This window comes from Pontibacter liquoris, assembly GCF_022758235.1.
Lineage (GTDB): Bacteria > Bacteroidota > Bacteroidia > Cytophagales > Hymenobacteraceae > Pontibacter > Pontibacter liquoris.
In genome coordinates, this window is sequence record NZ_JALEBG010000001.1 from 1,612,740 (window position 1) to 1,670,410 (window position 57,671).

Annotated in this window: 52 protein-coding genes and 1 other RNA gene (2 of these 53 cut by a window edge); 22 read left to right on the plus strand and 31 right to left on the minus strand. The window is 49.6% G+C overall.

Annotated features, from left to right (window positions below; all coding sequences use genetic code 11):
- Positions 1-829, plus strand: partial view of a gliding motility-associated ABC transporter substrate-binding protein GldG gene (gene gldG, locus LWL52_RS06600; protein ID WP_242918114.1) — the final stretch only. Its footprint begins 860 nt before the window's first position; 829 of the gene's 1,689 nt are visible here — the last part of the coding sequence; its start codon lies beyond the left edge, outside the window; the stop codon is at positions 827-829.
- A gap of 105 nt (positions 830-934) precedes the next feature.
- Positions 935-2,059, plus strand: a complete 1,125-nt coding sequence (dnaN, locus tag LWL52_RS06605; protein ID WP_242918116.1) for a DNA polymerase III subunit beta — start codon at positions 935-937, stop codon at positions 2,057-2,059.
- Between the two features lie 113 nt (positions 2,060-2,172).
- On the opposite strand, the gene LWL52_RS06610 is transcribed toward dnaN, so the two are convergent.
- Positions 2,173-3,222: an endonuclease/exonuclease/phosphatase family protein gene (locus LWL52_RS06610; RefSeq protein WP_242918117.1), complete on the minus strand. Its 1,050-nt coding sequence runs from the start codon at positions 3,220-3,222 to the stop codon at positions 2,173-2,175.
- A 76-nt stretch (positions 3,223-3,298) separates the two neighbouring features.
- Between LWL52_RS06610 and gldC the strand changes: the two genes are divergently transcribed.
- Positions 3,299-3,646, plus strand: coding sequence for a gliding motility protein GldC (gldC, locus tag LWL52_RS06615; protein ID WP_242918119.1), 348 nt, complete (start codon positions 3,299-3,301; stop codon positions 3,644-3,646).
- Positions 3,647-3,715: 69 nt separating this feature from the next.
- Here gldC and LWL52_RS06620 read toward each other — a convergent pair whose 3' ends face one another.
- From LWL52_RS06620 to guaA, 5 genes are all read right to left on the minus strand, one after another.
- Entirely contained in the window at positions 3,716-4,213 is a 498-nt protein-coding gene (locus LWL52_RS06620) for a DUF4890 domain-containing protein (RefSeq protein ID WP_242918122.1), read from the minus strand.
- A gap of 173 nt (positions 4,214-4,386) precedes the next feature.
- Positions 4,387-4,923 (minus strand): dCTP deaminase, encoded by a 537-nt coding sequence (gene dcd, locus LWL52_RS06625; protein ID WP_242918124.1) that lies wholly within the window; start codon positions 4,921-4,923, stop codon positions 4,387-4,389.
- 164 nt (positions 4,924-5,087) lie between these two features.
- Complete coding sequence (hemL, locus tag LWL52_RS06630; RefSeq protein ID WP_242918126.1) at positions 5,088-6,386, minus strand: glutamate-1-semialdehyde 2,1-aminomutase; 1,299 nt, start codon at positions 6,384-6,386, stop codon at positions 5,088-5,090.
- Positions 6,387-6,418: 32 nt separating this feature from the next.
- Positions 6,419-8,119, minus strand: coding sequence for an ABC transporter substrate-binding protein (locus LWL52_RS06635; protein ID WP_242918128.1), 1,701 nt, complete (start codon positions 8,117-8,119; stop codon positions 6,419-6,421).
- 95 nt (positions 8,120-8,214) lie between these two features.
- Complete coding sequence (gene guaA, locus LWL52_RS06640) at positions 8,215-9,744, minus strand: glutamine-hydrolyzing GMP synthase (protein WP_242918130.1); 1,530 nt, start codon at positions 9,742-9,744, stop codon at positions 8,215-8,217.
- Between the two features lie 861 nt (positions 9,745-10,605).
- Between guaA and ffs the strand changes: the two genes are divergently transcribed.
- From ffs to LWL52_RS06665, 5 genes are all read left to right on the plus strand, one after another.
- Positions 10,606-10,702: signal recognition particle sRNA small type (gene ffs / locus LWL52_RS06645), an RNA gene on the plus strand.
- 222 nt (positions 10,703-10,924) lie between these two features.
- Positions 10,925-11,581 carry a fructose-6-phosphate aldolase gene (gene fsa / locus LWL52_RS06650; protein WP_242918132.1) on the plus strand — a complete coding sequence of 219 codons (657 nt, stop codon included), beginning with the start codon at positions 10,925-10,927 and terminating at the stop codon, positions 11,579-11,581.
- Positions 11,582-11,677: 96 nt separating this feature from the next.
- Positions 11,678-11,881 carry a fructose-6-phosphate aldolase gene (locus tag LWL52_RS06655; RefSeq protein WP_242918134.1) on the plus strand — a complete coding sequence of 68 codons (204 nt, stop codon included), beginning with the start codon at positions 11,678-11,680 and terminating at the stop codon, positions 11,879-11,881.
- A 6-nt stretch (positions 11,882-11,887) separates the two neighbouring features.
- Positions 11,888-12,598 carry a cell division ATP-binding protein FtsE gene (locus LWL52_RS06660; protein WP_242918136.1) on the plus strand — a complete coding sequence of 237 codons (711 nt, stop codon included), beginning with the start codon at positions 11,888-11,890 and terminating at the stop codon, positions 12,596-12,598.
- A gap of 292 nt (positions 12,599-12,890) precedes the next feature.
- On the plus strand, positions 12,891-13,997 hold the full coding sequence (locus LWL52_RS06665) for a DegT/DnrJ/EryC1/StrS family aminotransferase (protein WP_242918138.1): 1,107 nt from the start codon (positions 12,891-12,893) through the stop codon (positions 13,995-13,997).
- Between the two features lie 21 nt (positions 13,998-14,018).
- Here LWL52_RS06665 and LWL52_RS06670 read toward each other — a convergent pair whose 3' ends face one another.
- The 10 genes from LWL52_RS06670 to pseB all read right to left on the minus strand — a co-directional run bounded on the left by LWL52_RS06670 (position 14,019) and on the right by pseB (position 26,440).
- The gene (locus tag LWL52_RS06670) at positions 14,019-15,506 is read right to left on the minus strand and encodes an oligosaccharide flippase family protein (RefSeq protein ID WP_242918140.1); all 1,488 of its coding nucleotides are present in this window, start codon (positions 15,504-15,506) and stop codon (positions 14,019-14,021) included.
- 117 nt (positions 15,507-15,623) lie between these two features.
- Positions 15,624-17,615, minus strand: coding sequence for a LamG-like jellyroll fold domain-containing protein (locus LWL52_RS06675; RefSeq protein ID WP_242918142.1), 1,992 nt, complete (start codon positions 17,613-17,615; stop codon positions 15,624-15,626).
- A gap of 46 nt (positions 17,616-17,661) precedes the next feature.
- Complete coding sequence (locus LWL52_RS06680) at positions 17,662-18,942, minus strand: glycosyltransferase family protein (protein ID WP_242918144.1); 1,281 nt, start codon at positions 18,940-18,942, stop codon at positions 17,662-17,664.
- 3 nt (positions 18,943-18,945) lie between these two features.
- Entirely contained in the window at positions 18,946-19,989 is a 1,044-nt protein-coding gene (gene pseI, locus LWL52_RS06685) for a pseudaminic acid synthase (RefSeq protein ID WP_242918147.1), read from the minus strand.
- A gap of 2 nt (positions 19,990-19,991) precedes the next feature.
- Positions 19,992-21,479 carry a UDP-2,4-diacetamido-2,4,6-trideoxy-beta-L-altropyranose hydrolase gene (gene pseG, locus LWL52_RS06690; RefSeq protein WP_242918149.1) on the minus strand — a complete coding sequence of 496 codons (1,488 nt, stop codon included), beginning with the start codon at positions 21,477-21,479 and terminating at the stop codon, positions 19,992-19,994.
- Positions 21,480-21,483: 4 nt separating this feature from the next.
- A complete protein-coding gene (locus LWL52_RS06695) occupies positions 21,484-22,296 on the minus strand; it encodes a cytidylyltransferase domain-containing protein (RefSeq protein WP_242918151.1) in 813 nt (270 codons plus the stop codon).
- Positions 22,290-23,078, minus strand: a complete 789-nt coding sequence (locus LWL52_RS06700) for an SDR family NAD(P)-dependent oxidoreductase (protein ID WP_242918153.1) — start codon at positions 23,076-23,078, stop codon at positions 22,290-22,292. Before LWL52_RS06700 ends, LWL52_RS06695 begins: the two co-directional genes overlap by 7 nt.
- On the minus strand, positions 23,075-23,965 hold the full coding sequence (locus LWL52_RS06705) for an aldo/keto reductase (RefSeq protein WP_242918155.1): 891 nt from the start codon (positions 23,963-23,965) through the stop codon (positions 23,075-23,077). The genes LWL52_RS06700 and LWL52_RS06705 overlap by 4 nt, the downstream gene beginning before the upstream one ends.
- Before the next feature lie 138 nt (positions 23,966-24,103).
- Positions 24,104-25,309, minus strand: coding sequence for a UDP-4-amino-4,6-dideoxy-N-acetyl-beta-L-altrosamine transaminase (gene pseC, locus LWL52_RS06710; protein WP_242918157.1), 1,206 nt, complete (start codon positions 25,307-25,309; stop codon positions 24,104-24,106).
- A gap of 111 nt (positions 25,310-25,420) precedes the next feature.
- A complete protein-coding gene (gene pseB, locus LWL52_RS06715) occupies positions 25,421-26,440 on the minus strand; it encodes a UDP-N-acetylglucosamine 4,6-dehydratase (inverting) (protein ID WP_242918159.1) in 1,020 nt (339 codons plus the stop codon).
- A gap of 189 nt (positions 26,441-26,629) precedes the next feature.
- Here pseB and LWL52_RS06720 point away from each other — a divergent pair, with 189 nt between their 5' ends.
- The 4 genes from LWL52_RS06720 to LWL52_RS06735 all read left to right on the plus strand — a co-directional run bounded on the left by LWL52_RS06720 (position 26,630) and on the right by LWL52_RS06735 (position 29,898).
- Complete coding sequence (locus LWL52_RS06720; protein WP_242918161.1) at positions 26,630-27,730, plus strand: glycosyltransferase family 61 protein; 1,101 nt, start codon at positions 26,630-26,632, stop codon at positions 27,728-27,730.
- Between the two features lie 80 nt (positions 27,731-27,810).
- Positions 27,811-28,530, plus strand: coding sequence for an outer membrane beta-barrel protein (locus LWL52_RS06725; RefSeq protein WP_242918163.1), 720 nt, complete (start codon positions 27,811-27,813; stop codon positions 28,528-28,530).
- 46 nt (positions 28,531-28,576) lie between these two features.
- Positions 28,577-29,155 carry a GDP-mannose pyrophosphatase NudK gene (gene nudK, locus LWL52_RS06730; RefSeq protein WP_242918165.1) on the plus strand — a complete coding sequence of 193 codons (579 nt, stop codon included), beginning with the start codon at positions 28,577-28,579 and terminating at the stop codon, positions 29,153-29,155.
- Between the two features lie 170 nt (positions 29,156-29,325).
- Entirely contained in the window at positions 29,326-29,898 is a 573-nt protein-coding gene (locus LWL52_RS06735) for a pentapeptide repeat-containing protein (protein WP_242918167.1), read from the plus strand.
- 6 nt (positions 29,899-29,904) lie between these two features.
- On the opposite strand, the gene LWL52_RS06740 is transcribed toward LWL52_RS06735, so the two are convergent.
- On the minus strand, positions 29,905-31,248 hold the full coding sequence (locus tag LWL52_RS06740; RefSeq protein ID WP_242918169.1) for a glycosyltransferase family 4 protein: 1,344 nt from the start codon (positions 31,246-31,248) through the stop codon (positions 29,905-29,907).
- Between the two features lie 233 nt (positions 31,249-31,481).
- Here LWL52_RS06740 and ffh point away from each other — a divergent pair, with 233 nt between their 5' ends.
- Positions 31,482-32,816 carry a signal recognition particle protein gene (gene ffh, locus LWL52_RS06745; protein ID WP_242918171.1) on the plus strand — a complete coding sequence of 445 codons (1,335 nt, stop codon included), beginning with the start codon at positions 31,482-31,484 and terminating at the stop codon, positions 32,814-32,816.
- Between the two features lie 60 nt (positions 32,817-32,876).
- On the opposite strand, the gene LWL52_RS06750 is transcribed toward ffh, so the two are convergent.
- Positions 32,877-33,353 (minus strand): nucleoside deaminase, encoded by a 477-nt coding sequence (locus tag LWL52_RS06750; RefSeq protein ID WP_242918174.1) that lies wholly within the window; start codon positions 33,351-33,353, stop codon positions 32,877-32,879.
- 632 nt (positions 33,354-33,985) lie between these two features.
- On the opposite strand from LWL52_RS06750, the gene LWL52_RS06755 reads away from it, so the two are divergent.
- Positions 33,986-34,597, plus strand: coding sequence for a hypothetical protein (locus LWL52_RS06755; RefSeq protein WP_242918176.1), 612 nt, complete (start codon positions 33,986-33,988; stop codon positions 34,595-34,597).
- Here LWL52_RS06755 and LWL52_RS06760 read toward each other — a convergent pair.
- Positions 34,594-35,193, minus strand: a complete 600-nt coding sequence (locus LWL52_RS06760; RefSeq protein WP_242918178.1) for a DUF429 domain-containing protein — start codon at positions 35,191-35,193, stop codon at positions 34,594-34,596. The two genes, LWL52_RS06755 and LWL52_RS06760, sit on opposite strands and share 4 nt — an antisense overlap.
- 202 nt (positions 35,194-35,395) lie before the next feature.
- On the opposite strand from LWL52_RS06760, the gene LWL52_RS06765 reads away from it, so the two are divergent.
- Entirely contained in the window at positions 35,396-36,304 is a 909-nt protein-coding gene (locus tag LWL52_RS06765) for a PhzF family phenazine biosynthesis protein (RefSeq protein ID WP_242918180.1), read from the plus strand.
- On the opposite strand, the gene LWL52_RS06770 is transcribed toward LWL52_RS06765, so the two are convergent.
- The 6 genes from LWL52_RS06770 to LWL52_RS06795 all read right to left on the minus strand — a co-directional run bounded on the left by LWL52_RS06770 (position 36,258) and on the right by LWL52_RS06795 (position 42,840).
- Entirely contained in the window at positions 36,258-37,193 is a 936-nt protein-coding gene (locus LWL52_RS06770; protein ID WP_242918182.1) for a polysaccharide deacetylase family protein, read from the minus strand. The two genes, LWL52_RS06765 and LWL52_RS06770, sit on opposite strands and share 47 nt — an antisense overlap.
- A 248-nt stretch (positions 37,194-37,441) precedes the next feature.
- Positions 37,442-38,641, minus strand: coding sequence for a threonine synthase (locus tag LWL52_RS06775; protein ID WP_242918184.1), 1,200 nt, complete (start codon positions 38,639-38,641; stop codon positions 37,442-37,444).
- Positions 38,642-39,009: 368 nt separating this feature from the next.
- Positions 39,010-40,221, minus strand: a complete 1,212-nt coding sequence (locus LWL52_RS06780) for a toll/interleukin-1 receptor domain-containing protein (RefSeq protein ID WP_242918186.1) — start codon at positions 40,219-40,221, stop codon at positions 39,010-39,012.
- A gap of 239 nt (positions 40,222-40,460) precedes the next feature.
- Positions 40,461-41,366 carry a LysR family transcriptional regulator gene (locus LWL52_RS06785; protein ID WP_242918188.1) on the minus strand — a complete coding sequence of 302 codons (906 nt, stop codon included), beginning with the start codon at positions 41,364-41,366 and terminating at the stop codon, positions 40,461-40,463.
- A gap of 119 nt (positions 41,367-41,485) precedes the next feature.
- Entirely contained in the window at positions 41,486-42,184 is a 699-nt protein-coding gene (locus LWL52_RS06790) for a VIT1/CCC1 transporter family protein (RefSeq protein WP_242918190.1), read from the minus strand.
- An 89-nt stretch (positions 42,185-42,273) separates the two neighbouring features.
- Positions 42,274-42,840: a DinB family protein gene (locus tag LWL52_RS06795; protein ID WP_242918192.1), complete on the minus strand. Its 567-nt coding sequence runs from the start codon at positions 42,838-42,840 to the stop codon at positions 42,274-42,276.
- Between the two features lie 194 nt (positions 42,841-43,034).
- Here LWL52_RS06795 and LWL52_RS06800 point away from each other — a divergent pair, with 194 nt between their 5' ends.
- Positions 43,035-43,751 carry a class I SAM-dependent methyltransferase gene (locus LWL52_RS06800; RefSeq protein ID WP_242918194.1) on the plus strand — a complete coding sequence of 239 codons (717 nt, stop codon included), beginning with the start codon at positions 43,035-43,037 and terminating at the stop codon, positions 43,749-43,751.
- Between the two features lie 342 nt (positions 43,752-44,093).
- Positions 44,094-45,050, plus strand: coding sequence for a YihY/virulence factor BrkB family protein (locus tag LWL52_RS06805; protein ID WP_242918196.1), 957 nt, complete (start codon positions 44,094-44,096; stop codon positions 45,048-45,050).
- A gap of 32 nt (positions 45,051-45,082) precedes the next feature.
- On the opposite strand, the gene LWL52_RS06810 is transcribed toward LWL52_RS06805, so the two are convergent.
- Positions 45,083-46,066: a pyruvate dehydrogenase complex E1 component subunit beta gene (locus tag LWL52_RS06810; RefSeq protein ID WP_242918198.1), complete on the minus strand. Its 984-nt coding sequence runs from the start codon at positions 46,064-46,066 to the stop codon at positions 45,083-45,085.
- A gap of 432 nt (positions 46,067-46,498) precedes the next feature.
- Between LWL52_RS06810 and LWL52_RS06815 the strand changes: the two genes are divergently transcribed.
- A complete protein-coding gene (locus tag LWL52_RS06815; RefSeq protein WP_242918200.1) occupies positions 46,499-46,717 on the plus strand; it encodes a PspC domain-containing protein in 219 nt (72 codons plus the stop codon).
- 276 nt (positions 46,718-46,993) lie between these two features.
- Here LWL52_RS06815 and LWL52_RS06820 read toward each other — a convergent pair whose 3' ends face one another.
- The 5 genes from LWL52_RS06820 to hisS all read right to left on the minus strand — a co-directional run bounded on the left by LWL52_RS06820 (position 46,994) and on the right by hisS (position 53,527).
- On the minus strand, positions 46,994-48,022 hold the full coding sequence (locus LWL52_RS06820; protein WP_242918202.1) for a glycosyltransferase family 2 protein: 1,029 nt from the start codon (positions 48,020-48,022) through the stop codon (positions 46,994-46,996).
- On the minus strand, positions 48,012-48,347 hold the full coding sequence (locus tag LWL52_RS06825) for a YbaB/EbfC family nucleoid-associated protein (RefSeq protein WP_242918204.1): 336 nt from the start codon (positions 48,345-48,347) through the stop codon (positions 48,012-48,014). Before LWL52_RS06825 ends, LWL52_RS06820 begins: the two co-directional genes overlap by 11 nt.
- Before the next feature lie 178 nt (positions 48,348-48,525).
- The gene (locus LWL52_RS06830; RefSeq protein WP_242918206.1) at positions 48,526-50,439 is read right to left on the minus strand and encodes a T9SS type B sorting domain-containing protein; all 1,914 of its coding nucleotides are present in this window, start codon (positions 50,437-50,439) and stop codon (positions 48,526-48,528) included.
- Positions 50,440-50,628: 189 nt separating this feature from the next.
- Positions 50,629-52,119 (minus strand): histidine ammonia-lyase, encoded by a 1,491-nt coding sequence (gene hutH / locus LWL52_RS06835; protein WP_242918208.1) that lies wholly within the window; start codon positions 52,117-52,119, stop codon positions 50,629-50,631.
- A gap of 10 nt (positions 52,120-52,129) precedes the next feature.
- Positions 52,130-53,527 carry a histidine--tRNA ligase gene (hisS, locus tag LWL52_RS06840; RefSeq protein WP_242918210.1) on the minus strand — a complete coding sequence of 466 codons (1,398 nt, stop codon included), beginning with the start codon at positions 53,525-53,527 and terminating at the stop codon, positions 52,130-52,132.
- A gap of 244 nt (positions 53,528-53,771) precedes the next feature.
- Between hisS and LWL52_RS06845 the strand changes: the two genes are divergently transcribed.
- The 4 genes from LWL52_RS06845 to LWL52_RS06860 all read left to right on the plus strand — a co-directional run.
- On the plus strand, positions 53,772-54,608 hold the full coding sequence (locus tag LWL52_RS06845) for a glycosyltransferase (protein ID WP_367615670.1): 837 nt from the start codon (positions 53,772-53,774) through the stop codon (positions 54,606-54,608).
- 175 nt (positions 54,609-54,783) lie between these two features.
- On the plus strand, positions 54,784-55,905 hold the full coding sequence (locus tag LWL52_RS06850; protein WP_242918214.1) for a glycosyltransferase: 1,122 nt from the start codon (positions 54,784-54,786) through the stop codon (positions 55,903-55,905).
- A 29-nt stretch (positions 55,906-55,934) separates the two neighbouring features.
- The gene (locus tag LWL52_RS06855) at positions 55,935-56,303 is read left to right on the plus strand and encodes a hypothetical protein (RefSeq protein WP_242918216.1); all 369 of its coding nucleotides are present in this window, start codon (positions 55,935-55,937) and stop codon (positions 56,301-56,303) included.
- Between the two features lie 161 nt (positions 56,304-56,464).
- Positions 56,465-57,671: the beginning of a glycosyltransferase gene (locus tag LWL52_RS06860; protein WP_242918218.1), read on the plus strand. The gene runs 2,624 nt beyond the window's last position; 1,207 of the gene's 3,831 nt are visible here — the first part of the coding sequence; it begins with the start codon at positions 56,465-56,467; the stop codon falls past the right edge of the window.

Consider the following 57,671-nt stretch of genomic DNA (forward strand, 5'->3'; position numbering starts at 1 on the left):
AGGCGGCATGTTTGCCCTGCCGTATAACCTGAACTTGGATGATCTGTTCTTCCGCTACGGCCTGCGGCTGAACCCAACGATGATCATGGACATGAACTCGGGCTTTATTCCAATGGTAACGGGGTATATGGGCGATAAGCCGCAGACCGAAATGATCAACTGGCGCTTTTATCCGCTGATCAACAGTTTTAGTAAGCACCCGATCACGCGTAACCTGGATGCCGTTTACACCAAGTTTGTAGGCACTATCGATACCGTAAAGGCCGAGGGCATCCGGAAAACACCGCTGCTCTTTACCTCCCGGTACTCGCGCGTGTTGCAGGTGCCCGTGCCGGTTACACTGGAGGAGGCGCGCATGGAAGTGAAACCGGAGCTGTTCCAGGCCGGGCCGCAGCCGGTGGGCTATTTGCTGGAAGGGAAATTTACTTCTTTGTTCCGGCACCGCCGCGCGCCCCAGGGAGCAGCCGACCAGCAGGTGCGGGAGCAGGGGGTAGCCTCTAAGATCGCCGTGTTTTCGGATGGCGACCTGGTGCGCAACGAGATCGATCCCCGGACAAACAGGCCCTATGAATTGGGCTTTGACCGCTACAGCAACGTGACCTTTGCCAACAAGGAACTGGCTATGAATACGGTGCATTACCTGCTCGACGCCGAAGGCCTGATCAACGTAAGAAGCAAAGAAATCGAACTGCGCCCGCTCGATAAGGTGCGCGTGAAAGAAGAGAAAACCTACTGGCAACTGCTGAACCTGGTTGCGCCGCTTGTGCTGTTGCTGCTCTTTGGCTTGGCGCGCTTTTACCTGCGCAAGCGTAAGTATGCGCGTTTTTAAAAAAAGTGGCCTTAAAGAGATAAAAACCCAAAAAGGAGCGGCTCAGCAGCTAGTATAAATGCGAAATATTTATAACTTTGTCCAAATAACATTATAGCAAGCATAATGAAATTTATCGTCTCTTCTTCTGCTCTTTTGAAGCAGCTATCCAGCATAAACGGCGTAGTAACCAACAATCCGGTGGTTCCTATTCTCGAAAATTTTCTCTTTGAGATAAACAACAGCACGCTCACCATTACCGCAAGTGACCTGGAAACCTCCATGATCACCGAGCTGGCTGTGGAAGCACGCGAGAACGGGCGCATAGCGGCGCCTGCCAAGATCCTGCTGGAGACACTGAAAAACCTGCCGGACCAGCCGGTAACGTTTACCATAGACGAAGAGACCTATACCATCGAGATCAGTTCATCAAACGGCCGATACAAACTGTCTGGCGAGAACGCGACGGATTTTCCGCGTGTGCCGGTGGTACAGGGCGCAAACGCCATTGAGATCCCTTCGAACGTATTGGCGAGAGCTATTAACAAAACCATCTTTGCCGTGAGCAGCGACGAGCTTCGCCCGGCTATGACTGGTATCTTTGTGCAGCTGCGCAACGACAATGTAACGTTTGTAGCCACTGATGGCCACCGCCTCCTGCGTTATCGCCGTGTAGACATCTCGACCAAACAGGAAGCATCGCTGATCATTCCGCGCAAAGCCTTCACCTTGCTTAAGTCTACACTGCCTACCGAGCCAACAGCCGTGCGGGTAGAGTTTAACCAATCTAACGCTTTCTTCAGTTTCGATAACATCCGCATGATCTGCCGCCTGATCGACGAGCGTTACCCGGATTATGAGAATGTGATTCCGGTACAGAACCCGAACAAGCTCGTGATCGACCGTCTGGATCTGTTAAGCTCTGTACGTCGTATTTCCATTTACTCGAATAAAACCACGCACCAAATCCGCTTGAAATTAACAGGTTCTGAGCTGCAGGTATCCGCTGAGGACCTGGACTTCTCGAACGAGGCAAACGAGCGCCTTTCCTGCCAGTATGAAGGTGAGGACATGGAGATTGGTTTCAATGCCAAGTTCCTTACCGAAATGCTCAACAACCTGGATTCGGATGAGATCACCTTCGAGCTTTCGACGCCAAACCGTGCCGGTTTGCTTATGCCGCTTGCCAACGAAGAAAATGAAAATGTGCTGATGCTGGTAATGCCGGTAATGCTAAACAACTACGTATAAGCATTCACTTTCTATTTATAGAAGCAGGAAAGGCGAACTTGATAGTTCGCCTTTCCTGCTTATAGGCCTGTTCATACTTTGTGCTACAGCCTTGGAAGTATAAAATGGCTCTCTTATTTCGACTCCCGCACCTGAATATAAATCGGGAAGTGGTCGGAGTAGCCGCCAAAGTAGGTCGTGCCGGAGAAAGTGCCCCGCGGCGTGTTTTTATACTTGCCGTAAAGGAATTTTATTTTTTCCGGATTATAAATATGTTCCGACCCGCGAATATACTCCAGCCCACGGCCATCTATAAGTGATTTGGAGATCATGATCTGGTCCAACATCATAAAGTCACCCCTGCTGTAGAAGCTACCCTGGCCATTTACAAAGGCCATGTAAAAGGTATTGAACAGCTCTTTGTTGTAATAAGGGTTTGGCCGGCCAGTGGCTTTCAGCACGTCCTTGATGACGGGTGCCGCCGGTTCTGCATCAAAATCACCCATCACAATGATGCGGGCATCTTTGTTGGCTACCTGCAGGGCCGTGATCTCTTTCCGGAGAGCAAGAGCGGCAGCACGCAGGTTACTGTCTTCCTGGGTGTTTCGGCGCATGCGTGCGGGCCAATGATTGATGAACAGCGTGACAGGCTCGCCCTGCAATTCTCCGTTTACCTGCAAAATGCCGCCGGACGAAGGTTGCGAACGGCCATTGTCTATTTTAATGATCTGCTGCGAAGTTGGTTTAAAAGCCCTCGGCTTATAGAGCAGCGCTATATCCAGCCCCTGTTCACCTGGCAGGTTAACGTGAATGATGCTATACTTGCTTTTGCGTAATTCATTGCTGTTTACAAGGTCCTGCACGACCTGCACATTCTCTACCTCCGCCAGGCCGATCACTTCCGGCCCGTTTCCGCCGCCTATTTCCCGGATTACTCCGGCGATATTGGCAATCTTACGGGCATACTTTTCCTGCGTCCAGTTCAGCTCGCCCTCCGGCAAAAAAGGGTCATCGTCAGTGTTCGGATCGTTTATGGTGTCATATAGCTTCTCGGTATTATAAAAAGCAATAGTCTGTGGTTTACCTTTTTTTGAAAGGTTAAAAGTGCTCAGCGGTACCTTAGCGCAGCCGGCCAGTAAGATGATCGTAAAAAAGAGAAAGAGGGTTTTAATTCCGTAGTGCATCGTGTAACTTTGTACCTATATATTTCCTAAACCATATTACGAGATATCTATACTACAAAGTTTAAATTTTGAGAAAATGAAGAAATCTGAAATATACTTTAGCATCGCATTGGATGATAAAAGCATTCCGGAAGCCATTAGCTGGCGTGCGACCGATGCCGGTGAGAAGATCCATTTTGCCAAAGCCATCAATATTTCCCTCTGGGACCGTGATGAGGCCGGCACTATGAAGATCGATCTCTGGACAAAAGATATGCCGGTAGATGAAATGAAATACTTCTACATTGATACCATCGGAGCCATGGCGCAGAGCATTGCCACCGCTACCAGCGACGATGTGATGGCCCAGAAAATGCGTGCCCTTTGCCAGGAACTGACCAAGCACGTAGAACAGGAGCAGAAAGACAACAAAGGCAATGCCTAAAATAAAAAGGGCCACTCCGGAGAGTGGCCCTTTTTGTTGTATAGGAAGGAAGCATTACGCTTCCAATTTTTACTTTATACTTGCAGTCGCAGTTCCGGCAGTTACTGTAGTGGCGTCGGCAAGCTCTTTAGCGCTTTCCGGGGCCGTTAAGCTGGCCATAAACTCTTTTTCTGTCTGGTCATAAGCCTTACGATCACCAAAGTAATCGTTGTACTGCTCGGTGCTCAGCACGTTTTCCAGCGCCAGGTCACGGGTAGCGCACACCTCTTTGCACTTCTGGTCGATCAGCGCCTGGTTACCGGCAAACTGCTGCTCAATGGCCATTTTCTTGGCTACTACGTCTTTGTTCAGCTCCCTTACTTTGCGGGACTGGTAATTGTTAAGACCTAATTCACGCACCATTTTATCAGAAAGTGTTGCCGCTCTCTTTTCTACAACCACACCTGCTTTGTTTTCAACTGTAGATGCTGTTTTATTTTCTGAGGTTCTTGTTTTTGTATTGCCACTGGCGTGGACAGCACAAGCACCTCCAAACATCATACAAGCGATCATCATTAGCTTTTTCATGGTCTTTTCCTTTCGTATTTAGTTTGTTTTATTTCTCGTTAATAACATACAGCCGTGTAAATTAATTCCGGTAGTATGATTAATAAGTATACGAGTTATAGTGCACATATGATGCCAAAAAACCGCCAAAGCGTGTGCCAGGGCGGTTTTTATACTCTATTTTTCAGGTTATTTTACCATTCATTGCGCCACATCATCGACTCTACAGGCGTAATGGAACGGTGATTATACTTGGCGTTCTGTTTAGTATTGTAGTAGTTTTCGATGCCACCTTTTACTTCAAAGTAAATCAGCTGGCCGATGGGCATACTATAGTAAACACGCACGGGCTGGGACACAGAAATCTCCAGTGTCCAGGTATTGCAGAAGCCTACATCGCCTTTACCGGCTGTAGCATGAATATCAATGCCCAGGCGGCCTACGCTGGATTTCCCTTCCAGAAAAGGCACATGGGCGTGTGTTTCGGTATACTCCAGGGTTACGCCCAGGTACAGGGTGCCGGGTTGTAAAACAAAGCCTTCTTCCGGAATCTCAAAGATGTCGATCTCGTTGTGCTTGCGGGCATCCAGCACCTCGTCTTTGTAAGTGGCCAGGTAGCGGCCCAGGTGCACGTCGTAGGAGTTGGTGCCCAGGCAGGCGCGGTCAAAGGGTTCTACCAGGATGGTGCCTTTTTCAACTTCCTCTAAAATCTGCTTATCGGTTAATATCATGTGTGTGGGATAACTTCTGTAAAAGTAATCAATAAAGGGAATATGCCGCAAAAGTAGCGCGGAGTTTTCCCGTGCCGCTGGCATAAGCACGTTCCTATGCTTTGGAGAAAACAAGAACGGCAGCTCCTTTTCAAGGGCTGCCGTTCTGCTGGACTTTTTAGCTGCTAAAGGTTATGCGCTTCCTGCAGGGCTTCCAGGTTTGCCTGAAGATACTTTTCTACCAGCTCGTCGGAGATAACAGTAGAGACAAAGAGTGTTTCGTACTGCGAAGGAGCCAGGTAGATGCCGCGCTGCAGCATGCCGTTGAAATAACGCCCGAAGAGTGCGGTGTCGGATGTTTTAGCTGTATCAAAATCGCAAACGGGCTGCTCGGTAAAGAAAATACTGAACATGGAGCCTACGCAGTTAATGGTATAGCGAAAGCCCAGCTGCTGCATGTTTTGCTGCATGCCTGCTACCATTTTGAGTGTGGTATTCTCCAGCTGGGTGTATACTTCCGGGTGGTCGTGGAGGTAGGTCAGCATGGCCATTCCCGCCGACATGGCGATCGGGTTGCCCGATAAGGTGCCCGCCTGGTAAACCGGACCGGCCGGTGCCACATAATCCATCAGTTCCTTTTTACCGCCATAAGCGCCCACCGGCATACCGCCGCCGATTATTTTACCCAGTGTGCTCATGTCCGGTGTTACGCCGTACAACTGCTGCGCACCGCCCGGGGCAAGCCGGAAACCGGTCATCACCTCGTCAAAGATCAACACAATACCTTCTTTGTCGCAGAGGTCACGCAGGCCCTGCAAAAAGCCTGCTTCCGGGGTAACGAGGCCCATGTTACCGGCTACAGGCTCCAGTATAATGGCGGCCACCTGTCCTTTATTGGCGGCTACCAGCGTCTCCACCGTCTGCAAGTTGTTGTAAGGGACTGTCAGGGTGTCATTGGCGGTGCCTTTGGTCACGCCCGGGCTGTCGGGTACGCCCAGGGTAATAGCGCCGCTCCCGGCCGAGATCAGGAAAGAATCGCCATGACCATGGTAGCAGCCTTCAAACTTGATGATCTTGTCGCGGCCGGTGTAGCCACGCGCCACCCGTATGGCCGACATGGTCGCTTCGGTACCGGAGTTTACCATGCGCACCTTCTCGATGCTGGGCACCATACTTACAATCAGCTCAGCGATCTCGATTTCCTTGCGGGTAGGAGCGCCAAAAGACAGCGAGTGAGGGATGGCTTCCAACACGGCTTTCTCTACCAGGGCAGGGGCATGGCCCAGGATCATGGGGCCCCATGAATTGATCAGGTCGATGTAGCGGTTGCCATCTTCATCTTCCATGTAAGGGCCTTTGGCCGATACCATGAAACGGGGATTTCCGCCTACGGCCCGGAACGCCCTTACCGGCGAATTTACGCCACCAGGAATACTGTTTTGGGCGCGCAGGAAAAGTTCGTTGCTAATGGGTGCTTGTATCATAAGATTGTCGGTTCTAAGTATACTTTGTCTGATTAAAAAACAGGATTCACTACGGTAAGTTGCAGGTTATCGAGTTTCGTGATGGGTACATACTGGTTATCGGGTTGCAGCTCGCCAGGCTTTTGTGTGGTGCTATACCCATGCCCCGGGTAAAATACGCCCTGCTGAATGCCTTGCGCCGCCAGCTGCTGGTTGAACTGCGGCCCGAACTGCTGGAGCCTGGTACCAAAGTAATACAGCATTTCAAAACCGGCATACGCATACATAGATGGGGGCAGGTTATACTTGCTGATGTATTTGCTGCGAAACCAATCGTTGACTGGGTTATACTTGTTCACATACTTGGGGCTGATGAAGTAAGCTTCCAGGTTGTCCAGTTGCTGTAAAGAGATCTGGTTGATATCAAGCCAGTTCTCGTAGGTGATCAGCGGCAACCGGGGAGCTTTGCCCTGCAACAGGCTAATGGTGTTTACGGCTGCTGTCATTTTCTCTGAAAAAACAGCCAGGTGCCCGGCATCTTCCAGCGCCAGGCCGTTAAAAATGGCTGCCGTGGCCCCGGCCTGGCTGGAGCTGATCTTTTTATACACTTTCACTTTGCCGCCTAGCCGCAGGAACTGCCGCCGGTAATGACCGGCAAAGGTGGTGTCGTCCTTCGTATTTTCGAACAGGATAACCGCTGTTTTCGGATTGAAGTGCTGGTACGCGAATGTGGCAGCCTGCTTTGCCTGTGTGGCAACAGACGCCTCGAAGAGAAACACATGCTCATTGCCTTTTGCAATATCGGTATCCTGCGAGAGCGGGTTGATGACGTTGATGTTGTTTTGGGCTGCAAAGCGCGCCGCAACTTTTGCCGTGGATTTGTATACCGGCCCGATCACCAGGTCCATTTGCTGCAGCTCCGGCAGCCTGAGCAGGTTACTGGTAGCAGTTGTGTCGGCACTCGCATCGTAGGCCAGCAGGTTAATGCGGATACCTTGCGCTGCTAATGAGTCTTGGGCCAGTTTCATACCGGCATACAGATCCGTTACAAACTGGTTTTTGCGGGCTGTCTGCGAAAGCGGCTGGTTCAGCTGAAAGGGTAGGAGCACCGCCACATCAAAGCCTTGCCCGCTCAGGGCATCCTTGCTCAGGTAGCGGTTGCGGTCTAAGTTAAAGCGCTGCACAATGCGTTCCAGGGTTTGCCGATCTTCCGGGCGGTACCAGCCACCTATCAGCTTATCAGCATACACCTGCGCTACGGTTTTATCTGATCCAAAGCGTTTGAGCAATTGCTCGTATGCCGGTCGGCTGTTGAGCCTGGTCAGGTAATAGCGCTTGAGGCCTTCGGCATCCGCTTCCAGGGCAGACCCATCCAGTTCCTGCAGCTTGCTCAGGGCGCGTTCATAATCTCCCTGCTCAAACAAAACATTGGCCAGCAGGTAATCCGCATCCTTCATACCTGCCCAGTCGGGATGTTGGTTCTGCAACTGTAACAGCATCTGATATGCCTCTTTGGTCTTGTTGCCTTTCAGGGCAGCGAGCGCGTAAAAATAGGAAGCTTCCGGTGCATACGGGTTTTCTGAGCTCGTCAGGGGCTTTAACTCGGCCATTGCCTGGTCGTAGCGCTGCTGCTGTAGCAGCACTTTGCCGTTACTGTAAGCCGTGGCAGCATCCTGCACCTGCGCCTGCACGGGCAGCGCCAGCAAACCCGCCAGCAGCAAGCCGGCTATGTTTTTCCAGAAGTTTTTCTTCATATTAAAATGCTTTTAAGGCATAAGACACAAGGCGCAGCATGATCCGGTTTAAGGGAGCACCCTGCGTCTTGTGTCTTTTATCCTGTCTCTCTGTTTTACTCCCACTCAATGGTAGCCGGCGGTTTCGAGCTGATGTCGTACACCACGCGGTTTACCCCTTTTACTTTGTTGATGATCTCGTTGGACACATCGGCCAGGAACTCGTACGGTAATCGGCACCAGTCCGCTGTCATCCCATCCACGCTGCTTACGGCGCGCAGGGCTACCACGTTCTCGTAGGTGCGCTCATCGCCCATCACGCCCACCGATTGCACGGGGGTAAGGATGGCGCCGGCTTGCCACACATCGTTATATAGCCCCGATTTTTTCAGGTTGCTGATAAAGATATGGTCTACCTGCTGCAGCACGTGTACTTTCTCGGGGGTAATGTCGCTCAGGATGCGGATAGCCAGGCCAGGGCCCGGGAACGGATGGCGGCCAAGTATGGCATCGTCGATGTGGAGTGTTTTGCCAACCAACCGTACTTCGTCTTTGAAAAGCGTTTTCAGGGGCTCCACCACCTGAAGTTTCATAAAGTCAGGCAGGCCGCCCACGTTGTGGTGCGATTTGATGGTAGCCGAAGGTCCTTTCACGCTCATCGACTCGATCACATCGGGGTAAATAGTGCCCTGTGCCAGCCACTTCACGTCTTCTATCTGGTGCGCTTCGTCATCAAAAACCTCTATAAACACGCGGCCAATGGCTTTACGCTTCTGCTCCGGATCAGTTAAGCCAGCCAGCGCCGTGTAGAACTTCTGCTTGGCATCCACGCCTTTCACGTTCAAGCCCATGTGCTTGTAGGAATCCAGTACGGTTTCGAACTCATCTTTGCGCAGTAGCCCGTTATCTACAAAAATGCAATACAGGTTTTTACCGATGGCATGGTGAATGAGCATAGCTGCCACACTCGAATCGACGCCGCCGGAGAGACCCAGCACCACTTTGTCGTTGCCCAATTGTTCTTTCAGGCTTGCCACGGTTGCCTCTACAAACTGTTCGGAGGTCCAATCTTGCTGGCAACCGCAGATATGCACCACAAAGTTACGCAGCAGGGTTTTTCCTTCGTCGGAGTGGGTCACTTCGGGGTGAAACTGGATGCCATACGTTTCCTGGCCTTTCAGTTTGTATGCTGCCACGCGCACGCTTTCGGTGCTGGCAATTACTTCTATGTTACTAGGGATTTCCTTGATCGTATCGCCATGCGACATCCAAACCACCGAGCCCAGGGTGAGTTCTTTCAGCAGGCGGTCGGCGCTGTGCAATTCACTCAGGCGGGCACGACCATACTCGCGAATGGTTGAGGGTGTTACCTCCCCGCCAAGTTCTTGGGCGATATACTGCGCACCATAACAAACTCCTAATACCGGAAGCTTGCCCAGAAACTGAGACAGGTCGATGGTGGGATGCTCTTCGTCGCGGACGGAGCAGGGGCTGCCTGAAAGGATAACACCTTTCACATCGTCGGTTAGAGCAGGGATGTTGTTAAAAGGGTATATTTCGCAATATACATTGAGCTCCCGTACCCTTCTTGCGATAAGCTGGGTGTACTGCGAGCCGAAATCGAGGATAAGAATTTTTTCTGGCATGCGCAAAGGTAAGGTGCTTTTACAGTTTTTGCCAATTTAATTCCATGAAAGGCGTTGCGCTTCGTGTAATTAAAGGATGGCAAGTAGCGTGTTTGTGTGGAAATATATCCTTGGGTGTTGCCGTGAGGGGTGGTAGGCTGTGGTATTTTGATTGCTCTTGCGCTGTACTTGGTAGTGGTAGTTTGATGCTACTCCATTCTTTGACTATATCTAGTAGTTGGCTGTATTGCTCAGTTTTATACTTACGGCTATACTCTTTAGCTAACTTTCTTCCGCAGTCTTATACTTGCCTTGTTTTATCTTATACTTTAGAGCGCTCCAAGCCCGCGGGTGCTCGTCCTCGGGCATCGCGCTGCTTTCATTTCCTGCCTTCGTACCTCAGGCTGCCTCACTAGCGTTCGTCACCGGAAATTCTCGAGGCGCTCAACCCAAGGACTGGGATCTGTTCGATAGCAGTTGTTTATACTTTACTGAAGTATAAGTATAAACCTTCTCTCCTTGCCTCTTTCTTTTTGTCATCCTGAAAGGATCCTGGTGGAAGGGAGGTTAAGCTCTTACTACACTGCTTATACCTCACCAGCAGCATTAGCCAGCTCCCCTCCTTAATCAAGGAGGGGCAGGGGTGATTTGACCCGGTATTACACCGCTTATACTTCAAAAAAGAACCAACACCCGAACGCCATCTACCTTGATTATAAATAGGAGCCCTTAAGAAAAAGGTAGAAGCCTAATACAGGACAAAGGAGCTGCAAAATGCTAAACAGTAGCTACATCCCGGCTAAACAGCCAGGCCTCCTCTATATTTTAGCAATTTTATTACCACTCATATTTGCAGGTAAACAAATTCTTACTACCTTTGCAACGGCAAATCGGCACGGCCAGCTCCCGCCGAACTCCCCCAGGCACGGAAGTGAGCAAGGGTAGGCGGTTGAGCGGCGCGATGTTGGTTTGCCACTTTTTTTTTGCTCCTACCTTAAGGATTTCTCCTTTCACTTCCTCCATACTTCCTGATTACGTTGGCATTCCTGCCCTAACCGGGAGCCATACTTTGTTACCGCTTCACGCTTACTTATCCGCTAACTGCAACCCGTTATTCCGGTAGTTTTCTATCTTTTCCCTAATGTCTTTTGTGTTAGTATAGATTGCGTTAGATTTGTGGGTAAATCTACATCTCAGCATTATGAAATTCTTTATAGATACTGCGAACCTACAGGAGATCCGGGAGGCACACGACCTGGGTGTGTTGGACGGCGTTACCACCAATCCGTCGCTGATGGCCAAAGAAGGTATTTTCGGCCACGACAATGTCATTGCCCATTATAAGAAGATCTGCGACATCGTGGACGGTGATATCAGCGCCGAGGTAATTGCCACCGATTTTGAAGGAATGGTGCGCGAAGGCGAATTTCTGGCTGAGTTGCATCCCAATATTGTAGTGAAAGTGCCCATGATCAAGGACGGTATCAAAGCGATCCGCTACTTTAGTGATAAAGGCATTAAAACGAATTGCACGCTGGTGTTCTCTGCCGGACAGGCCTTATTAGCCGCCAAAGCAGGAGCTACCTACGTATCCCCTTTTGTAGGCCGTTTGGATGATGTTTCAACAGATGGCATGCAGCTCATCGAACAGATCGTTCATATCTATGCCAACTATGGTTACCAGACGCAGGTACTGGCCGCTTCGGTGCGCCACGTGATGCACCTGGTGCAGTGTGCCGAGATCGGCGCCGATGTGGTTACCTGCCCGCTTTCTGTTATCACAGGCCTGCTGAACCATCCGCTTACGGATATCGGCCTTCAGAAATTTCTGGCTGACCACGCGAAAGGAAACAAATAAGTTAATTACGAGTTACGAATTACGAATGCTCAAGGAAAAGCTTCTCTGTCGCCCTCCTGATTCGTAATTCGTAATTCTTAATTCATAATTCCTGAAATGTATATCATCAAAGTAAAAGGCAAGGCTAAAATTCCGGATTATATCCAGCTGCGCGACAGTAATTTTGTGCTGATTGCTTATTTTAGAGCCGACCGGCCGCTCAAGAACCTCGACCGTTATGGGTTGGAGGGCAAAGAAGACGCCCTGGCAAGTGTCATAGAATCACTTGAGTTTGGCAAACTACAGAAATTAGAGCTTTAACCTGTTATGAATTTCTCATCTTCTCCCGTTGTTTCGCTGCGCGATGTAGCCATTTACCAGGATGTGAATACTATTCTGAGCAATGTCAGTTTTGATATTGAGAAAGGAGAATTTGTGTACCTGGTGGGCCGCACCGGAAGCGGGAAAAGCTCGCTGCTCAAAACGCTCTATGCCGACCTGCCGCTGCTTGCCGGCCACGCAGCTGTTGCCGACTTTAAGCTTACCAAATTACCCCGCAAGCAGGTACCTTACCTGCGGCGCAAGATCGGCATCATCTTCCAGGACTTTCAGTTACTCTTCGACCGCACGGTGGCCGAAAACCTGAGCTTTGTGTTGCGCGCGACCGGCTGGAAGGACTCCTCTAAAATAAAGCAGCGCATTTCAGAAGTACTGATGCGTGTGGGCCTTGATGCTGCCGCAAGCAAAATGCCCCACCAGCTTTCGGGTGGCGAGCAGCAACGCATTGTTATTGCACGCGCGCTTTTAAATGAGCCGGTAATCCTTTTTGCTGATGAACCGACCGGAAACCTGGATCCCATGGTAGCTGATGGCATCATGCAGCTTTTCCTGGAGATCAACAACAGTGGCACAGCTGTGCTGATGGCTACGCACAATTACGAGATCATCAACCATTACCCCAAGCGGGTGCTCAAGTGCGAAAGCGGCAAAGTGCTGGACTCGCAGGTAGAGCAATTCACGCTAACCAACGGCTACTAAAGGATCCTTCTTTTTCTGAGGCTGATCTGTCCTACTGTAGCTCCTGCATGTGAGCGCCTGCAGAGCTCCGGTGCTTTGATGGATAGTGTCGTGTGCGCCATACTACTTGTTACATTGCACCCACCAGTACCACATCACACCTAGCTTTTCGGGTATAAACCACCTGTCCGCTTACCTTTCAGTTTGGCAATACGACCTGCCGCAATTTCCCTTTTGAGGAGGAGGGAAGCGATGAATCCTGCTACCGGAACCTTATCTTTGCCTACACCCAGGTTATACTTAGCAAACGCGCATGGAAGATATTAAAATGACAGACCAGAAGGCGCTGTATGCCCGGCTCAAACCCGAGCTGGATGCTGCCTTTACGGCGGTAATGGAAAGTATGTCGTTCACGGAAGGGCCGCAGGTGCAGCAGCTTGCCGATCGGATACAAGCCTACTTGCCTGTGGCGGTGGCATTTCCCTGCGCTGCTGACGGATCGACGTTGCGCGTTGCCTTGCAGGCACTGGCGCTTCCTGCCGGCGCAGCCGTAATACTTCCGGCTTTCGGAGATGCTGCCCTGGCCGAAACCGTGCTGCGGTTGGGGCTCACTCCTGTATTTGCTGATGTGCAGGCTGATACTTTTACGCTGGACCCGGAAGCCGTGGCGCAGGCGATCACGCCTACGACCAGAGCGATACTACCAGTGCACCTATTTGGGCAATGTGCCGCCATGGAACCCTTGCTGGCTCTTACCCGCAAGTATGATCTGAAGGTGGTGGAGGATAATTCGCAGGCCTTTGGCGCCGTTTATAGCTGGCCCGGTGGGCAGCGTCAGAAAGCGGGTACCATGGGCCACTGCAGTATCTCCTCTTTTTTTCCGGCAAAGCCGCTGGCCGGGCAGGGCGAAGGGGCGGCCATTTGCACCAATGAAGCGAATGTAGCAGCTAAGGTGCGCCATTTCTTTGAAGCGGGTGAGGGAACTGCGCCGTTAGATGCCCTGCAAGCCGCCATGCTTACAGTAAAGCTAAAGTATACGGACGCCTACCACGCTGGTAAAATTCCGGTTGCACAGTACTATGACACAGCTTTTGCGCAGGTGCCAGGCGTGCAGCCTCCAGTTTGTGCAGCGTATAGTTCACACGTTTACCAGCAGTATGTTATATCGGTTGCACCCAAACTGCGGGACGGGTTACAAGCGCACCTGCGGGATAACTATATTCCAAGTATGGTTTATTATCCGCAGCCTTTGCACCTGCAGGAGGCTTTTGGGCACCTGGGCTACAAGCAGGGCGATTTTCCGGTAGCTGAAAAACTCAGTCAGTCACTCCTGTCGCTGCCCATGCACTCGGAGTTAAAGCAGGACCAGCTGGCCTATATCTGCGGGCAGGTGCAGGATTTTATGCAAAAGCAAGTATAGCTGCCAGGTAAAACAAAGGCTTTACAGCGAAACGCCCGTGATGCTGTATACGATCTTCTTCAGCCACTCGTTCAGAGCAGGGAATACGTTCAGGCCCAGTGTGAGGCTGCTATAAATCAGTGTGATCAGCAAGGAGCGAACGGCAATATCCAGGTACGAATTACCCAGGTATGGCAGCAGGTAAGAAGTCCCCAACGCTACCGCTGCAATAACTGTAATGGTAACCGAGCTCCAGGCAAAAGGCTGTATCCGGTAAACCCACTGCACAAAGAACAGCCGCAGCAGGTTAATGAGCACATAGGAAAGCATGGAGGCGAAGGCGGCTCCGTTAATGCCATAAAGCGGAATAAAGTAGTAATTGGTCCAGACGGTAACGCCTGCCAGCACCACGTTAAAGAGCAGGTCCCAGCGGTACTTGGCCGAAGTAGCCAGGATGATGCCGTTGATGCCGGTAGCCAGGTCGATGAGACGCGCCATCGACAGAAACAGCACCACATACTTGCCCGCCCGATACGTATCGGGCATAAAAGAAAATAGGTTATCGATGTTGGCCCAGATGCCGATAAACAGCAGCAGCCCTATAACCAGGTTAATGAGCGTGATCTGCTTGTAGAGCTGCTCCATTTTTATCATATCCTGGTCTTTCCAGTACTCGGCCACCTGCGGAAAAGCAATCTTAAAGATAGAACGGGCCGGGATCATGATGGCACTCGTCATAAAAAAGGCGGTGGTATACACCCCGTTATCGCTCAGGCTGTAGGCACTGATCATGACCTGGTCTACCGTAGTGATGATGGTGACCGAGATATTGCCAAGGAAAGTAAAAAAGCCATAGAAGAGCATTTCCCGCAACGGAATCAGCTTCATACCTGCCCAAGAAGGCCGCAGGAAAAGCTGCCGCAGCCACAGGGTATAAACGATCAGCACCAAGGCTATGGCCGAGTTGATCCCGATGTAGAGCAGCACAAACTGCTGAAAGTCCATCCATCCAACCGCATAAGCTAAAATCAGCAGCGTGGTGAGCAACCGCAGCAGGAAGTCCTGCACAAAAGATGATACAATGGTTTTAAAGAGCGAGCGCAGGTAGGCGGTAAACAGGTTAAAGAGCAGCGTAAACAGCGCCAGCGGGATGATATAGAAATAATAATCGACAAACAGGGGCGAGTTCGCCTGATAGTAATCGACTATAACGGGCTTAAAGAGCAGAAAAATTCCTGTAATAAGCGCAAACCCCACCATGGGCACCGACAGCAGCAGAAACAAAAAGCCATGGTGGCGCTCCTCCTTGTTGCGGAAATAGGGGAAATAGCGCACACTCATGTTCACAAAACCCAAGGCCCCGAATTGCGCAAACATCATCGAAACAGAAGTCAGCAGCCGGGTGAGGCCTACCTGGTCCGGCTCCAGGTAATTGGGAAAGAGCAGGATGGTATTCACATACCCGATCACAATGCCGGCGTAGGAGATAATGGTATTCCAGATACCTTCGCGCTGAAGTTTTTTACTCATGGGTTATAGCAGAGGGGCAAAGGTAGCTTTAAAAAGCACATACATGCCATCATTCAGGCTATGGAAAGTTTTGCCGGCAGCCAGCTACGTGGCATAAAGCAGCTTGCGTTGCTACAGTTATTTGGCTACCTCCAACCAGCCTTTGTATACTTTGCCGGTGCTGCGGCTGGTGAACTGGTAGTAATACATGCCGGTGGGTACTCCTGCCGCCGACCAGTCGTTGCCATAGCTTTCGCTTTGAAAAACGGATTTGCCCCAGCGGTTAAAGATCTCCAGGCGTGTGGTATGCTGCTCTATCCCTTTCAACACAAAGGCATCATTTTTACCATCACCGTTCGGTGTAATGATGTTGGGAATCTCGGGGCACTCTTCTGCCACAACTGTAATGGTAAAGTTGTAGGTGCAGCCATACACCGTATAAAATACCTGGTAGGCACCGGGCGTGCTCACGTTAATGGTTTGGGTGGTCTGCCCGGTGCTCCAGCGGTACGTTGCGCCGGCTACTTCCGCGCCGATGGTTATCTTCTCTCCATAGCAGGTCGTAACTTCCTCCGGAAAAACATAGGCAGGCACGGAATGCTTTGTTACGACCAACTCGTCGGTGGTTGAGCATCCGGCAGTATTCGTGGCCGTTAACGTATAGGTGCCCGGCTGGGTAATGGCAATGCTTGCCGTAGTAGCACCCGTGCTCCATAGGTAGCTGTAGTATTCAGGATTGCCTTTCGGTGCTGAGAGGACGAATGTTTCGTTGGGACATACAATTCTATCGGGTCCCAGATCCAAAATGGGCGGCGCAACTTCCTTTACAACCAGCGTGCCCCTGCTAATACAGCCGTTTTCTTCTACTATAGCCTCGTACTGCCCTCCCTTGGTGATCTGAATGCTGTTGCCCGTAGCACCTGTGCTCCAGGTTACCTTGCCACTCGCCGTAACGGAGAGAACGGCTGTAGAACCGCTACAAATAGTGGCAGGTCCGTTAATGTTGATAGCGCCGGCAAACGAGTTGTTCACAACATACTCGCCATAGGCAGCTGATTCTGTTTTTAGCAGGACAGAAGAAAGGGTGGTATCTGCAGCCACCGACCAGGTAGCGTCGGTGTTATCCTGCCTGTTGAATAAGGTCGATTTGCAGGAGATCGCACTCTGCTCCAGGCATAGTTTATACTTACCGGTAGCGCCTCCCACTTTATACACACCGTAATATTCCTTTACTTCCGCTGGATTCGAAATACCGCTCACAGAATTCGGGGCAGACGCCACCTGGTAGAGGTGCATGCCTTTAATAGCTTTGTCTGCCTGCACTACTGAAAACGTTGCAAGCCCAGTTGGTAACCGGAGTGGGGTAGCCCAGTTACTAGGGTATAGGTAAACGCTTTTATCCCCGACAGGCGCACCAGAGAGTGTCCAGGCCGTAGCCGGGTTCATGTTGCGGAAGGTGCCGTTGATGTGCAAAGGGCTATGATCCGTTACAGAGTAGCCGGATGTATTGTCGAAGTTGAAATAAGCCACCAGCCCTGGCTCACTTGCAGTAAGTTTATGACACATGCGCTGCCGGATTTCCTCCTGCGTGAGGGCCCGATTCCAGACTCTTACTTCATCCTCCGTGCCACTGAAATTCTCATTATCTGAGATAAAGTCTTTTCCTAAAGCCATTGGGGCTGTATTTGTTAGATCTGTATCTTGGTAGCCTGTAACTTCCTGGCTCTGTAGTATCCCATTGACATAGATCTGCCAGGTTCCTTTCGTACATACCCCCACTAAATGATGCCAGTTGTTATCATTCACATTGTCATTGGAGTACCCAGAGTTCCTGTATAGCCCAGAGCCGTCTCTACCTGCAAAAGCGGCCTTGCCATACTTGATGATAAGGTGGTAGCCTCGGTCGGAGTACCGGTCATACTTCCCTAAAATCCAGTGATACTTGGCAGAGTTCGTTTTTACCCAAGCCTCAACCGTTACCGAGTTTGTTATACCCCGGTTTTGATTACTGCAATCAACATAGTCATCATAGCCGTTGAACTGGAGAGAGTTACCAGGTCCTTGGGCGTAAGTACTTCGGAAGGTAAAGCAAAAGAGAAGACCGAGTAAGATGCGAAGGAATGTTTTCAAAGTGATAGGGGAAAAGGAGATTGAACTATAAATATATAGCTTCGCCTTAATTTACCCCAATAAATTCTTTGATAAATCGGAGAGCCAGTTCACCGCTTCGCCCGTCGTAGGCAGTACCGACGGTGGCATTATAGTACTGCGCCCGCAAATAAACTTCAGGCTTTTGGCTCAGGTGCTGTTCCAGCAGCAGCGCCAGCGAATCCGGGTCCTGCACAGTATCTATCAGGCCGTGCTGCACAAAGCCATAATAGTCGTGCAATTTTTCGTGCGGATTGAAATTATAAAAGATCGACCATACATTCAGCAGCACTGCCTCCAGATGGATGCCGGAGTTGCCGCTGATCTGCACATCTAGCTTCCGCAAATAATCGAACGTATGCTCTTGGGCCGCAGAAGAAAGGCTGATATTCGGAAACAAGGTCAATAGAAAGGTAAAGTCCCGCTTGTCGCGCGGATGGGGCCGCAGAATGAGGCTTACCTGCGGAAAGCCCTCAGCCAGTGTACGGACCAGTTGCTCTGTTTCGGGCATCAGGTCCATTAAATTACCACCAATGCCAATTGTCCGGATAGTGCGATGCTGGTTTCGGTAGGGAACAAAAGCATCTGCCTTCGGCATGCCGATGAATTCAACCAGACCAGCTACCGGGCCACAAGCCTTATACTTGTCGAGCGAATCCTGCCCCTCCAGCAGGCTTAAATCAAACAGCAGCGGTGGGAAAATGGTACTCACGCTGGCATGCTGCACATAAATTGTTTTTATGCCTAACGCCTTTGCGGCCAGCAGCATGGCGCGCGCATCGGGGTTATGGTCGTTGGCAAACACAATAGCCTGCGGTTTATACTTGCGGAGCTTGCGCAGGTATACTTCATAAAAGCCCACGGCATCAAAAAGAATATCAGGGAAGCGTTTGGTAATATGGGGCTTATACTTCAGGAACTGGAAGTATAAAGGGATGAACCGGTAGTAGTATAGCAGCTTCCTGCGAAGTGAAAGGCGCTCCACAACCGGGTTATACTTACCAATCTCTTTGTTTTGGCCGGCCACAAAAACTGCTTCCGGTAAGCCCTGCTGCACAAAAGTTAGGCTGTCATAGTTGTTCTGGCTCACCACATACAGCCATACTTCCCCTTTTAGTTTGTCGGGGTGCTCTACCTGCTGAAACAGATTGCCCAGGAGCCGCACTACGGTGTAGCCCGCCATTTTGAGCACGCGTTTAAAAGGACTGGTAGGCGAAACGGCATTTTTAGCACTTTCCGGAAGCTGGTAAAAGCCCTCGGAGAAGTGCAGGTGCAGGATGTTGCGGTAGCGGTTATACCACGCGTTCATGAGCTACAGCAGATCCCAGGAAAGAGGCGTGCCGGCTTTTATACTTTTGGTGGCAGCTTTGCCGAGCAACTCTTCATAATGTTTCGGCGCCAGTCCGAGTCCCGGGCGAATAATCCGGATGTTTTCTTTTGTAAATGCTTCGCCTGCGGTAATGTCTTTGGCGGCATACACGGAGCGCTTGAAAAGACGGCTTTTCTCCTCGGCACGCTGCACGCCATATTGTACATAGCCCAGCGCCTGCCATGCCCTTTCCGATTCGATCACTAACGAAGACAGTTCCGCCGGTTCCAGTGAGAAAGCGGCATCCACGCCGCCGTCCGCACGACGCAGGGTGAAGTGTTTTTCAATGACAGTAGCTCCAAAAGCAACGGCAGCCACAGCAACGCCCACGCCCATGGTATGATCGGAGAGGCCTACTTGCACGCCAAATAGCTCGCGCATGTGCGGAATAGTAAGCAGGTTAGTGTTTTGGGGCGTAGCCGGGTAAGTGCTGGTGCATTTAAGCAGTATCAGCTGCTGGCAACCGGCCTGCCGTAAAACGTTTACCGCATCATCCAACTCTGAGATCGTCGCTGCCCCCGTGCTCATGATTACGGGTTTGCCGGTAGCGGCTACCTTGCGCAGCAACGGATGATCGGTATTTTCAAAAGAGGCAATTTTATACACCGGCGCTCCAAGTTCTTCCAGGAAATCCACAGCCGTTTCATCAAAAGGAGAGGAGAAAGCAATGAGGCCACGCTCTCTGGCCCGATCAAAAATAGGTTTGTGCCACTCCCAGGGCGTATATGCTTCTTTGTAAAGATCATAAAGCTCCCGGCCTTTCCACAGCGAGTTTTCATCGGCAATGGTGAAAGCGCCCGGCAGCGTCATGGTATCGGCGGTGTATGTTTGCAGTTTGATGGCATCGGCGCCGGCATCGGCAGCAGCATCGACAATAGCCAGGGCCCGCTTCAGCGAATGGTTATGGTTGCCCGACATTTCGGCAATGATGAAAGGCCTGTTTCCTGGTCCTACCTGGCGGCCGGCAATGGCAATTTCGTGTGTCATAGTTATACTTCTTGTGGCGGCACCAGCCCGAGCACAAAACGGTGTGCTTCCGGATGCTGCTCCGAGGCAGGGCCATTGGTAAAGCCTGCTTTCTCAAACGCGCGGACCGAGGCGGTATTATCCAGCTGCACCAAGCCTTCTATCTCTTGAATGTCGGCCCGTTCCTTTCTAAGCTGTTCTACTCCTTTCAGCAGCACCGTATGGCCTAAACCCTGGCCCCGGTATGCTTTGCTGATCAGGTAGCTGATCGTAGCTGTGTCTCCTTTTATATCAAACCGGATCTGGGCGACAGGGTCACCGTTTACCACTGCAAGGTAGATGATACAATTCGGATCGGCAAGTTTGACGTGAAACCACTGGCGATGGTTTTCCAGCGGAATAGGCGCGGGGTTAAAAGAGCGACGGCGCACCTCGGGGTCGTTGTTCCACTCGTAAAGCAGGTGCATGTCTTCTTCCGAAACCTTGCGCAAAGTGGTTAGGGTACGTAGCCGGAAAGAATGGAATACCTGCTGTAGCCTAACATCGCTTTGCCCGTCATAATACTGCCGCTGCACCTGTAACTGCGCTCCAAAGGCCGGTCTCAGGTCTTCTGTTTTTAAACTAGCAAAAGATTCATAGGGATGAGCAATGCCGCTGGCGGTCAGAAAGGTATAAAAAGCCTGCTGGTTTTCGGCTGTCTGCAATATAAAGAGCGCGCCGCCAACGGCAGCATACTCCTGGGCAACCCCACTGGCCGATGTAACTGCTACAGGGCATTGTTGCATGAGCCGGCACATGGCGTCGGCAGCCAGGTTCTGGTGCAGGGCAAAAGCCGGATGCTTTTTAAGCCAGCGCTGCAGCTCCACAACATGCTTGTAGGCGCCGCCAACTACTATTTCTACCTGGGTTATACTTTTTAACCGGACCAGTTCTTTTGCCACCTGCAAGGTATGATTCTCCGGGTCGGCCCCGCCCATATTCAGCAACACGCGCACCTTATCAGCCGGAAAGTTTCTTGCCTGGCTGGCAGCCTGTAAGAACGGCTGGCGCAACAGCGCATACTTCGGGCCGAGCAGTAGCTGGGTATATGGAGCAGTCCTGTAAGCGTCTTTCGTTACGCCTCCCGCCTGGTTCAGCACAGCGTCGGCTACAAAGGGGTACGCGTGGATGTCATCGAGGCAGATCAGGGGGCAGCCTTTGCTTTTTATACTTTGCTGGTAAGCCGTGTCAAAGGAATAGCCATCGAGCACCACCACCACATCAGGGGCAATGTAAGCGGCCAGTTCATGTATAAAGCGGTCTTCGGTAGGTGGGCTTGCGGGCAGCATGATCACCCCATGGCAAGTCTGCTGCAGCAGTTCCCGCAGCTCAGCGGAAGGGGCCTGTATGGCAAACACGCACTCAAATTCGTCACGCAGCATAGCCGCCAGGGCCATCGAGCGTACCACATGGCCCAACCCGATCTTGTTGTTGCCGTCTGCCCTGAAAATGATGCGGGTTTTGTTTGCCATGCGTTTACTTTTCTAGCTTTTGCAAAGTTTTGTCAAATCCTCCCAGCTTTAAGATACGCTTTGCCTCTTCCAGTTCCTCCTGCTCGTTTGCGAATGCCTTGCGCTGCGTGTTTCCCTCGTTTATGGCTGCTAGCCAGGGATACTGCTGCAGCAGCTGAGCTATCTCCGGAAATCCAAATAAATGGCCCGGCTTATACAAGTTGCTATAAAGCAGCGAGGCGAGCGCATAATCTGTCGGGTAATCTACGGTAAGGCGAAGCTTTTTGATATCGGAGGCGATTGGCACCTCCTGCGTTTTGAACATACTTTCGCGCCTGATGTAAGGGGTTACGTGTTCCCGGTCAGAGTGAGCAGTGGCTGCTGTCCGGGCCTTTTGCAACGCGGCAAAAGAGATCACTTCAATATTGGTACCGAGCGGCAAGCCTTCGGTTATGGTGTAATCCACTCCTGCCTGCAGGTGCTGCTGTACGGCCGCATCAATTGTTTCCGGCATAATAAAAGGGTTGTCCCCGGTGAGCCGTACGGCAATATTCAGCTTATAAATTGCTGCGGCAGCTGCAAACCGGTTCAGCACATCCTCGGCATCGCCCCGAAAGCAGGCTATTCCATTGTCAGAACAAAACTGCGCAATAACATCATCTGATGCCTGAGTGGTAGTGGCAATGATAACCTGTTCGATGGCGCTTGCCTGTTGCGCGCGATCTACCACATGGGCCAGCAGTGCGGGGCCGCTGCCAAACGGGAGCAGAAGCAGGGCCTTGCCTGGCAGCCGCTCCGAGCCGGAGCGCACCTGTATAATGGCGCCTGTTCTTACCATGCTGTCCAGCCTCCATCCAGCACTAAGTTCTGGCCCGTCATGTAAGCGGATGCATCAGAGGCCAGGTATACAAAAGCTCCTCTCAGATCATCAGGTGTACCGATCCTACCTAAGGGATTTTTCTTTTTTAGCCGGTCAACAAAGCCTTCATCCTGCTGCACGTTCGGGCTGGGGAAAGGGCCAGGCGTAACGGCATTTACGGTGACGCCATACTTGCCCAGATAACAGGCAAAGTAGCGCGTGAGCTGTAGCACGCCGGCTTTTGCTGCACCGTAATGCGGCGGATTGAGCGATGCCAGGCTTTCCTCATAAATACTAAAATCAGGCGATACTAGGCCATACATGGAGGATACATTGATGATCCGGCCGCCTCGTTCCTTTAAATAAGGAATAACTTCCCGGATACAGCGGTACACACTATTCAGGTTGCCGTCGATACCGTAAGCCCATTCCTCATCGGTCAGCTGTTCGGGGTTTTGCCCTTTGGAGTAAAAAGCATTGTTTACCAGCACATCCAGGCTGCCCTCTTTGGCGGCAACGGTGCGGAAGGCCTGTTGCACACTCTCCATACTGGCAATATCGCATTGCTCAAAATGGATGTTCGGGAGCTTTGCCTCTTCAAAGGCTGCGGTATACTTCTCTTCGCTTCGGCCCAGCACATATACTCGCGCACCGGCTTCGGCCAGGCCCAGGGTAATAGCCGTCCCAAGGTAGCCATAGCCCCCGGTTACCAGCGTTACTTTATTTTGCAGTGAGAAGAGGGAATTGAGAGGTGTACTCATGTTTTAGGCCAGTTGTAAGGCAAAAGGATCGCCTCGTTTTCTTCCTTAAAGCTATTTAATTGTGGCAGTAAGGCATCGTTTAATTGGATGGTGCTGTAGCGGATATTCTGTTGCAGGGTCTCCAGACTTTCTACGCCCATCACTACATGGGTAATATGCGGATTGCCGAGCACAAAACCAAGTAGCATGGCGCCCAGAGGCACCCCGCATTGGTGGGCGAGTTGGTGCAGGCCAGCAATTTTGCCGGCAATGGGAGCGAAGAAGGGCGGCAAACTTTCCTGGGAAAGGAAGTATAAACCCTGCAGGAACACCGATCGGACATGCGTTTGGATACACTGCTGTTGAAAGCGGGGGAGCACAGCCTCAAAGCGGCGGTCAAAAATGCTGTAAGGAAACTGCACAATATCAATCGAAGCCTGCTGCGCTAAAAGTTCTTCAGCCTCCCAGGGATGATAAAGCGAAACGCCGATCTTCTCTACCAGGCCAGCAGCCTTCAGTTCTTGGAGCTCTGCTAAAACGCCCGGGTTTTGCTCATACGTGCTGTAGCTGTGCAGCAGATACCCGTATAATTTTGTAACACCAAGCCGCTCCAGCGATTCGGCTAGGGCTTGCCTGATACTTTTCTCCGGCTGGTTGGGCGGGTACTTGGAAATAATCCGAAAGGAGAGTGGAGTGCCCTGCAAAGCAGACTGGATCGTGCTTTCGCTTTCGCCGTAAGCGGCGGCGGTATCCAGCGTGTTGATGCCGGCTGCCAATGCCTGGGTAAATATAGCCTTTACCTGCGGAGACTGCAGCTGCCCTTGCTTGTTGCTGATCCCGTAATCTAACCCGAACTGGGCGGTGCCTATGATCAGCTTCGAAATAATATCTTCTTTAGAGAGAACCAAGGAGGTATGTCTTAGCCATTAATGAAAAATTATACTGCTGATTTTGTAGCAATCAACCACCTGTAAAAGCATTTTATAGCGTGTTGGTACGCAGGCAAAATCCCTTTAACTACCCCTCTGGAATTATGGCTATGCGCTTCATCCGATAAATTCCTTCACCTTCTGGATCACAAATTCCTGTTCTTCCGGTGTCAGGCTTGGGTACATGGGCAGGCTAAGGCACTGGCTGTAGTAATTTTCAGCCTCCGGAAAATCTCCTTTTTTAAAACCAAGATTCCGGTAATAGGGCATGGTATGCGCCGGAATATAATGCACCTGCGCAAAAATGTTGTGCTGGCGCAGGAAATCGTATAGCCCTTTGCGGTCCTGCACGCGGATGACGTACAGGTGATAGGCATGGCCTGTTTCCCCGTTCCTGCCCAGCGCGGCAGGGTTAGTTTGCAGCACGTCTATGTCGTTTATACCTGCAAAAGCCTCGTCGTATACTTTGGCAATGCCTTTGCGGCGCGCCAGGTTGGCGTCGGCGCGTTGTAATTGCGTGAGGCCGAGGGCACAAAGCATATCCGGAATCCGATAGTTAAAGCCCAGGTCCTGCATTTCCATGTACCAGCCGCCGTGGTTTTCTTCCAGCAGCGCAGGGTCGCGCGTAATGCCGTGGGTGCGCAGCTTGAGCAGTTTCTGGTAGAGTTCCGAGTTATTAGTGGTCACCATGCCGCCCTCGCCGGTGGCAATGTGCTTTACAGGGTGAAACGAGAAGATCGCCAGGTCGGCATACCTGCCGTTGCCGCACAGCTGTTTGTTGCCCTGGCTGTCGTAAAAAAAGCCGCCCGGTGAGTGAGCCGCATCCTCTATGATCCACAGTCCGAACTCATCGGCGAGCTTACGGTATTCTTCCAGGTTCACGGGGTTGCCCGCAAAATCGACGGGAATGATCCCCTCAAAATATCCTTTGGGCTTGCTCTCGAGCAAGGCTCGTACTTTGGCTATATCCAGCAACGCTGTTTGAGCGTTGATATCGGCAAAAGCCACTGTGCCGCCGCAGTAGCGCACGCAGTTAGCTGAGGCGGCAAACGTAATGGGTGTCGTGATCACCCGTGATTCCTCGTTTACGCCCAGCGCCAGGGTGCACAGGTGCAGCGCAGCCGTACCATTGCTGACAGCCACCGCATACTTAGCGCCGATGTAATGGGCAAAAGCTTGCTCAAACGCTTCTACCTTTGGTCCCTGCGTCAGGTAATCCGACTGCAATGTTTCTACCACCGCATCAATATCATCCTGGGTGATATGCTGGCGGCCGTAAGGAATAGGCTGCTTAGGAGTTCCGAATTCTGAGTTCTGAGTCACGCGTTCTATTTAATTAGAAATGAGAAATTAAAAATTAGAAATTGAGTAAGCTTAGTAAGATGTCTGTACTCTTAATGATTTATAATTTCTAATTCATAATTTTTAATTGTTTTACGCAGTAAAACCGGGGTCCACGTGCTGGCGGATCTGGTCGCGGAGCTGCGCTACATTCAGCCAGTCGGTGTTGGTGCCGGAGTTATACTTAAAGCCCATTTCCACCATTCTGCCTTTGTGCGTTTTCAGGAATTCTTCGGTGGTCCAGGTAGGGGTGGAGGGCAGGATGATGTAGTACTTATCGAGCTCCACGGTGTTGAGTGAGTCGGTTTCGGTGATCATTTCCTCGTGCAGCTTTTCGCCCGGCCGGATGCCCACAATCTCCTGCCGGCAATCCGGACCGATCGCCTCGGCCATGTCCGTGATCACGTAAGATGGAATTTTCGGCACAAAGATCTCTCCGCCCCAGTGGTTTTCCAGCGCATGGAACACGAGTTCCACGCCTTCCTCCAGTGAGATATTGAAGCGCGTCATCTCCGGGTGTGTAATGGGCAGCACGCCTTCCGAGCGCTTCTTTAAAAAGAAAGGTACCACCGACCCGCGGGAGCCGATCACGTTGCCGTAGCGCACCACCGAGAAACGGATGTCACGCTTGCCTTTCATGTTGTTGGCGGCCACAAAAAGCTTGTCGGAGCAAAGCTTGGTAGCACCATACAGGTTAATAGGAGCGGCCGCCTTGTCGGTCGAGAGCGCCACCACGTCTTTAACGCCACTGTCCAGGGCAGCATTGATGATGTTCTCGGCTCCCAGTACGTTGGTCTTGATGCATTCCATCGGATTATACTCGGCGGCGGGCACCTGTTTCATCGCGGCCGCATGCACAATAATGTCGATGCCCTCGCAGGCACGCTTAAAGCGCTCGCCATCGCGCACGTCGCCAATAAAATACCGGATGGATTTATACTTGCTGTGCGGAAAAACCTGCGACATCTCGAATTGCTTCAGCTCATCGCGGGAGTAGATCACCAGGCGTTTTACATCCGGGAAGCGGGCGTATACCATCTCCACGAATTTTTTGCCAAACGAGCCTGTGCCGCCTGTTACCAGAATAGACTTATGATTGAGGTCTAATGCCATGTTTTGTTTTGTATCTGATGCGCCAACCTTGAATCCGGCTGGTTTGGCTGCAAGTTAATTATTTAATTGCGGATAGTTGGAGGGTTCAATTGCTAAATTGTTAGGTGGTTTCTTTCCTGCATCACGCATTACTTTCAACTCTTAACTCTTAACTATAAATCGTACCTTTCGGTTTATACTTGCTCCTGTATGTTAAAGAAGGTATTCTTCCGGCTGCTGCACCTGGCCGGTTATTATTTCCGGTATAGTTCGGTGCTGCATCATCCTTCCAAAAAGGAAATGGCCCCGGGGAGTGTGGTAAAATTTGACACCGCGGAAACAGCTTTCCTGGAGAGATCGGCAGCTAGCTTTAACTATAGCATCGATTATAGCCTGGGCTACCGACAGAAAGCGCCCTATCTGGTGCGGCTTTCAAACGTGTATTTTCTGGGCCATACCGGTGCACTGGTGATGGAGGGGAAGCTGGTAGTGGAGTCGGTGTTTGATACGAGCAGGTTAGCCAAGTCACCGGCCTTTAAAACGCCCGCGCTGCTCACTCCTAAGTATAAAAGCGGGCTTTATACTTCGGTGCTGCACCTGCCCTGGGCGGAGAAGAATAACTATCACTGGTTTTTCGATTGCCTGCCACGGCTATACTTTCTGCTACTACAGGTATCCGAACCACTTCACATCATCATGCGCCGTGACTTGCCGGACTACCAGCTGCAAACGCTTCAGTTCATACTTAGAGATCACCCGAATGCGCAGGTGGTGTTTATCGGGAAGCACGAAAAATGGGAGCTTGCCGAGTTTATACTTCCCTCGTTTGTGGCAAATTCGCAAAGCGGGTTTTTGCCTGCGCCTATTGCTGCCTGGTTGCGGGACAAAGTATGGCAGGGGTATCACGTACAGCCCGGAAGCCGGAAAAGACGCCTATACATCAGCCGGGCCGCTGCCAAAACGCGCCGCCTGCTCAACGAGCTGGAGCTGCTGGCACTGCTTGCCCGGTATGGTTTTGATGTGGTGCGGGCCGAAGAGCTAAGCTATCAGCAGCAGGTGCAGCTGTTCTTCGAAGCCGAGGTGGTGATAGGCCCGCATGGCGCCGGCATGACCAATGTACTTTTTGCGGCACAGTGTCAGGTGCTGGAGTTTCATCCGGCCAACCTCATCAAAACGCATTACTTCCTGCTCTGCAAAGGCCTTGACTTTCCCTATTCCGCTATAATAGGTTCTGCCGGCGATGTGCAGGAGAATTATACTGTGGATGTGCGGGAGGTGGAACTATGGCTGGAGAAGCGGTTTGGGGAGTAATAGTATAGATAGGAATTTAGCTGTTGTATATTATATATGCTATATTAACACTTGCTAAGAAAACAAACCAGCTGTTACTGATGAAAAAAACGCTCTTACTGCTTGCCTTAACTTTTTGCAGCATCTCGTGCATGGGACAAATTAAAATTATCCCTAAAATAGGTGTAGTTGTGTCTTCTCAATCTTTAGAATTTGGCAAATTTGAGAGTAGAAACTATAGGCAGTTACAGAACAAAGTAGGTTTAACAGCTGGGGTTGGAATAGCCAGTGAATTATCACAGAGTATCAGTATAATAACTGATATTGAATATGTTGAACTCGGGTTTATAGATAATTTAAAAACGCCCTGGACAATTACGAAAGATATTTATAAGTTAAAGTATCTTATAGCACCTATCGGACTTAAATACTATATTTCAAGTAATCAGACGTTTAATTTCTTCTTATCTCCTGGGGTTTATGGCGGTTTATTTCTGGAAGGAAAACATATTTACAGCGAAGACAGAAAAGAACATTATTATCATTATAACCCTTCTTTCTGGAATGGCGAAAGATATATAAAAGTAAATGACAGAAGGTACAATTATGACCAGTTTGACTGGGGTATTAAATTGGGTGTTGGAACTGATATTAATATAGGAAAAAATCAGTTTGTGATAGATGCCCAATATTCTTTAGGGATGTCAAATGTACATGAAAGAATAGTAGATGATTTGTATGAAAGCGGCGCCGATGGTAAAAATAGGTTCTTCAGCTTAAGTGTTGGCTATCTTCTGCCTGTCTGGCGAAAAGGTTACTAGCATCTTATTCAATTAAATCGGTAATTTTCTTTTAATTTCTTCCCAGATGATCAATGATGTAAAGATATTAGACACGCAGGTGCTGTCCGACAACTGGTATGTGCTCCGGAAGATCACGTACGAATACCGCAAGAAAGACGGCAGTCGGCAACAACAAAGCCGAGAGGCATATGACAGGGGCAATGGCGCCACCATTCTACTTTATAACAAAGCACAAAAAACGGTTATTCTGACACGCCAGTTCCGCCTGCCCTCGTTTATAAACGGAAACGAATCGGGCATGCTGATCGAGGCCTGTGCGGGATTGCTGGACCAGGATAACCCGGAAGATTGCATCAGGCGCGAAACTGAAGAAGAAACCGGGTATAAAGTGACCGACGTGCGCAAGATTTTCGAAGCCTATATGTCGCCGGGTTCTGTGACCGAGATCCTGCACTTCTTTATTGCTGAATATTCTAAGGCTATGAAAGTGCATGAGGGCGGCGGCGTAGCGCATGAAGAAGAGAACATCGAGGTGCTGGAAATGCCGCTGCAGCAGGCGCTGGAATTGATCGGAAACGGTCAGATAAAGGATGGCAAAACCATCATGCTGCTACAGTACATCAAGCTGCATAACATACTTTAAAGCGGCCATACCACAGCTTATACTTGCTGTCTGCCTCAATTTAAGGTTCTTCTGACCACCTACGGCTCATAATAATCTGCTAAATTGCCATCGCATTGGCTTGTAGCGGCAAGTGAAAGGCTGTATACTTTTACCGGCGCTTACCCGTTCATAGCTCAAAAACTAATCTGATGGAGTCCCTGCTGCACGAGAACAAGACCTTTGAAAAAGTAATTTATGCTGGCAAGCAGGTGCTGAACAGGGAGTTTGAGAACTGCACGTTTAAAGCCTGCGACTTTTCCGGGAGTGATTTTTCGCATAGCCGCTTTTCCGACTGCCTGTTTATAGGCTGTAATTTAGCTAATCTGAAGCTCAAGCGAAGTTCGCTCAACGGTGCCACCTTTAGAGAATGTAAGCTGGTTGGCATCAATTTCAGCGAGTGCGAGGAGTTCCTCTTCCAGGTAGCGTTCGAGAACTGCCTGTTGGATTACGCCTCGTTCATGAACAGGAAAATGCCCAAGACTCACTTCCGCCATACCTCCCTGAAAGGCGCTGTGTTCGTGAACGCTACTTTAACGAAAGCAGTGTTTGACCATACCGATCTGGCCGGCGCCGAGTTTAAGAACACGCAGCTCCAGGAAGCTAATTTTACCACAGCTTATAACTTCGACATCGATCCGGAGCACAACAACATCCGGCGGGCCCGCTTTTCGCCTGATGGCTTAACCGGGCTGCTTACGCGACATCAGATCATTTTAGGCTGACAGAACTTAAGGCAGCTCCCAGGGCTGGTCCGCCACTACATCCTTAATAATGGTAGCCAGTTGCTCGGTCAGGGCCTTGCGCGAATACCGCTCATAGTTAATGTAGGGCAGGTCCATGTTAGGGTTTACTTTCCAGGCACGGCTCATTTGCGTCATGTGGTCGAGCATCAGCTCGTACGCGGCATAGTGGAAAAGGCGGCCCGCGCCGCACTCATCTATAATATGGTCGGTATCGGAATGCACAGGACCCAGGCAAATGATCTGCTTGTTGGAGGCCAGGTATTCGAACAGCTTACCGGGCACGTTGGCATACACGCTCGGCACATCAGCAATAGCCAGCAGCAGGGCGGTACTTTCCATCAGGTACTTAATGGCCTTGTCGTGGGGCACGTAAGGTATAAACTCGGTAATGCCCAGCACGCCCGCCTTCTCAATGCGCTGCTTTACACCATCCGAAACCTTGCCCACAAAGCGCAGTTTATAGTTGATCTCGCTGTGTACCGACATTAAATGGGCCATTACTTTAAGAAACACATCTATGTTGTAGTTCTCGGTAATGGTACCGGCGTAGGTGATCAGAAAAGTGTCCTTTGGAGGGGTGGACGGGTATTTAAAATCGTCTTCGTCGTAGCCATTCGGGATAACATGGATTTTTTCGGCCGCGAGTTTGTAGGGCTTGCTTTGAAACAGGCGCTTGGTGTCTTCGCTCGTTACAATTACGGCGTCGGCCTGCTCCAGCACCTGCCGCTCATACTTCTCGTCCAGGCGCCGGGCCAGCGGCGTGTGGTATAGCTCGTCGTAGTAATGGATGTTGGTCCAGGGGTCACGCAGGTCGGCAATCCACTTGATGTTGTGCTTCTGGCGCAGTTGCAGACCGATCAGCTGTGTGGAGTGGGGCGGACTGGTGGTCAGCACGGCCTTATACTTATCTGTTTCCAGCAGTTCTTCCGCTTTTTTGAGGGCATGTTTGTTCCAGCCCACGCGGGCATCCGGAATAAACAGGTTGCCACGTACAAACTTAAATACTTTGTCGAGCAGGGTGTCTTTGGCCTTTTGGTTGGCAAAGCCGCTGTAGGGGATCTCCTTTTTGCCCGAAAGCTTTTTGTAATACTCAAACGGCTCGGAAGTAGGTGTTTTGTAAACGGCCAGGTCTTCAGGAACTTCATGCAGGAAAGTATTGTCCACAAGAGGGTAGGAGGCCTGCTTTTCGTCTACAGTAAGTATGGTTGGCGTAATGCCAAAAGCCGGAAAGTATTTTACAAACTTGAGGCCGCGCTGCACGCCCGGTCCGCCTGAGGGTGGCCAGTAATAGGATATATAAAGGAGATCTAACGCGTCTGTTTTTTCCAAAGCTGCAAGTAGGTTATCTGAACTATCAAATATAAAAATATTCTGCTTGTTAAACTTTACGGGTAGCTAATTTTGCTGTTGTGTGCTTTTTTGAATCTGAGAGCATCCTCTAAAGTATAAACAGGTAGGGCGGCCGCCAGGATGCTGGTATACAGTAGCCTTGTAATTCGCGCAGCATAATTCGTAAATAACTTAGATATTCCTTATTTTTGTAGGTAAACCAGAAGAAAGAGATGTTTGATAATTTAAGTAACAAGTTAGACCGCGCCTTTAAAACGCTGAAAGGCCAGGGCAGCATCACCGAAATAAACGTAGCAGCCACCATAAAAGAGGTGCGCCGCGCGCTGGTAGATGCCGACGTTAACTATAAAGTTGCCAAAACGGTTACCGATAAGATCAAAGACGAGGCCATGGGCCGCGATGTGCTGATCTCCGTATCGCCGGGCCAGCTGATGGTCAAGATCGTGTACGAGGAGCTTACCCAGCTGATGGGCGGTGAAAAGCAGGACATCACCATCAAGGGCGATCCGGCTGTGATCCTGATAGCCGGTCTGCAGGGTTCCGGTAAAACCACGTTTACAGGTAAACTGGCTAACTATCTTAAAAAGCAGAACCGCAATGTGCTGGTGGCTGCCTGCGACGTGTACCGTCCGGCGGCCATTAACCAGCTGCAGGTGCTGGCCGAGCAGGTGGGCGTGGAAGCTTATACTGAACTGGACAACAAGAACCCGGTTCAGATCGCCCTCAATGCCATTGAGCATGCCCGCAAAACAAACAAGAAAGTAGTGATCATCGATACTGCCGGCCGACTGGCTGTGGACGAGGCGATGATGAAAGAAATAGCCGAGATAAAGGCAGCCGTGAAGCCAACCGAAACCCTGTTCGTGGTAGACTCCATGACGGGCCAGGATGCGGTGAACACAGCCAAGACCTTTAACGAACGCATCAACTTCGACGGCGTGGTACTGACCAAGCTGGATGGTGACTCGCGCGGTGGCGCAGCCCTTTCGATCCGGGCGGTTGTAGAAAAGCCGATCAAGTTTATCTCGACAGGCGAGAAAATGGAAGCACTCGACCTGTTCTACCCCGATCGTATGGCCCAACGGATCCTGGGCATGGGTGATGTGATCTCGCTGGTTGAGCGTGCGCAGCAGGCCTTTGATGAGGACGAAGCCAAGCGCATCAACAAAAAGATTCGCAAGAACCAGTTCAACTTCGATGACTTCCTCACGCAGCTGGAGCAGATCAAGAAGATGGGCGATATCAAAGACCTGGTGGGTATGATACCGGGTGTGGGCAAAGCCCTGAAAGATGTGGAGATCGACGAGAACGCCTTTAAGCCGATCGAAGCGATCATTAAATCCATGACGCCGCAGGAACGTGAAAACCCGGACCTGATCAGTGGCAGCCGCCGTGCCCGTATAGCCAAAGGCAGCGGCACCGACATCACGCAGGTAAACAACCTGATGAAGCAGTTCAACGACATGCGTAAAATGATGCGCTCGATGAACAAAATGTCGGGCAAGCGCGGTGGGCTGGGCAACCTGGCCAACATGATGAAGCGCTAAGCAGCCAACAACCTTTGGTACAAAAAAGCCGGCCATACTTCACTAAGTATGGCCGGCTTTTTATTTCTCCTTATTTTCTTCCTGCTGCTCCCATTCAGTAAATGCCTGCAGGGCTTCCTTGTGTAAAAGCTGCTGCATGGGGATGGCCCGGTCGGGCAGCTCCTTTTCTAGTTCCTGGTATATAAAGGCATCATCGAAACCGATACGGGCAGCATCCTGCCGGGTGTTGCCATAGTATACCTTGCGGAAACGCGCCCAGTAAATGGCGCCCAGGCACATGGGGCAGGGCTCGCAGCTGGTATATAGGTCGCAGTCCGAGAGCTCGGGTGTGCCCAGGTGCTGGCTTGCCTTCCGGATCGCTTCTACTTCGGCATGAGCGGTCGGGTCGTTGGAGCGGAGCACATTGTTAAAGCCCTGCGCAATGATTTCGCCGTTGCGTACCACCACCGCTCCAAAAGGGCCGCCAAAGCCTTCTCTCATCTTCTCCAGTGATAAGCGGATGGCTGCCCGCATAAAGTCTTCCTGCTCCTTGTTCATCGAATTCTCGGGTTTGATTGGCGTTTATACGAGTACTGCCCTGCTGTAGCATTGCCAGACTACAAGTATGATTTACGGTACGTCTACAGGTTCTTAACCGATTACGTACGGATCGGGTTACATGCCATACCAGGTAGGTGGGTAATTGGCTATTGAGCTGCGCATAGTACCTGGCCGGTAGCGGAGCCTCCGGAAGTATAAGCACCTTTTCATCAGCAGAAACAGGAAGCCTGATAATCGGCCTGGAAGTATAAAAGGCGGAAAGGGCAAATCAGAAAGTTTCCGGCAAAAAATAGCTTACACCTCACTTGTGCCTTTTCCTGCATACTCGTGGTGTAAGCTATTACGAACGTTGCTTTAACTACCCGCGCACAAACCAGATGGCCCGGCGTAGTTAGCTAAAATGTATTTCGAATGGACTGCAGCAGATGCCTGCCGCTTCTTTAATGTACGCGCCCGCGAAGGTACGGTTCCTGTTTACCCCTGAAATAAAAGCAGAACTTTTGCAGATGGGTAAATATTCTGTTTTCCAGTCATTTAAGTTATCCTATCTAACTATATACCTTAATATATCAAATATGGCTTGGCTTCCGTATCAAAGGCAGGACGTTCATTATAAACTAAAATAAAACATGAAAAAGCAATTAAACCTATGCCTGTGTATGCTGCTAACCTTGGCTATGCTGGCCGGATGTTCCACCACGAAAGAAGCCGAGAACGATGTACAGGATGAACTGGGAGACTTCCGGAACTGGGTCAATACCACTACCGGTTCTGTAGCCGACAAAACCGAGGAAGACTGGCAGCAGGCCAAAGAAGATTTTAAAATGCGTACCCAGGAACTGGACCAGAAGCAGGAACACTTTTCGGGTGAAGTGAAGCAGGATTACCAGCACCTGAAGCAGCAGTTTACCGAAGCCGATGAAATGTACCAGAGCAGCCACATGGAAGCCCAGAAAGTAGAATGGCAGCGCAACCTGCTCGGTACCTATGCCGATCTTTCCACCATCAACGAAACCAATGTGCGCGAAGCCTATATCACCTTTATGGATAACGTGCGCGAGCAGCGCAAAAACTGGACGGACAAAGAATGGGAAATGGCTAAAGTCGTGCTCAACTCGCTCGACGAACGCAGAAAAGCCATCACTGCTGACATTCCGACCGATAGCCAAATAAAGATCAAGGCACTGCAGATGGAATTCCATACCCTGGAAACCGGCGCTGATGCAAGCGATAACGATTAAACGATGATGCGCCCTTCGGTAGCCTCGCCGTACAGGACCGCCTGCCTTTGCAGGTGGCGGTAGCCGCTGTACCAGGCCAGCAGGCTGTCGAACTGGTGCCAGTTGCGAACAGGCTCCTTTAAAGGAAAAGGCAACAGCTGCTGCAGTGCTTCGGAAAAGGCTGGAAGTGCTGCAGCAGTTGTTTTATACCCTTGCAGGTCGGGGAAAAGCAGCCGCACCAACTGGCGCGGGTAGGTTTCGAGCACCGCAATTCCGTGAGGTGCCAGTTCAGCCCGGAGCTTCATGGCACGGGCCGTTAACCCGCCAAGAAACATCGGCGACATGCCCTGCACTTCCTTGTCGGCAGCACGGTAAAAGAAATCAGCTGCCGACGCGCCTGTACCCTGTACATAAACGGCTGGTAAGGTGAGCGGGGCATCTATAAAGAGCACCCTGGCGCTCAGGCGGCGCACCAGTTCCAGTATAAACGCATCGGCATCCTGCCCGCTTTCACTTTGCCACACCTGCACCTGCTGCCCGTTAACGGCAGCCAGGGCTGTCGTGCCGGCCAGCCTGGCACCAAAATCAATCCCAACGTGGAATGGTAGTTCTGTCATAAAACGGTTCAGTCATGGGGTATTCCTGGTGATTTCTATTTACTCGCTGCTGTCGGGTTGCTGCTCCTGGCTTGTTACATATTTGATTTTATTGTGGCAGACAAACGGCTTGCCTCAGGGGCTTAGCTGGTTATACTTTGTTTTTGGGCCCTGGTTCTGCTACTTTTATACTTCCTTTCAAAACAAAAGGAAAGGGTGAATCATGCAACATACTACACCAGAAGCCAGACCGGAATTATACTTGGTCCGGGCGTTTACCCAGACAGCAGCAGGCGGCAATGCCGCCGGGGTCGTGCTCCATGCCGATACTTTGGAGCAGGCACAAAAGCAGCAGATAGCTGCCAACCTGGGCTTGTCCGAAACTGCCTTTGCTTCAAAATCAATGGTAGGCGATGTGAAAGTGGAGTTCTTTACGCCGAACCGCCAGATACCGCATTGTGGCCATGCCACAGTGGCTACCTTTGGCTTGCTGTTGCAAAAAGGGCTGGTGCAGGAACCCGGCGCTATAAAAGAATCGATTGAAGGAATAAGAGAGATAAGTCTGATACATAACAAAGTATACCAGCAGCAGATGGCTCCTAAGTATACGTTCCTGTCAGCGCTGGAGGTTAGCACGCAGGAGGTAGCTGCTTCCCTGAATCTGCCTGCTGGCTATACTTTTTTATCGGAGCCCGTGGTGGCAAATACCGGTGTGAACTTTCTGTTGCTGCAACTTCCGGGCACAGCCGAACTGCAGGCGCTGCAACCCGACCAGGAACGTATAGCAGCTATTTCGCGGGAGCTGGACCTGGTTGGCTATTATGTGTTCACCACCGGGGCGGATGGGGCCGATGCCACTACGCGCATGTTTGCTCCCAGCTACGGCATCCCTGAAGAATCTGCTACCGGCATGGCTGCCGGACCGCTGGCCTGCCATCTGCATGATCATCTGGGGTATAACAAGGAAAGCTTTAACATACTACAGGGCTACCTGATGCAGCCTCCGTCGCCGAGCCAGCTGGAAGTGCAGCTGCAAACCAACGGCGAAGGCCACATAACAGGATTAAAGGCAGGAGGCGCGGCAATTATCGTACAGCAATTGCCGCTGCAGGTGCCGACGTCTCAGGCTTAAAGCTGCCCACCATACTTTTGTGCAGGGTGCCGGCGCTCCAGTAGCCGCTGGCTATAATGCGGCGGATGGTATAGAGGGGTTCCTGTTCATCGCGGTGTGTGGCCAGCTGAAAGGCTGCTGTCATACCACGTTGCTTCAGTTCCGGAATGGCCTGTTCGTTCCATAATCCGAAGGGATACGCAAAGTATTTGATGGGCTTTCCGGTGATCTCCTCCAATTGCCTGGTGGGTTTCTCTATTTGCGTGAGCCAATCCGTGCCTTCATACTTCTTCACGTTGTGGTGATCCCAGGTATGGGAACCGATTTCATGGCCTTTGTCCGAGAGTTCTTTTACCTGCGCCCGCGTCATATAGCGCGGCCTTCCCAGCGAAACCGTCATCACAAAAAAGACCCCTTTGTAGCCATACTTCTCCAGCACTGGCAGGGCCGTGGTATACTGGTCCAGCACAGTATCGTCGAAGGTGAGCATCACGGGCTTGGGAGGCAGCGGCCGGCCATTGTTCAGGTAGTCCAGCAGCTGGTCTGGTAGGATGGTCTGGTAGCCGCTGTCGGCCAGCATTTTGATCTGCTCTTCAAACCGCGCCACCGGCACAATGTAATCTTTGGCTTGCTTGGAGTCTGAGGAGCGCCAGTCCCGGATCTGGTGGTAGCACAAAATGGGCACCTGCTGCCGGGCAAGTATGGTAGCGGCATCGGCCGGCATTCCGGTTTCGGCCGTTAAGGTCGCCTGGGTCGGAGATGCGGTTTCTGTTTGGGCCTGGGGCGCAGTGGCATTGTGGCGAACTACAACATCGGCTGGTAAGGCAATCGTTTTCGTGTTTTCACAGGCAAAAAGCGCAACGGCACATAGGCCGAGCGCAGGAATCGTTAAGCGTAAGCGGGGAAGCATAAGGGTTCGGTTTATTTGCCCTCAAAGTACAAATTATCCGGTTGATTGTATGCCCCAGACAAGGCTTTTGCTTTTTTTATTTTCTGAAGGAAAATGCGCTCTGAATGATTTTGTGACACATTTTGAAAATAAAAAGACACTTATACCTGTGGGAAATCATCAGACCTGCCAGTTCTTCAGATATAGTTATAATTTAAGTTTTATACTACAATATGCTGATAAAAAGAAGTCTGGCAGCACGGCAGGCATCAGGATTGATACCTGCCGGTGATGTTCTCGAGGTACTTCTGGCCCGAGCCTGTGTTGAGCAGCAGAATACGGTCGGAGGAGTGCAGGTAACCAGTATCTTTCAGGTGGCAGGCAGCCATCCAGAGCGCGGCGCCTTCCGGGGCAACAAACAAGCCTTCGTGGCGGCTTAGCTCCCGGAGGCCGGTCAACATTTGCTCGTCGCTTATACTTAACGCCGTTCCACCGGATTCGCGCAACACCTGCAGCATCATTGGCTCACCTATCGGGCGCGGCACCGCCAGGCCGTTGGCAATGGTCGGCTTGCCGACATACTGCTGCGCGTTAGGTTGTAGCCCCAGGAAAGTATCTACTAGGGGCTGGCAGTTGGCCGCCTGCACCGCAATCATGCGGGGCAGTTCTGTGTCGGCCGGGAGCCAGCCAAGCGCCAGCATCTCCTGAAAAGCTTTCCAGATACCGATCAAGCCTGTGCCGCCGCCAGCGGGGTAAAGGATGATCTCGGGCAAGGTCCAGTTGAGCTGTTCGGCAATCTCAAAGCCCATCGTTTTCTTTCCTTCCAGCCGGTAGGGTTCCTTTAAGGTAGATGCATCAAGTAGCTGATTGTCAGCGTTGATTTCCTTTGCTTTGGCAGAGCAATCTGTGATCAGGCCATCTACCAGTACCACGTCAGCGCCGTACCAGTAGCATTCCTCCTGAAAGGCCTTTGGGGTATGGCGCGGCATCACGACCACCGCCCGCATGTCGGCTTTGGCACAGTAAGCGGCCATGGCTACACCGGCATTTCCGGCGGTTGGAATAATGCAGCCTTCTACTCCTAATTCTTTTGCCTTGGAAATAGCCATGCTCAGGCCACGCGCTTTAAACGAGCCGGTGGGATTCTGGCCTTCGTCTTTCAGCTGCAGGTGATCAAAGCCATACTTACTGCCTAGGTTGGCAAGCTTAAGGATGGGTGTAAAGCCTTCACCAAGGCTCACGATGTTTTCATCTGCCAGCACCGGTAGCAGCTCGCGGTAGCGCCACATGGTAGCCTCCCGGGTTTGTAACTTATCGCGGAAAAGCGGGCGTTTCAGGTCATAGCGGCTTACTAGCGGCAGGTGGCAGCAGGTTGATACCGTTTGAAGTATAAAAGGGGTATGTGGGGTGCCGCAGGCAGAACAGATGAGCTTGCTGAGGCGGCTTTTTGTGGTTGTTATTGTTTCCATGGTATTCCTAATTCTACGTGAAATAGGGCATAGGCTATGAGGAAACAAAATGGATATTCGGAATAGGCTATGAGGATATGGAATAATGCATAGTTTATATACTACTTCTGATTTACCGGATTTGGCTTAGTTTCCATACTTTCATTTGTTATAAAAGAGGAGAAGGTCAGAGGCTAAAATGAATTCGCTGAATCTAATCCACCTGTACCAGGAAAATGGTCTAAAGCTTGAGCAGTTATGCGACAACTTAAATGAGTTAGGATATAGATATAAGACGCCTCGCGAAGACTTACCGAACAGGCAGTATAGCGATGTTGCTGAAAGGAGTTGAAAAAAGAAAGGAGACCGTTTAGGTCTCCTTTCTTCATTTAGCGCTTTAACGTTCTACCCGTCACTCTGACTGGTTGCTTCGGCTTTGTTATCAGTTTCTTAAGGGCTTCAATTTCTTCTGTGTATGTAGACGAAGGTTCTAATTCCAAGCTCAGTATTTTCGCTAAGTCCTCTATCAACCTCTGTATTTGTGCCGCATTAGTGGCACTCAGTGCATTAATTCCTGTTAGTGGAGGATTCAATAACGATGTGCCAGCAGGATCACAAATTATTGGTAACATTGGTAGCTTTGAACCCCATCTCGCCCCCAATTCAAAAGTTACATAATTAGAATCTACACTATTGCTGGTTATTACCGCAATAAAAGCTTTTGATTTAAAGATTTCCTCCCGTAGTGATTCGTCAGTATCTACTCCGGCAGATAACCTGTATTCATTAAGGCTTGTACACCTTATACTTTTAGACCTTATATGGAGTGCCTTCCTAATAACATTTACAAGTGCTTTAGTGACTTCTGCGTCTTTGCTACTATGGCTAATGAAAATATCCATTGTAAAATGTTGTTCTGAGTTTGGGGTAGTTGTGGGTATAACCATCATTCGGTCTTTATTTAGATGTCCATAATCTCCTTCTATATAATTTCGGGTAACATCTTCCCCACCTACTTCTAGAACTCTTGGCTCAAGATACATTTTACCATAGAAGTCTACGGTATACTTCATTTTATCATAAGAAAATTCAATAAACTTTTTTGAGGTTTTTAAATCTTTAAACTTAAAAATCTTTATTTTCAAAAGGTTTTTTAACAAAAATCTTTCTCCATTGATAAATAAGTCAGCTTTACCATAGTTATAAGCATCTATAATCAAGTCTAATTCACCTTGATCAATGTGTAAAATGTTATAGCATCTACTGTCATTTTCAATATATAAATTAAATATATTCATCTGATGATCTTTGCTATTTCCTGAATTAAGGATTTGCTGTTCAGCCTGAAACCCTCCACGACCTATAAGTAGCTTAGCTTTGCCTTTACTAGTAAGTATAAGGGTTGTACCTTCTCTAGAAGTGGAGTCTTCTAAATTCATTATTAGTTCTCTATTTTCTAAAGCTTCAGCTATTTCCTCAGCAAGCCCATCATTGCCATCACAGATTGTTATAGCTTCTGCCAATTGGAGTTGGCCATTAGCAGATTTGTAGATGTGAGAGAGTACTCTGTCATAATACTTTACGTCTTCGGCTTTTATCATAACGTTCAAATTGCAAACACAGGAGTTCTTGGGGACCTAGGCATCGAGTACATTATAATTTTATTACAATATACTCATATTATGAATGTCCTCTAATCAAGGGTCGCTATTCTTTTTACCTTTTTTATTTTCAGCATAGTAATTCTTTAGGGGCTTTAACTGATACTGCTTCAGTATCTTATATTTAAGTAGTCCTTTATTTTCTTACAGGAACTTGCTGAATAAATACTCTATAAATTTTAATCTTTTAGGGAATAACGGCGCTTGGTAAACTGTATAAAATCTTTGTAGGGATAATTGTTCTCGGTGCCTTTGCGCTGGATGAAGTTGAAGGTCCGTTTCACAGTCAGGTCCTGAATCTTTACTTCGACCAACTCGCCGGATAAAAGCTCTTTGCTCACCGCCTGCCGGGGCAGAAAAGAAAGGCAGGTATCGACCCGCACAAAATTTTTAAGCGCCTCAGTGCCCCCCAACCGGATTTTAATCGGAAAGTCATGGAGCCGGTGGCCCCGCTTTGCCAAGGCCTCCTCCAGCACTGCCAGGGTGCCAGAGCCGGACTCGCGGAGCGCCAATGGGATTTCGAGAAGGTCTTTCACTTCCAGTTGTTGCTTTTTCAGCGGGTTTTTGGAGGAGCATACCGCAATCACTTCGTCTGTGAGAAAGGGCGTATAGGTCACGTTGCTCACTTTGTTGATGCCTTCCACAATTCCCATGTCAATTTCATGGTCCAGCAGGGCTTTGAGGATGTTCTCGCTGTTGCGGTTCTTGAGTGTGAGCTGTACGTTAGGGTGCAGCTGCAGGTAAGCCGACATGACAGGTGGCAGCACATAAAGCGAGATGGTGGTGCTGGCCCCTAAGACCATACTTACCTTTGGCGTGAATTGCTCGTTTATGTCGCGCAGGTTGTGGTATAGCTCGTTTTGCAGCTGTTTTACTTCCAGAATTTTATCATAGAGCAGTTTGCCGGCGGGCGTCAGCGAAATAGAATTGCCCAGCCGTTCAAACAAGCCCGTCTGGTACTGCTCTTCCAGGGCCTTTACCTGCTTGCTGATGGCTGACTGGCTGATAAAAAGCGTCTGGCTGGCCTTGGTGAAACTCAGAAGCCGGGCTACTTCCAGAAATACTTCGTGCTTGTGCGAGAGCATGGGCTAAGGTTTTAAGCTTTAATGCGCCTGATAAGCGGCAACCGGGAGTGAAGTTACAGCAAAGGGGGCAGTTGCCAAAGGTACATGCTTTCAGAACAGTTATTTTCCTGGGGAGGTTCTTATACCAGGCTGTTAAAGGCCGTTGCCACCAGGAAAGCCGCCGCGGCAGCAGCTACCCCGATCAGGGTTACTTTTAAAGCGCCAGCCACAGGTGGCTGCCCTGTCATTTTGCTCTTGAAATAGCCAAACATCATCAGGCAAAGGATGGTGAGCCCCGCAGAAATAACAAGGCCCTGGCGGGGCGTATCGGAGACGACGTATCCCAGCAGTGGGATCAACCCACCGATGGCGTAAGAGGTGCCGATGGTGGCCGCACTGTTGCGGGCCCGTTTCGGGTGAGGCTCCTCCAGGCCCAGTTCATACTTCATCATAAACTGTACCCAGCGGTCTTTGTCTTTGGCGAGTGCCTCGCTTATAGTATGCTGGGCTTCAGGGCTTAATCCGTATTCAGCAAAAATTAACTTTACTTCTGCTTTCTCTCTTTCCGGTACCTTTTCTACTTCTTCATACTCCCGTTGCAACTCCGCCTGGTAATGCTCCTGTTCTGTTTTTCCGGCCAGGTAACCTCCCAATCCCATCGCAATGCTGCCCGCCACAATCTCGGCTATACCTGCCGTAATAATCACGACATTGCTGTCTACGGAGCCGCTTAAACCTGCTGCCAAAGCAAACGGAACAGTCAGCCCGTCCGACATGCCGATCACTGCATCCGTGATGAAATCAGAACTGCGGAGGTGTTCTTCCTGGTGTAAGTGCATCGTGGGGATGGTTTTATAGGCCCATAGGGTAAACGATAGCGGCGCTCAATATCAAGATACAAACAGGTACAAAACGAACGGAAGCAGGTTTATGCCAGCAGTGCTCGTTTGATGGTGTGTATCTGGCGGAGGTGGTGGTCGAAATGATCCTGCAAAAAGGAGAGGGTTTGCCGGATTGTGAGCGGCCCGACATACGGATGCCGGAAAAGACATTTGTCCATCAGGTTAACGGGTAGCGCGGTGAGCACATCTTCCAGCGAAAAACGCACTTCATCCCAGTCGGCACGTAAATAGGCAAGCGAGCAAGTAGCAGGCACCGTTGCAACAGAGGCCGGTGCTTTAAATTTTTTTCCGGATAACAGCGCCAACTTTAGCAGCAGCGATTGCATTTCCCGGGCAATGCTGTTGGATATTAAATCATCGGGCTGGCTTACCTTGTGCTGCACAGCATACACCGTCTGCTTTTCGGTAAGCAGCAGGTGCGCGATGATCTGGTTCACCGACCATTTGCCCTCTGCAGGAGCACTATTTAGCAAGCCTTCCTCCAGTCCTTCCAGCTCATCCAGCAGGCGGTTGCGGGTTTGCTCTAAGTGCAGGTAGCGGGCTTCCAAAGCAGGGTTCATTGGCGGATTGTGCGTATAAACGGCAAAACTCATGATTGTATGAAGTATAATGGTGTTAAATCTAACAAAAATTTAATTAAATGCAACATGCCGGGGTATGTAAGTATAAGCAAGTAGTTGAGTGTTAGTTTAATCAACAAAAGGTTTTATGCCAACCAATAGGATTAAATAGGAGTCATGGCATGCTATTGTTTTTGTTGCGTACTTTGCCCTGCAAACGCACGGATATGAACGAGAAGAATGACCCGATGGGAGCCGCCTTGCTGGACTTCCTGCGAAGTGGCCGCGAGGCTGAGATTGTAGTTGAGAGCAACCTGGCAGAGGAAGATGTGATTCCGGTGCCTTACCTGTTCCGCGCATGGGATGAAATGCCCGAGATTGAGCAAATGGCCCTGGAAGCCTGCCAGGGAACAGTGCTGGACATAGGAGCAGGCTCCGGCTGCCATGCGCTGGCCTTGCAGGAGCGGGGACTAGACGTAACAGCTTTGGACGTATCGGCAGGTGCCGTGGAAGCCATGCAACAGCAAGGGGTAAAGCAGGTGCTGCGCCAGGATTTCTTTGAACTGAAGGGGCAGACGTATGACACGTTGCTGCTGCTGATGAACGGCGTAGGCATTGCCGGCCACCTGGCGGGGTTGGAGCGGCTGCTCGAACATGCCCGCACGCTGCTGCGCCCGGGCGGGCAGCTGTTGCTCGAGTCCACAGACATTCTCTACATGTATGAAGACGAGGACGGCTCTGTGCTCCTGGACCTGAACGCAGGCTATTACGGCGAGGTGAAGTATAACATGCGCTACAATGACCAGGAAAGCGGCTGGTTTAACTGGCTTTTTGTGGATGCCGCCATCCTGCAGGATTATGCCCAAAAGCACGGCTTTGAAACGGAAGTGCTTTATGAAGGCGAAGCCGGTAATTACCTGGCCAGGCTGACGCTGCAGGGGTAGACGGTAAGTATAAACTATTTACCGCTTCAAAATAAAATCACCTACCTGTAAACAAAGGCGGATTTCAAATCCGCTGATTATTGTGCTTTCGGATTAAATTCCGAAAGAGCTGAAGTACGATATTTTCAGATTACAAAGTCGGAAGAGCATAAACTGAGTTAGAAGGAGCCGAGCTCGGATCTTAAGCGGCCAAGTATAATCAGCAATATTCGTGGTACAACTGGGCAGTAGGAGGATAGTTGCTTTCATACCGGGAGCATCAACCGGCAGCAATTTGCCGTACGTATACTTGTTTTGCCTGGCTACCTGTTGGATAGCCCGCTTAAGTATACGTAGCAGCACATGGACAAACGAGTCGCCTCTACCTGGAACATCACCAAGCAAACCTTTAAGGAGTTTGTAGATGATAACCCCTTGGATTATGCCGCCATCATCGGGTTTTATACGATCTTCTCATTACCGGCGGTGCTCATCATCACCATTCGTATTGCGGGAGCAGCCTTTGGTCAGGAAGCCGTAAAAGGGCAGGTGGTGAGTCAGCTTGGCGGTATTGTAGGCCGCAGCAGCGCCAGCCAGTTTCAGAGCATTATCGAGAATGCAAATGTTTCCGAAGCCAGCACCATCGGCACCATCGTAGGTGTAGCCACCATGATCTTTTCAGCCACTACCGTTTTTGTGGCACTCCAGGATTCGCTTAATGCGATGTGGGAAGTAAAGGCAAAACCGGGAAAGGGCTGGTTGAAGCTGATTATCAACCGCGTATTGTCCTTAGCACTAGTGGTAAGTATGGGCTTCCTGCTGCTGGTGTCGCTTTCTGTGGATGTGGTGATGGGCATTATCTATGATTTCCTGCAGCAGCAGTTCTCAGGGCTGGCCGTATACTTTATTACAGCTGCCAATCTGCTGCTTTCCCTCGTGATCAGTACCATTATTTTTGCAGGCATTTACCGGTTTCTTCCCGATGCTAAGATCCGGTGGAAAAATGTGTGGGTGGGTGCTGCGGTGACGGCTGTTCTTTTTGTACTTGGTAAATTTGTACTCAACATCTACTTTCAGCACGACCCACTGGCCGATACCTATGGTGCTGCCGGCTCGCTCGTTCTCATCCTGGTGTGGGTCTATTATTCGGCGGTAATTCTGCTATTCGGCGCGGAGTTTACGCAGGTATACTCCAAAGCGCACGAGAAATACATTGAGCCCGATGATACGGCAGTGAAAGTAAAAAAGAAGGAAGTTGAAATTGACACCGATACGGGCCAGGTAGAAGTGAAAGAAAAAGAAAAAGGCGACTCGTTATGAGTCGCCTTTTTTATGAAAGAAGTAAGCTTTAATTAAGCTTTCTTATACATTACTTGTTTTACGGCTTCGATGGTGCGTGCTACGTTAGGCAGTGAAGCCTCGATAAGCGTAGGCGCATAAGGAAGCGGCACATCGCGGCAGGTAACGCGTTTTACCGGTGCATCCATATAATCAAAAGCATTGCTCTGGATGTGGTAAGCCAGCTCGGCAGAGATAGAGGCCAGCGGCCATGCTTCTTCTACTACTACCATGCGGTTGGTCTTCTTTACCGATTCTACCAGGGTTTTGTAATCGATCGGGCGCACGGTGCGCAGGTCAATCACTTCCGCTTCGATGCCGTCTTTTGCCAGCTCGTCGGCAGCCGCCAGGGCCACTTTCATCATTTTGCCAAACGACACCAGCGTAACATCAGTACCGGCACGCTTGATATCTGCTACGCCAATCGGGATCAGGTATTCTTCTTCCGGCACCTCACCTTTGTCGCCATACATCTGCTCCGACTCCATAAAGATTACCGGATCATTGTCGCGGATAGCGGACTTCAGCAATCCTTTGGCGTCATATGGATTACAGGGCACGATTACTTTCAGGCCGGGGGTGTTGGCATACCAGTTCTCGAAGTTCTGCGAGTGCTGCGACGACAACATGCCCGCGCTACCAGTAGGACCGCGGAAAACCATTGGCGCACCATACTGGCCACCAGACATAGACATTAATTTTGCTGCAGCGTTGATCACCTGGTCAATGGCTACCAACGAGAAGTTGAAGGTCATGAACTCAATGATCGGGCGCAGGCCGTTCATGGCAGCGCCAACACCGATTCCGGCAAAACCAAGTTCTGCAATCGGGGTGTCAATTACGCGCTCCGGACCAAATTCATCCAGCATGCCCTGGCTCACTTTGTAGGCACCGTTGTATTCCGCCACTTCCTCGCCCATCAGAAACACACGCTCATCGCGGCGCATTTCCTCCGTCATGGCTTCTCGCAGGGCTTCTCTAAACTGTATACTTCGCATATAAATGTTTAATTCTCGGTTCAGTGGGTAAAATTAAGAGAAGTCTGTGAATTTACAATGTGTTGGCCACAATTCTGCCGGATAAGTACGTTTACCAGGTCGGAGCGCCAGGCCATGCATCATCTGTTTTGGCTTGATAAGGATGCTGCTTTTACTTTCCATCTTCTGATTTCAGCACCAAACCCGCAGGGCCGGAAGCTTTTACAGCTGCTAACCCGCTTTGTTACTGCCTTGTTTGCAGAAGCCTATCCTAAGCGAATTTGTAAAATGCGTTGCTTTGGGGCAGCGGTTGTAAATCCTCTTCTTTGCATTCGCCGTAAATAAAAGGCACCAAAAACAAATCATCAACGTTACCGGTTGTACCAGTTCTGAACCAAAAATTTGGACAGAAGTATAAAAGGCAATAATTTTATAGGATAATATTGTAAATAAATGAAAAGGCTGCAGTACTTTATCGAATCGCGGGCATTTGGTGTTTGTACGATGCTGGGTGACAAACTCGGTTTTGCAACGAGCAGCATACGCCTCTCTTTTATCTATCTTTCTTTTCTGACCATGGGCTCTCCGGTGATCATATACCTGGCACTGGCCTTCTGGATGAATGTGCAAAAGCACCTCCGCCGCGAGCGTAGCACTGTCTGGGATTTATAGATTTTAATAAAAGGCATTTAACAAAGGATAAAAGTGCTTACAACGAAGTATAACCTGTCCTTTAACATCGGAAAGTCTGCTAAATTAACTTAGTTACTTTTGGCGTTTTTTATCGCATCAACCATTTCTGGCGCAAGCGGATGCTTGTGCCCAGTCATCTATAAGGCACATGTTGACGCTTGCGCCAGGAGAATACATCAGTAAGCAGCTGTACTTATTTATACTTTACCAATCGTATCTCCTCTGCTAACTTCTTTTATCAAGAGCTCCTTTGTTCTAATTTGATAGTTCCTGCACGGTTTTGTGCTGCCTGAAAAAGTACTCCCACACGATGCTACCTTTATACACGCCTGCCATCTGCGGAAATCGGCCTTTGTGCAATTGGGCACGCCGGCGCTCGCGCCAGTAGCTGCGCTTTCCTAATAAGTCGGCATGTGCCTGCAGTACAGCTTTGGCATCTTTCGTTTGCCCGGCCAGCAGCATTCTTAAGGCGGCCATCCAATCAAGCAACACGCGTAAGCCCATGGTGGGGAGCAATTCCTGCTCCGGCAAGTTTTTATAGAGCAGGGCCAGGCCGTTACGGAAGTTGAGGTAAGTTTTATGCGGATTTGATTTGTGCAAGGTGCCACCACCCACATGGTATACCTGGCTCCGGCCATTATACATGACTTTATACCCGGCATTCTGCGCGCGCCAGCAGAAATCGATCTCTTCCATGTGCGCAAAAAAAGCAGGCTCCAGACCGCCCAGTTCCCGGAAAACGACGCTTCTGACAAACATGCAGGCACCCGTAGCCCAGAAGATCTGCTGCACATCGTTATACTGGCCCTTGTCTTCCTCCAACGTATCGAATAGGCGGCCCCGGCAAAACGGGTAGCCAATAGCATCGAGCATACCACCGCCGGCGCCGGCATACTCCAGAAAAGCAGGATGTTGTTGCGAAAGGATCTTTGGCTGGCAAACGGCAATTTGTTTGTCTGCTTCCATCAGGCTGATGATGGAGGCTACCCAGCCTGGCGGCACGGCCACATCTGAATTAAGCAGCACATAGTAGGTTGCCTCTACCTGTTGCAACGCCTTGTTATACCCTTCGCAAAAGCCATAATTCTGGGGCAGCAGTATGAGCCGCACCTGCGGAAAATTAGCCTGCAGAAAAGCAACAGAGCCATCGGTAGAGGCATTGTCGGCTACGATCACCTCGCAGCCACTGCTGTTTGCCACTACCGATGGCAGAAATTGTTCTAAATACCTAAGGCCATTCCAGTTAAGAATGACGATGGCAGTGTGGGGGTAACTATAGGCCAAAGCTGCCGAGATCTAAGCCGGGAATATTGGGCAGCAATCCTTCGGTATTCTTTTTCATTTCTTCCTGCGCACGCTCACTGGCTGTCAGCATGGCATTGTTCACAGCGGCTACTACCAGGTCGTTTACCATGTCCTGGTCCGTGGCGTTCAGGATAGATTCATCGATCTCAATTTTGAGGAGCTTACGCTGCCCGTTGACAGTAGCCTTTACCAGGCCTGCGCCAGATTCGGCTGTTACGGTAATATGCTGTAAGTTTTCCTGTGCTTCTTTCAATTTGGCCTGGACTTCTTTCATTTTGCCCATCATGCCGAACATATCAAACATAGTTTTTGAGTTAAGGGTACGTGTACAAGGCCGCATGGCTTGTGGCTGATGCAAATATACGTATCAAATTCATACTTTGTAAGGAGTAGGGACCTGCACTAGTATAGCTATAATTTCGCACCGGGGTTTAGGTTAGGCAAGCTGCTTTAAAAAGTATCTATGATAGAGATGGCTCAGGTTAGCGCAACAAGGTAATAGTGCCGGTGCGGCGCTCGGGCGTACCGGTGGCCGTGGTGACGGTGATCTCATACGTATACACGCCTGCGGGGGCGGGCTGCCCTTTAAACGTGCCATCCCAGCCTGTTTGCGCATCCGCCGATTCATAAAGCATATTGCCCAGCCGGTTATAAATTCGCATCCGGAAGTTGCTGAAATAGCGACCCTTTATTTCCAGCACATCATTCAGTCCATCACTATTGGGTGTAAAAGCGCTTGGTACAAACAGCAGCAAGGGTTGTTCCAGTGTCTGGATGTTGGAATAAGAAACAGCAGTTCCGTTTTTAGCCGTTGCCTTGATGCGGTAGAGCAAAAGGGATTCCGAGCCTGGTGCTTTATCAGTATAGGTGGTGCCGCTGGCAGGATAGGTGGCCAGCAGCTGTTTGTCGGAGCTAAGCAGTTCCACCGTATACGTGCCCACGCCACCGGCAAAGCCCTCATATCTGGTCCAGCTTAAGTTAATGCTTCCGTCGGGCTCAGCAACGGCTTTGAGCAGCATCGGGCAGGCATTGTTGCTGTACCCAGCGTTGTTGCCGCAGCTATTGGTATAACTGGCCCGGTAACAAGCTCCTTGACTCAGATCCGGAGTAGAAAGGGTAAAGGAAGGCTGCACGGCTGTGGCCAGAGCTTTGTAAGGGCCGCCGGCTATACTTTGTTCCAGCTGCATTTGCTGCAACGCCTGTCCAGGTGGCACCTCCAGGGTAAGTTGCAGCTGATTATCCAGATCAAAGGTGGCGAGTAATTGGCCTTTCGGGGGCACAGCTGTGGAGACAACAGCAGCCTGTTGCGGCGCTGAAAGCGACTCTACGCCATTCGGGTAGGTGTATGCCAGCTGATAAGTATAGGTGTTGCCACAACGCACATCGGTGTCGGTATAGGTTGTAGCTGTGTAATCGGTTGAAGTATAAATACTGCCGTTTCGGTAAATCTCTGCTCGTTGCACGCTGGCCGGGGCCTTGCTCCAGGTTAGGGTTACTTTTGCCTCCGCAGGGGAAGCCGTTAAGGCTATACTTTGCACGGCATTGGAGACTTCCTGCAGCTGTGAGCGGCAGGCATCAGTTGGCCGGACACGATAGCCGGCACTTTCAGCTGTATTGACATTTGCCAGGGTATAGCTTAGCGCAGCCTGCGTCACCTGCTGTATGGTGTCGATGGTTTGATAGGGACTGCCCGGGTTTTGCTGCCTTTCTATAGTATAGCGAAGGCCCGGCTGCAGGTTTTGCAAGGATACCTGTAACTGGCCTGTTAGGGCCTGCTGCAAAACCTCCAGTTTAACAAGATTAGGAACAGGCACGCTGCCCTGAACAGAAACAGCTTGCGTATAAATGCCCTGGCACGGAGCACCACTGTAAATACCGGTAAGGGTAAGGGTAAAATTGCCGGCTGCAGCATAGGTATGGCTGTATTGATCGCCGGATTTTGCCGCTTGCTGCTGGCCATCACCGAAATCCAGCACATAGCTGTCGTAGTTCCGGTTAGTTACCTGTACACTTACGCGTCGGTTGGCGCACAAGGTATAGGCGAAGGTGGGGGCGAGCGCTTCCTTCACCTCAAACACCAGCGAGACCGTATCGGTGAGCGTAGCGCCGCCGTAATTGGCGATCTGCAGTACGCGGTAGCGGCCAGGAGCGTTATAGGTGTGTTTTTTATCGGGTGTAGCGGGCGTCGGAATCGGGCTATCGCTTTGATAATCGAACACGTAATACTCGTTCTCATCGGGCACTTTGTTGCCACAATCCTGGAAGGTTACTTCCTGCCCAACGCACAGCGTTTCTATTTTCTTTCCTTTCGTATCAAAAGCTTCAAAACAGCCTGGTATACCAGATTGAGCTAGTACGCCACCCGCCTGCGCAAGTATAATCCATATAATAAGCATGTATCTCACGTGCGGTGCTTTTGCTTCTTTACGAATATAAGTAAGTAATGCGTGGCAGGAAACCCTCTGCTATAAAAACTCAAAGAGCTTGCACAGTGGCGCAAGCTCTTTGGGAAAAGGATCAGCCCTATACCAACAGTTAGGTAACAACTGACACTAGTATAACCACAAGTAAAAAGTGCGACCGTTTTACAACCTGCAGGTTCTCAGAAAGGCGATGCTTTGCATGATATCATAGTGCAATACCCGATCGGTAGATACAAACGATATTTTTTCGCGGTAGGAGGCGATAAGCTGCTCCAGCACCGGCGATGTTTGCAAGGGTCTTCGGAACTCGAGTGCCTGCGCTGCATTCAGCAGCTCAATGGCCAGCACACGCTCTGTATTATGCACCACCTGGTAGAGTTTGGTTGCTGCATTGGCGCCCATACTGACATGATCTTCCTGGTTGTTAGACGATGGAATGGAATCGATGGAGGCAGGGGTGCAGAGTTGTTTACTCTGGCTTACGATGGAAGCGGCTGTATATTGCGTGATCATAAAGCCCGAGTTCAGCCCCGGCTCTGCCACCAGGAAATCTGGCAGGCCGCGCAGCCCGGAGATTAGCTGGTAGGTGCGCCGCTCCGAAATGCTGCCCAGTTCGGCAACGGCAATGGCCATGAAATCTAGCGCTAATGCCAGGGGTTGCCCATGAAAATTTCCGCCGGAAACGATTTCATCTTCTTCCGGAAAAATATTCGGGTTATCTGTTACCGAATTGATCTCTGTGAGAAATACCTGCTCGGCATAGCGCAGCGCATCTTTAGAAGCGCCATGCACCTGCGGAATGCACCGGAACGAATACGGATCCTGCACATGCTGCTTTTCCTTTTGAGCCAGTTGGCTGCCTGCTAGCAGCTCCCGTATCGCCTGAGCGGTTTCAAGTTGCCCCGGATGCGGACGGAGCTGGTGAATAAGCGCATTAAACGGTTCCAGGCGACCGTCAAAAGCATCCAACGATAGCGCGCTAACCACATCGGCCTGCCGCAAAAGGCGCCGCGCCATCAGCAACGTATAAACGCCATACGCACTCATAAACTGGGTACCGTTTAGCAGAGCCAATCCTTCTTTCGCCTTCAGCGCCACCGGTTCCCAGCTGAACATCTCCAGCACATGCTCGCTAGCCAGTTTATAACCCTGGTAGTTAACTTCTCCAAGCCCCAGCAAGGGCAGGCACAAATGCGCCAGCGGAGCCAGGTCGCCACTGGCGCCCAGCGAACCTTGCTGGTATACTACCGGGTAAATGTCGCGGTTATAAAAGTCGATCAGGCGCTTTACGGTTTTAAGCTGCACCCCGCTATGGCCATAAGCCAGCGACTGAATTTTTAGCAACAGCATCAGCTTCACGATCTCCTGCGGCACCTCGGCACCCGTGCCACAGGCATGCGACATCATCAGGTTACGTTGCAGCTGCTCCAGATCCTGCGGCGAAATCTTCTTGTTACAAAGGGAGCCAAACCCAGTGTTGATGCCATAGATACTTCTGTCGGAGCTGCTGATTTTCTGATGCAGGTATTCGTAACAGCGCACAATCCGTTGTTCTGCTTCCTCCGATAAAGCCAGCGTATACTTGTTAGCCACGATTGCCTTGATGGCCTCAAGGGTAAGATAATTGCTGGAAATGTAGTGTATCGTGTCCATGTGCCGGCTTTTAGTGGGTGAGCTGCGCGATGATTTCCCCAATTGTGAGATCCTGCTGTTCACCAAGCTGCATGTTGCGCAGTTTTAGTTTGCCGCTGGCCATTTCCTCCGAGCCGATCAACAGTACATAAGGGATACTTTTCTGATCGGCATACCCCATTTGCTTTTTGAGCTTGGCCGCTTCAGGGTATAACTCCGAAGCAATACCGGCATCCCGCAGTTGCTGCAACAAAGGCAGCGCATACAGTTCAGATGCTTTATCGAATTGCACCAGTAATACCTTGGTGCCTACCTGGCTGCTGTCCGGGAACAGCTGCAGCTCCTCCAGTACATCATAGATTCTATCTACGCCAAACGAGAAGCCCACACCCGACACGCCCGGCAGGCCAAACATGCCGGTCAGGTTATCATAACGGCCACCGCCGCTGATGCTGCCCATACTTACATTGTTCACTTTCACCTCAAATATGCAGCCCGTATAATAGGAGAGGCCCCGCGCCAGGGTAACATCCAGCAGTAGCCTTGGATGGCCCGAGGCATTCTGGGCCGTTAATGCCTGGCTGTTGAGCCCCTGAAGGTACGTCCATACTTCCTGCAGATCCTGCAAACCGCGCTTCCCTTCGGCGGTAGCACCAAGTATAGCCTGCAGCTGCGCCATAATTTCTTCGTTGCTGCCACTTAAAGTATAAAGCGGCTCTAGTTTGGTAACGGCCTCTTCCGAAATACCGCGTTCCAGCAGTTCTTTACGCACGCCTTCCTGTCCGATCTTATCCAGCTTATCAATGGCCACACAAATATCGCCTTCACGCCCTTTCTCGCCAATGGCCTCGGCTATGCCGGCCAGAATACCCCGGTGGTTGATTTTGATCGTGAAATCGGTGAGTCCGAGTGCAGTCAGCACTTCGTTGATCATCTGTACGATCTCAGCTTCGCATAGCAGCGAAGAAGTGCCCACCACATCGGCATCGCACTGGTAAAACTCGCGGTAGCGCCCTTTCTGCGGACGATCGGCGCGCCACACTGGCTGAATCTGGTACCGCTTGAACGGGAAAGTGATCTCGTTGCGGTTCATCACCACATAGCGGGCAAAAGGTACCGTTAAATCATAACGTAAGGCCTTCTCCGATATTTTTCGCGTAAGCGCTTTGGAGCCTTCAGCAATGTCTACGGAGGTAGTTTTTGACAGGAAGTCGCCCGAGTTGAGGATCTTGAATATCAGCTGATCTCCTTCTTCGCCATACTTGCCTGTCAGCACTGAGAGTTGCTCCATGGCCGGTGTTTCCAGGGGCAGGTAGCCGTATTTTTCAAAGGTGCGGCGGATCACGCCAAAAATATAGTTACGTTTGACCACCACAGCGGGGCCAAAATCGCGGGTTCCTTTCGGTATCGTTGGTTTTTCTTTGCTCATGCTTTCGCCAGTTTGCCGGCGAAGTTACTAAAAGTGTCGGAAAGGTGAGGGGTGTTATAAAAATACGATATTTAAGGAGGTAAAGTGATTTAATTATATTCACAGCAATGTACCTACATCTTATGCCTATTGAATTCTGAATCTAACAAGTATGGCTGTGTTTAGAAGTAGGATTGATTTTAGTGCTTGTTTTAATTGCATGCTAATAGTAATATTGCCAGAATATTAACTTATACCTTAATACGTGTTTTCAGTACCTCGTTCAGTAGACCTTTGCATTCTGATCCCATGTTTTAATAACCTGCCTGGTATGATCAGATCTGTGCAGAGCATCCGGTATACGGAAGGAAAGTATGCTGTTATACTCGTAGATGACGGAAGTACCCCCCCTTTGATGTTGCCTGAGTTAAAACTGGCTTTAAGCCCAGCAGTGCCGCTGCATCTTATATCCCTTGGGGAAAATTCGGGAATAACGGGTGCCCTGAATGCTGGTTTAAGATGGATATTGCACAACCTTCAAACACGCTATATTGCCCGCTTGGATTGTGGCGATGTATGCCATGCAGATCGTTTTTTTAGACAAGTAGCCTACCTGGATGCACATCAAGATGTTGGCCTATTGGGTAGCTGGTGTACATTTAAACAGACTTATTCATCATTTCAGTACAATTATACTACGCCAACAGAGCATAATCTGATCCAACGTGAGATGTACTTCCGGAACGTTTTTATTCATCCTACTGTCATTTTCAGATCAACGCTATTGAACAAGGTAGGTTTATACCCGGAGGCATTTCAGTATGTGGAGGACTATGCATTGTTCTGGAAAATTTTGCAGGAGTCAAAAGGCAAGATACTGGATGAACTGCTAGTAACCTGCGAAATAAATAAAGCAGGCATCTCCATTAAAAATCGCAAGGCCCAGTTGCAGGGTAGAAAACACGTAATAAAAGCTTTTGGTGAATCTTTTTTTTTAAAATTTTTGGGAGAGGTGAAATTGATTATCTTGGGAATGATACCATATCATATGGTTATGCATTTGAAAGAAAAATTTACTAGGACAGGAATTGCATTTATTTGAAATAGCTGCTTTAAACACAATATTATAAATAGGATGCAAAATATTTATCAGTAAAATATTTCAGAGTGCTATTTTATTTGAAAAAATAATATAATTTCGTGCAAATAAGTACCTGTCAGGAAAGGCTTATTTCCTTAAAAAATCACGAAAGTACAGTATCCTAGTTACCGCTTACATGATTATAGTACACGTTGTCGAACCCTTTGCAGCTGGCGTAGCTTTATTCGTGAAGTCCCTTACGGAAGCAATGCCAAATGAGTTACATATTGTGATTCATGGTGAAAGAAAATTAGTGATGTCGGCAAAAGAAGTAAAGAAGACGTTCCCAAAAGGAAATGTTAGGTTTATCCGTTGGAAGTCGGCACAACGCGCGCTCAATCCCTTCAAAGATTTTCTGGCCTTTACGGAATTGTACAAAGTCTTAAGGCGGCTTAAACACAGGAATTTGGTGGATGCCGTGCATCTTCATTCTTCCAAAAGTGGGCTTCTTGGCCGCATCGCCTGCCGCCTGGCAGGAATCGACAAATATGTGTATACTCCTAATGGTGCTCCGTTTCTATCAGGTGCGAATGCCGTTCTAAACTATTTCTACCAACAACTTGAAAAGTTAGGTAATATGGTCGGAGGTGAAGTAGTATGTTGTTCTGCTTCTGAACAAGATGAATATATAAAATTAGGGATCAATGCTACCCATGTTAACAATGGCATTGCCTTACCTGATATTCAGAAGGGTGATCGTAAGTATAACAAAGAAAAGTTTATAGTTATAACCACAGGCCGCATAGAGGAACAAAAGAATCCTTTGTTATTCAACGAAATAGCGGCGTACTTCAAAGAGTTAGCTGAGTTTGAATTTATCTGGGCTGGCGACGGTCAGGAAAAAGGCTGCCTGACAGCAACAAACATTACTGTTACCGGTTGGGTAGCGGCTGAGGAGATTAATCGCCTTGTTGCTCAGGCAGATATGTATATTTCTACTTCTGTTTTCGAAGGTCTTTCTTTTGGTGTACTGGAAGCTTTGGCTTTACGGAAGCCGGTACTCCTAAGTGATTGTGTGGGAAATAAGGATGTGGTGAAAAAAGGTGTAAACGGGGATATCTTCTCAAGTAAAAGAGAAGCTATCGTGAAGATTCTGAGCTTTGCCAATAACCGGGATATGATGGAGATAATGGGGCAACACTCACAAGCTATATGCAGCTCCAAATTTGATATGCACCGAAACTTCCAGGGGTATAAGCAAATTTACCAGACCAGGCCAATGCTAGCTCCCCAAACTGATTTAAGAACAGCAGTTTAATTTTTAGTACTACTTACTTCATGTTGCTTATGGGCGAAGCTTTACTACTACCTCAGGATGACAATCATCCTCACTTGTTAGAAAGTATTTATAAATCAATAGAAGTTATTCATCACCAGCTCTTGCATGATCTTAAAATCAAGCAGGAAGCGATGCAGCTCCTGATTGAGAAAACAACTATGCTTGAAAATGTGATTGAAAGAAAGGATCAGCGGATTAGCGAACTGAATGCGGATTTGGAGGTGAATAGGCGCATATCGGATGGTAAGCGGCAGTTAGTTAATAAATTACTCAATGATATTGATCGCTTACAGCAGGATGTGGAGTGGTATAAGCGGACGTATGAGAGCAGGAGTTTGATAGGGACTTTGAAACAAAAGATCATAAAGTTTGGCTAAACGGAAGATAGATGAAACCCAAACTATGCTAATGAAATCCTATAAAAGTTTATGCTTCATAAAATTTGTGTAAGATTATCTTTAACCTTACAAATTCTAGTTTATGCCCATTCAAACTTATTTTCTTATTTAAACGATTAATTAATTTTAATATTTTAGTTTTGGAGTTTACTGGAGAACGCTTCCTTCCAATAGAAGGATTAATAGAGGATGAGATTGGAATTGAGCACTTACACCGCTATTACTCGTCACTAGATTTAGTTAATAACAAAGTAGTATTAGATTTGGCTTGTGGCGAAGGATATGGCTCGGCTTTATTAGCGACTGTAGCTAAGGAAGTGTGTGGTGTAGATATAGATCAATCTTGTATTGATCATGCCAAGCAAAAGTACGGTTCTAAAAATAGCAATTTAACATTTCTTCAAGGAAATGTTACGCAAGTACCATTAACAACTAATTCAGTCGATGTAGTAGTTTCATTTGAAACTATTGAACATCTTGATGGGCCAACACAGCATGCCTTTTTAAAAGAGATAAGAAGAGTATTAAAGCATGACGGAAAGTTATTAATCTCAACACCAGATAAGAACAACTACTCGCTTAGGTATTCTTATGTTAATGAATTTCATATTAAGGAGTTTACTAAGAAAGAGTTCTTTAGCTTCTTAAACCACTACTTCGATTACTCGACAGAATACTTGCAAGGATTTGAGATAGTTAGTGCTATTACAGAAACAAATACTCCAAAAACGGGAAAGTTAAAGGTTTGTAATTTGTTTCAATCTTCAAAAACCTTTTCCCGGAAGTACCTAATTGCTATTTGTAGTAATCAGCCTTTTGATCTTGAAAATAATTTTTCCTCCGTGGTCTTCGGGGTCAAGAAAGATTATCAGGAATTGAAAGATAGGATGGTGGAAATGAATGCACATATCGAAGAATTAGGTGCTTGGGGTAAGAGCTTAGATGAGGTAATTCTGCAAAAAGACGCAACAGTTACAGATTTGCAAAATAAGTTAATAAGCCAGTCACATACCATGCAAGAACTTTTAGCTCAAACTAGTGCATATAATGAACAATTGCAGAAGCAAACGGATGAATTACTTCATCATACTACAACTATTCAAAATAAAGATATTCAGGTGCAGGAGTTAAGTGAGCGCCTAACCAACAAGAATATTCAGGTGCAGGAGTTAAATGAGCGCCTAACCAACAAGAATATTCAGGTGCAGGAGTTAAATGAGCGCCTAACCAACAAGAATATTCAGGTGCAGGAGTTAAATGAGCGCCTAACCAACAAGAATATTCAGGTGCAGGAGTTAAATGAGCGCCTAACCAACAAGAATATTCAGGTGCAGGAGTTAAATGAGC

Coding starts and splice junctions, on each gene's coding strand:
- dnaN (WP_242918116.1), top strand. CDS start 935: ATGAAATTTATCGTCTCTTCTTCTGCTCTTTTGAAGCAGCTATCCAGC.
- LWL52_RS06610 (WP_242918117.1), bottom strand. CDS start 3,222: ATGCACTACGGAATTAAAACCCTCTTTCTCTTTTTTACGATCATCTTA.
- gldC (WP_242918119.1), top strand. CDS start 3,299: ATGAAGAAATCTGAAATATACTTTAGCATCGCATTGGATGATAAAAGC.
- LWL52_RS06620 (WP_242918122.1), bottom strand. CDS start 4,213: ATGAAAAAGCTAATGATGATCGCTTGTATGATGTTTGGAGGTGCTTGT.
- dcd (WP_242918124.1), bottom strand. CDS start 4,923: ATGATATTAACCGATAAGCAGATTTTAGAGGAAGTTGAAAAAGGCACC.
- hemL (WP_242918126.1), bottom strand. CDS start 6,386: ATGATACAAGCACCCATTAGCAACGAACTTTTCCTGCGCGCCCAAAAC.
- LWL52_RS06635 (WP_242918128.1), bottom strand. CDS start 8,119: ATGAAGAAAAACTTCTGGAAAAACATAGCCGGCTTGCTGCTGGCGGGT.
- guaA (WP_242918130.1), bottom strand. CDS start 9,744: ATGCCAGAAAAAATTCTTATCCTCGATTTCGGCTCGCAGTACACCCAG.
- fsa (WP_242918132.1), top strand. CDS start 10,925: ATGAAATTCTTTATAGATACTGCGAACCTACAGGAGATCCGGGAGGCA.
- LWL52_RS06655 (WP_242918134.1), top strand. CDS start 11,678: ATGTATATCATCAAAGTAAAAGGCAAGGCTAAAATTCCGGATTATATC.
- LWL52_RS06660 (WP_242918136.1), top strand. CDS start 11,888: ATGAATTTCTCATCTTCTCCCGTTGTTTCGCTGCGCGATGTAGCCATT.
- LWL52_RS06665 (WP_242918138.1), top strand. CDS start 12,891: ATGGAAGATATTAAAATGACAGACCAGAAGGCGCTGTATGCCCGGCTC.
- LWL52_RS06670 (WP_242918140.1), bottom strand. CDS start 15,506: ATGAGTAAAAAACTTCAGCGCGAAGGTATCTGGAATACCATTATCTCC.
- LWL52_RS06680 (WP_242918144.1), bottom strand. CDS start 18,942: ATGAACGCGTGGTATAACCGCTACCGCAACATCCTGCACCTGCACTTC.
- pseI (WP_242918147.1), bottom strand. CDS start 19,989: ATGACACACGAAATTGCCATTGCCGGCCGCCAGGTAGGACCAGGAAAC.
- pseG (WP_242918149.1), bottom strand. CDS start 21,479: ATGGCAAACAAAACCCGCATCATTTTCAGGGCAGACGGCAACAACAAG.
- LWL52_RS06695 (WP_242918151.1), bottom strand. CDS start 22,296: ATGGTAAGAACAGGCGCCATTATACAGGTGCGCTCCGGCTCGGAGCGG.
- LWL52_RS06700 (WP_242918153.1), bottom strand. CDS start 23,078: ATGAGTACACCTCTCAATTCCCTCTTCTCACTGCAAAATAAAGTAACG.
- pseB (WP_242918159.1), bottom strand. CDS start 26,440: ATGGCATTAGACCTCAATCATAAGTCTATTCTGGTAACAGGCGGCACA.
- LWL52_RS06720 (WP_242918161.1), top strand. CDS start 26,630: ATGTTAAAGAAGGTATTCTTCCGGCTGCTGCACCTGGCCGGTTATTAT.
- LWL52_RS06725 (WP_242918163.1), top strand. CDS start 27,811: ATGAAAAAAACGCTCTTACTGCTTGCCTTAACTTTTTGCAGCATCTCG.
- nudK (WP_242918165.1), top strand. CDS start 28,577: ATGATCAATGATGTAAAGATATTAGACACGCAGGTGCTGTCCGACAAC.
- LWL52_RS06735 (WP_242918167.1), top strand. CDS start 29,326: ATGGAGTCCCTGCTGCACGAGAACAAGACCTTTGAAAAAGTAATTTAT.
- ffh (WP_242918171.1), top strand. CDS start 31,482: ATGTTTGATAATTTAAGTAACAAGTTAGACCGCGCCTTTAAAACGCTG.
- LWL52_RS06750 (WP_242918174.1), bottom strand. CDS start 33,353: ATGAACAAGGAGCAGGAAGACTTTATGCGGGCAGCCATCCGCTTATCA.
- LWL52_RS06755 (WP_242918176.1), top strand. CDS start 33,986: ATGAAAAAGCAATTAAACCTATGCCTGTGTATGCTGCTAACCTTGGCT.
- LWL52_RS06760 (WP_242918178.1), bottom strand. CDS start 35,193: ATGACAGAACTACCATTCCACGTTGGGATTGATTTTGGTGCCAGGCTG.
- LWL52_RS06765 (WP_242918180.1), top strand. CDS start 35,396: ATGCAACATACTACACCAGAAGCCAGACCGGAATTATACTTGGTCCGG.
- LWL52_RS06770 (WP_242918182.1), bottom strand. CDS start 37,193: ATGCTTCCCCGCTTACGCTTAACGATTCCTGCGCTCGGCCTATGTGCC.
- LWL52_RS06775 (WP_242918184.1), bottom strand. CDS start 38,641: ATGGAAACAATAACAACCACAAAAAGCCGCCTCAGCAAGCTCATCTGT.
- LWL52_RS06780 (WP_242918186.1), bottom strand. CDS start 40,221: ATGATAAAAGCCGAAGACGTAAAGTATTATGACAGAGTACTCTCTCAC.
- LWL52_RS06785 (WP_242918188.1), bottom strand. CDS start 41,366: ATGCTCTCGCACAAGCACGAAGTATTTCTGGAAGTAGCCCGGCTTCTG.
- LWL52_RS06790 (WP_242918190.1), bottom strand. CDS start 42,184: ATGCACTTACACCAGGAAGAACACCTCCGCAGTTCTGATTTCATCACG.
- LWL52_RS06795 (WP_242918192.1), bottom strand. CDS start 42,840: ATGAGTTTTGCCGTTTATACGCACAATCCGCCAATGAACCCTGCTTTG.
- LWL52_RS06800 (WP_242918194.1), top strand. CDS start 43,035: ATGAACGAGAAGAATGACCCGATGGGAGCCGCCTTGCTGGACTTCCTG.
- LWL52_RS06805 (WP_242918196.1), top strand. CDS start 44,094: ATGGACAAACGAGTCGCCTCTACCTGGAACATCACCAAGCAAACCTTT.
- LWL52_RS06810 (WP_242918198.1), bottom strand. CDS start 46,066: ATGCGAAGTATACAGTTTAGAGAAGCCCTGCGAGAAGCCATGACGGAG.
- LWL52_RS06815 (WP_242918200.1), top strand. CDS start 46,499: ATGAAAAGGCTGCAGTACTTTATCGAATCGCGGGCATTTGGTGTTTGT.
- LWL52_RS06825 (WP_242918204.1), bottom strand. CDS start 48,347: ATGTTTGATATGTTCGGCATGATGGGCAAAATGAAAGAAGTCCAGGCC.
- LWL52_RS06830 (WP_242918206.1), bottom strand. CDS start 50,439: ATGCTTATTATATGGATTATACTTGCGCAGGCGGGTGGCGTACTAGCT.
- hutH (WP_242918208.1), bottom strand. CDS start 52,119: ATGGACACGATACACTACATTTCCAGCAATTATCTTACCCTTGAGGCC.
- hisS (WP_242918210.1), bottom strand. CDS start 53,527: ATGAGCAAAGAAAAACCAACGATACCGAAAGGAACCCGCGATTTTGGC.
- LWL52_RS06850 (WP_242918214.1), top strand. CDS start 54,784: ATGATTATAGTACACGTTGTCGAACCCTTTGCAGCTGGCGTAGCTTTA.
- LWL52_RS06855 (WP_242918216.1), top strand. CDS start 55,935: ATGGGCGAAGCTTTACTACTACCTCAGGATGACAATCATCCTCACTTG.